This is a genomic window from Limnobacter sp. CACIAM 66H1 (assembly GCF_001601825.1).
GTDB lineage: Bacteria > Pseudomonadota > Gammaproteobacteria > Burkholderiales > Burkholderiaceae_B > Limnobacter.
This window is the reverse complement of the sequence record NZ_LUJK01000021.1, coordinates 1-49750: the sequence shown is the minus strand read 5'-3', so window position 1 is coordinate 49750 and position 49750 is coordinate 1. Positions and strand designations below refer to the sequence as shown.

The 49750-nt window shown below is 52.3% G+C and carries 38 protein-coding genes and 4 tRNA genes; 9 read left to right on the top strand and 33 right to left on the bottom strand.

Annotation, left to right across the window (positions count from 1 at the left end; translation table 11 throughout):
• Window positions 1–356: hypothetical protein (locus A0129_RS08000; protein ID WP_291714014.1), on the top strand; the 356-nt coding region annotated here is incomplete at its 5' end.
• A 1040-nt stretch (window positions 357–1396) separates the two neighbouring features.
• On the opposite strand, the gene A0129_RS07995 is transcribed toward A0129_RS08000, so the two are convergent.
• The 6 genes from A0129_RS07995 to purL form a co-directional block, all read right to left on the bottom strand.
• Window positions 1397–1486, bottom strand: a tRNA-Ser gene (locus tag A0129_RS07995).
• Window positions 1487–1554: 68 nt separating this feature from the next.
• Complete coding sequence (locus tag A0129_RS07990; protein ID WP_291714012.1) at window positions 1555–2901, bottom strand: DUF3422 family protein; 1347 nt, start codon at window positions 2899–2901, stop codon at window positions 1555–1557.
• A 20-nt stretch (window positions 2902–2921) separates the two neighbouring features.
• Entirely contained in the window at window positions 2922–3491 is a 570-nt protein-coding gene (gene pgsA, locus A0129_RS07985) for a CDP-diacylglycerol--glycerol-3-phosphate 3-phosphatidyltransferase (protein ID WP_291714009.1), read from the bottom strand.
• Window positions 3492–3578: 87 nt separating this feature from the next.
• Window positions 3579–5528 (bottom strand): excinuclease ABC subunit UvrC, encoded by a 1950-nt coding sequence (gene uvrC / locus A0129_RS07980; protein WP_291714007.1) that lies wholly within the window; start codon window positions 5526–5528, stop codon window positions 3579–3581.
• 10 nt (window positions 5529–5538) lie between these two features.
• Window positions 5539–6216: a uracil-DNA glycosylase gene (locus A0129_RS07975; protein WP_291714005.1), complete on the bottom strand. Its 678-nt coding sequence runs from the start codon at window positions 6214–6216 to the stop codon at window positions 5539–5541.
• Complete coding sequence (gene purL, locus A0129_RS07970) at window positions 6217–10260, bottom strand: phosphoribosylformylglycinamidine synthase (RefSeq protein ID WP_291714003.1); 4044 nt, start codon at window positions 10258–10260, stop codon at window positions 6217–6219.
• Between the two features lie 104 nt (window positions 10261–10364).
• Here purL and A0129_RS07965 point away from each other — a divergent pair, with 104 nt between their 5' ends.
• A complete protein-coding gene (locus A0129_RS07965) occupies window positions 10365–12035 on the top strand; it encodes an NAD(P)H-hydrate dehydratase (RefSeq protein ID WP_291714001.1) in 1671 nt (556 codons plus the stop codon).
• Here the strand turns inward: A0129_RS07965 and A0129_RS07960 are convergent.
• Window positions 11994–12674 (bottom strand): ABC transporter ATP-binding protein, encoded by a 681-nt coding sequence (locus A0129_RS07960; RefSeq protein WP_291713998.1) that lies wholly within the window; start codon window positions 12672–12674, stop codon window positions 11994–11996. The genes A0129_RS07965 and A0129_RS07960 overlap by 42 nt on opposite strands.
• On the opposite strand from A0129_RS07960, the gene A0129_RS07955 reads away from it, so the two are divergent.
• The gene (locus tag A0129_RS07955) at window positions 12673–13326 is read left to right on the top strand and encodes an arylesterase (protein ID WP_291713997.1); all 654 of its coding nucleotides are present in this window, start codon (window positions 12673–12675) and stop codon (window positions 13324–13326) included. The genes A0129_RS07960 and A0129_RS07955 overlap by 2 nt on opposite strands.
• Before the next feature lie 77 nt (window positions 13327–13403).
• Window positions 13404–13673, top strand: coding sequence for a hypothetical protein (locus tag A0129_RS07950; RefSeq protein WP_291713995.1), 270 nt, complete (start codon window positions 13404–13406; stop codon window positions 13671–13673).
• On the opposite strand, the gene A0129_RS07945 is transcribed toward A0129_RS07950, so the two are convergent.
• The 9 genes from A0129_RS07945 to A0129_RS07905 all read right to left on the bottom strand — a co-directional run bounded on the left by A0129_RS07945 (window position 13657) and on the right by A0129_RS07905 (window position 22610).
• On the bottom strand, window positions 13657–15561 hold the full coding sequence (locus tag A0129_RS07945; RefSeq protein ID WP_291713993.1) for a SurA N-terminal domain-containing protein: 1905 nt from the start codon (window positions 15559–15561) through the stop codon (window positions 13657–13659). The two genes, A0129_RS07950 and A0129_RS07945, sit on opposite strands and share 17 nt — an antisense overlap.
• 144 nt (window positions 15562–15705) lie before the next feature.
• Window positions 15706–15782: transfer RNA gene (locus A0129_RS07940), tRNA-Asp, on the bottom strand.
• Window positions 15783–15807: 25 nt separating this feature from the next.
• A tRNA-Val gene (locus A0129_RS07935) sits at window positions 15808–15883 on the bottom strand.
• A gap of 107 nt (window positions 15884–15990) precedes the next feature.
• Window positions 15991–16263, bottom strand: a complete 273-nt coding sequence (locus A0129_RS07930) for an HU family DNA-binding protein (protein ID WP_105029303.1) — start codon at window positions 16261–16263, stop codon at window positions 15991–15993.
• Between the two features lie 215 nt (window positions 16264–16478).
• Window positions 16479–18887 (bottom strand): endopeptidase La, encoded by a 2409-nt coding sequence (gene lon, locus A0129_RS07925; protein WP_291713971.1) that lies wholly within the window; start codon window positions 18885–18887, stop codon window positions 16479–16481.
• 162 nt (window positions 18888–19049) lie between these two features.
• On the bottom strand, window positions 19050–20321 hold the full coding sequence (gene clpX, locus A0129_RS07920; RefSeq protein ID WP_138518040.1) for an ATP-dependent Clp protease ATP-binding subunit ClpX: 1272 nt from the start codon (window positions 20319–20321) through the stop codon (window positions 19050–19052).
• A 64-nt stretch (window positions 20322–20385) separates the two neighbouring features.
• Window positions 20386–21033: an ATP-dependent Clp endopeptidase proteolytic subunit ClpP gene (clpP, locus tag A0129_RS07915; protein ID WP_105029305.1), complete on the bottom strand. Its 648-nt coding sequence runs from the start codon at window positions 21031–21033 to the stop codon at window positions 20386–20388.
• A 21-nt stretch (window positions 21034–21054) separates the two neighbouring features.
• Entirely contained in the window at window positions 21055–22359 is a 1305-nt protein-coding gene (tig, locus tag A0129_RS07910) for a trigger factor (RefSeq protein WP_291713969.1), read from the bottom strand.
• A gap of 166 nt (window positions 22360–22525) precedes the next feature.
• A tRNA-Leu gene (locus A0129_RS07905) sits at window positions 22526–22610 on the bottom strand.
• A gap of 87 nt (window positions 22611–22697) precedes the next feature.
• Here A0129_RS07905 and A0129_RS07900 point away from each other — a divergent pair.
• Window positions 22698–23543: a hypothetical protein gene (locus tag A0129_RS07900; RefSeq protein ID WP_291713967.1), complete on the top strand. Its 846-nt coding sequence runs from the start codon at window positions 22698–22700 to the stop codon at window positions 23541–23543.
• Between the two features lie 14 nt (window positions 23544–23557).
• Here the strand turns inward: A0129_RS07900 and A0129_RS07895 are convergent, their stop codons facing one another.
• From A0129_RS07895 to alr, 4 genes are all read right to left on the bottom strand, one after another.
• Entirely contained in the window at window positions 23558–26635 is a 3078-nt protein-coding gene (locus A0129_RS07895) for an efflux RND transporter permease subunit (protein ID WP_291713965.1), read from the bottom strand.
• Window positions 26632–27732: an efflux RND transporter periplasmic adaptor subunit gene (locus A0129_RS07890; protein ID WP_291713963.1), complete on the bottom strand. Its 1101-nt coding sequence runs from the start codon at window positions 27730–27732 to the stop codon at window positions 26632–26634. Before A0129_RS07890 ends, A0129_RS07895 begins: the two co-directional genes overlap by 4 nt.
• 63 nt (window positions 27733–27795) lie before the next feature.
• Entirely contained in the window at window positions 27796–29178 is a 1383-nt protein-coding gene (gene radA, locus A0129_RS07885) for a DNA repair protein RadA (protein ID WP_291713961.1), read from the bottom strand.
• A 21-nt stretch (window positions 29179–29199) separates the two neighbouring features.
• Window positions 29200–30297: an alanine racemase gene (gene alr / locus A0129_RS07880; RefSeq protein WP_291713959.1), complete on the bottom strand. Its 1098-nt coding sequence runs from the start codon at window positions 30295–30297 to the stop codon at window positions 29200–29202.
• A 159-nt stretch (window positions 30298–30456) separates the two neighbouring features.
• Between alr and lplT the strand changes: the two genes are divergently transcribed.
• Window positions 30457–31734 carry a lysophospholipid transporter LplT gene (lplT, locus tag A0129_RS07875; protein WP_291713957.1) on the top strand — a complete coding sequence of 426 codons (1278 nt, stop codon included), beginning with the start codon at window positions 30457–30459 and terminating at the stop codon, window positions 31732–31734.
• Between the two features lie 8 nt (window positions 31735–31742).
• Here lplT and A0129_RS07870 read toward each other — a convergent pair whose 3' ends face one another.
• Genes A0129_RS07870 through ispD form a run of 5 tightly spaced genes read right to left on the bottom strand, consistent with a single transcriptional unit; the run spans window position 31743 to window position 34812 of the window.
• Complete coding sequence (locus A0129_RS07870; RefSeq protein ID WP_291713955.1) at window positions 31743–32444, bottom strand: uracil-DNA glycosylase; 702 nt, start codon at window positions 32442–32444, stop codon at window positions 31743–31745.
• A gap of 5 nt (window positions 32445–32449) precedes the next feature.
• On the bottom strand, window positions 32450–32902 hold the full coding sequence (gene rimI, locus A0129_RS07865) for a ribosomal protein S18-alanine N-acetyltransferase (RefSeq protein WP_291713953.1): 453 nt from the start codon (window positions 32900–32902) through the stop codon (window positions 32450–32452).
• Entirely contained in the window at window positions 32889–33590 is a 702-nt protein-coding gene (tsaB, locus tag A0129_RS07860; RefSeq protein ID WP_291713951.1) for a tRNA (adenosine(37)-N6)-threonylcarbamoyltransferase complex dimerization subunit type 1 TsaB, read from the bottom strand. Before tsaB ends, rimI begins: the two co-directional genes overlap by 14 nt.
• Entirely contained in the window at window positions 33590–34084 is a 495-nt protein-coding gene (ispF, locus tag A0129_RS07855) for a 2-C-methyl-D-erythritol 2,4-cyclodiphosphate synthase (RefSeq protein ID WP_291713949.1), read from the bottom strand. Before ispF ends, tsaB begins: the two co-directional genes overlap by 1 nt.
• Window positions 34081–34812 (bottom strand): 2-C-methyl-D-erythritol 4-phosphate cytidylyltransferase, encoded by a 732-nt coding sequence (gene ispD / locus A0129_RS07850; RefSeq protein WP_291713947.1) that lies wholly within the window; start codon window positions 34810–34812, stop codon window positions 34081–34083. The genes ispF and ispD overlap by 4 nt, the downstream gene beginning before the upstream one ends.
• Before the next feature lie 125 nt (window positions 34813–34937).
• Here ispD and mfd point away from each other — a divergent pair, with 125 nt between their 5' ends.
• From mfd to serB, 3 genes are read left to right on the top strand one after another with little or no spacing between them, the layout of a single operon-like run.
• Window positions 34938–38402, top strand: coding sequence for a transcription-repair coupling factor (gene mfd / locus A0129_RS07845; RefSeq protein WP_291713946.1), 3465 nt, complete (start codon window positions 34938–34940; stop codon window positions 38400–38402).
• Between the two features lie 4 nt (window positions 38403–38406).
• A complete protein-coding gene (locus tag A0129_RS07840) occupies window positions 38407–39450 on the top strand; it encodes a hypothetical protein (RefSeq protein ID WP_291713944.1) in 1044 nt (347 codons plus the stop codon).
• On the top strand, window positions 39447–40319 hold the full coding sequence (serB, locus tag A0129_RS07835) for a phosphoserine phosphatase SerB (protein WP_291713942.1): 873 nt from the start codon (window positions 39447–39449) through the stop codon (window positions 40317–40319). Before A0129_RS07840 ends, serB begins: the two co-directional genes overlap by 4 nt.
• Window positions 40320–40376: 57 nt before the next feature.
• Here serB and bktB read toward each other — a convergent pair whose 3' ends face one another.
• The 8 genes from bktB to A0129_RS07790 all read right to left on the bottom strand — a co-directional run.
• A complete protein-coding gene (gene bktB, locus A0129_RS07830) occupies window positions 40377–41558 on the bottom strand; it encodes a beta-ketothiolase BktB (RefSeq protein ID WP_291713941.1) in 1182 nt (393 codons plus the stop codon).
• 31 nt (window positions 41559–41589) lie between these two features.
• Entirely contained in the window at window positions 41590–42951 is a 1362-nt protein-coding gene (gene rimO / locus A0129_RS07825) for a 30S ribosomal protein S12 methylthiotransferase RimO (RefSeq protein ID WP_291713939.1), read from the bottom strand.
• Between the two features lie 9 nt (window positions 42952–42960).
• Window positions 42961–43569: a polyhydroxyalkanoate synthesis repressor PhaR gene (gene phaR / locus A0129_RS07820; protein WP_291713936.1), complete on the bottom strand. Its 609-nt coding sequence runs from the start codon at window positions 43567–43569 to the stop codon at window positions 42961–42963.
• A gap of 206 nt (window positions 43570–43775) precedes the next feature.
• The gene (phbB, locus tag A0129_RS07815; protein ID WP_291713934.1) at window positions 43776–44519 is read right to left on the bottom strand and encodes an acetoacetyl-CoA reductase; all 744 of its coding nucleotides are present in this window, start codon (window positions 44517–44519) and stop codon (window positions 43776–43778) included.
• 44 nt (window positions 44520–44563) lie between these two features.
• Window positions 44564–45742, bottom strand: coding sequence for an acetyl-CoA C-acetyltransferase (locus A0129_RS07810; RefSeq protein WP_291713932.1), 1179 nt, complete (start codon window positions 45740–45742; stop codon window positions 44564–44566).
• Between the two features lie 21 nt (window positions 45743–45763).
• Window positions 45764–47602: a PHA/PHB synthase family protein gene (locus tag A0129_RS07805; protein WP_367189845.1), complete on the bottom strand. Its 1839-nt coding sequence runs from the start codon at window positions 47600–47602 to the stop codon at window positions 45764–45766.
• A 328-nt stretch (window positions 47603–47930) separates the two neighbouring features.
• Window positions 47931–48761: a polyphenol oxidase family protein gene (locus tag A0129_RS07795; RefSeq protein WP_291713930.1), complete on the bottom strand. Its 831-nt coding sequence runs from the start codon at window positions 48759–48761 to the stop codon at window positions 47931–47933.
• Window positions 48745–49750: RluA family pseudouridine synthase (locus A0129_RS07790; protein WP_291713928.1), on the bottom strand; the 1006-nt coding region annotated here is incomplete at its 5' end. The genes A0129_RS07795 and A0129_RS07790, both read right to left, overlap by 17 nt.

Genomic DNA, 49750 nt, shown 5'->3' with positions numbered 1-49750 from the left:
CTCAACAAGCAGGGGTAACAGCGAATAAGTATTGTGACGAACGCACATTCGAGATTTACGGCAATCAGATGGCCAGTGAGCAGGGATTGGGCCGGGTTTATGAAGTGCACCAGAAGGCATTGACCATTGGAATCGATGATGAACACGCATGGGACTTCGGGGAAGCCGTGGCGGTGGGTGAATTCAGTGGTGACAATCGCCGGGCCTGTTTGGAATGCAGCCGCTACCGACATAAACAAGGTTCTGACCAAGGGGTATGCACAGCAGCGGGAACAGCCCCGCTCCAACACATGGCGCGCGGTGCGTCTGTTAATTGGGACTGTCTAAATAGGTGCCCCATGCACACGGCCAGGTGAGTGTCCAACAAGGGCACGGGGGAATCGTCAACTGGCGGCGAGCTCTACGTTGTCAATCCCACGGTTTCCCACGCAGACAATAAAACCCTCTTTTTGATTCTTTCAGCAAATTCAAACGCCCCAGCAAGTACGCAAGATGGGGGCATCCCGGCAACACATGGCAATTACAACATCAAATCAAATATCCAGAGAACATCAAATTTTCCGCCGCCTTAAAAAGGAATTTTTACAGTCCCTAAAAGACAATTCATGAACACATCGTGTGCGAGACGGTGACAGGGTTTTCAACGGATATCTAAAGTAGATTGAAATAGAAATAGGTGCGCAGCCGATGCCGGGTAAAACCACCGCCATATGTGGCTTCTGAGATATCTACGAATAACTTTCCCGCCGAATAAGTGCGCAAAGAATAGTACGCACCCCCTGGGGGGGGTAAGAGAAAACAAAAGGGGCATCATTTTTTCACACCGGACGCGGAATCGTTTTTTAATGTGAACCCGAAATTTTCTCGTGCGCGCGCGCGAGGGACAAAGAGACAGCTACAAAAGGGGTTTTTTGGGCCCCTAAAGAAGCCGCAATAACACGGCAAGATTAGGGCAAGGTTGGAAAGACATAAGGTTTCTATAGGGGTACTGACTTTTCCGCTGGGTTTTCCCCACCCTATAAAAAGGGAGGCACTTTCGTTGGGTGATAGATACGCACCAGAGCAAGCCATCGGACGAGAGGTGTGCGGGATTTTCCGACCAATACGCGCGTGGCAATCGCAGAGTTTTCGGAGCAATACGCGCGCGCGAGGTTTGATGAAAAAGTAAAACCGAAAATCAGCAAACGCAAGCAAAAGTAAGCAGAACAGCGAGCGGCGAACCAAGCAGGTGGCCACTGGAATAGTGGGAAATATTGAACAAACCAGATACCTGATGTTCCGTACAGTATTGGATAGCCGCCAGGAGGAATTTCAACCCTACGCCCATGCTGATAAATGGGTAGTTACATGGGTAGAAACAAAAACGCGCCTGAGAGGCGCGCTATTGCTGTATCGGTGGCGGAAGCTGTGAGATTCGAACTCACGGAGGGCTCGCACCCTCGCCGGTTTTCAAGACCGGTGCATTCAACCGCTCTGCCAAGCTTCCGAGCCCGCAATTATAACCACAAACACCGGGCTTTGGAAACCTGTAGGGACAATATTTCCGAATATTCCTCAGCCTTTCAAGCCCATGCGCTTTTTCATGGCTTGCATACTCACATAAGCCAACACCGCAATGGTTGGAATGGCCACGGCTATCGCCAAATCTGCGGAAACCGGCAAGCCCAAGGCTTTCAATCCTTTGGCCAGGTAACCCACCAAGCTAGCGCCATAGTAGGAGATGGCAACAATCGACAAGCCTTCAACCGTTTCCTGCAGGCGCAACTGCACCTTCGCACGCTTGTCCATGCTGGTCAGCAAACGTTGGTTTTGGCTTTCACGTTCAATCTCAACTCTCGTTCGCAGCAGTTGCGTTACGCGTGAAATACGAGCGGCCAGTTCGTCCTGCCGACGAGCGGTCCAGGTGCAGGTTTTCATGGCAGGCCCCAAACGACGATCCATGAATTCGCCAAAAGTTTGCATGCCCACCATGGGAATTTCTTTCAATTCAGCGATTCGTTTTTTCACCAGATCGGTATACGCCTCTGCGGCAGTAAAACGGACCCGGTTCTCAGCACTTAACTGCTCCACGCGGGCAGCCAGGTCGGTCAACTGGCTCAATAACTTGCGGTCCAGCTCAACATCCTCGCTGGTCACTTCGGCGAGGTCTTCAGTTTTACTGGTCTCCGCCATTTCGGTGGCCAACTTTACTAAACGGTCTTCATACGAAGACAGCTTTGGCAACGTGGCACGCGCAACTGGAAAACTCAGCAGGGCCATCATTCGGTAAGTTTCCATCTCGATCGCGCGCTGAACTACCCGGCCAAGTTGCCGTGAACCCATTTTCAAATTGCAAATCAAAATCCGGCTGGCACCACGGTCTGCAATCCGAAGATCCGAAAACACCTGCCCTGCTCCATTGGCAATCATGCCGCCAATCAGGGTATTGCCATCAAAGTAACCTGCCACACTGCGCGGCTCTCGGGGGTTTTCTGTTTTTTGAACAAATAGTTCAATGGCCACCAGCATTACCCCAGGCAAAGCGGCCATCCAGCTGGGAGGCAAACGGCGAGTCACCGGGCGATCGAACACGATCGCATGGTCAGCCCGTTCAAAGAAGGTCAGGGTAATGAATTCATTGTGGCGCTCCAGCCGCAGACGCAAAGCCGACTCGCCGCCGCACAGGCTAAGGCTGACCTGGGGTGCAGCCAGCTCCTCATCAGAGACAGGTTTGCAACCGCAATAGTCCACCAAAGCTTGCAGTTGCCCAACAATCTCGGGTGTCACGTCACCTTGCACCAGCAAAGCAATATGAAACACCCGCTCCTGCGGCCACAAGGCCTCGGTGGGGCGGGAATGCACTTCATCATTGAGTGCCTGCCGCAACGGGTACGGCTGGGGCAGCAAATTGCTTTTGTTCATGGCGAAATATCAGGAAGCGATCAGCTTCGATTGCGGAGTTCTGGCCAGGCTTTCATCAGGTAATAACACATTGACCACACCGTCAAAACGGCTGCCACATAAATACCCAAAGTACCCAGCACATGAAAATCAATGCCCATCCAGGTTTCGTTCACCAACAACATGGGGATTGCCACCATTTGAGCAATGGTTTTGAATTTGCCAAGCCAGTTCACGGCAACACTGTTGCGCGCACCGATGCTGGCCATCCATTCCCGCAAGGCAGAAATGGTAATTTCACGTCCGATAATAATCAGTGCGATAAATGGACCAATACGCCCGAGGTCAACCAGTACAATCAGTGCTGCCCCTACCATCAGCTTGTCAGCCACAGGGTCAAGGAATGCTCCAAACGCCGAAGTTTGGTTCCAGCGGCGCGCCAGGTAACCATCCACGAAGTCAGTAATGGCCGCAATTACAAATACCCAAGCGCCCACCCAGTTTTGCATGGAGATGGACATGATTGTTTCGGGCAGAAAGTAAATGCCGACAACCAAGGGGATCAGTACAATCCGGACCCAGGTCAGGATCATGGGCAGGTTCATTGGCATATATGTGTTTTTCTTTTGTTAAGTAAAAAATACACTCTCTAGAGGTACAGAATATATCAGCGCCAACACCTGTTGAGGCGCACATCTTCAGTGCAAACGTCGATATATTTCTTCAGCCAACGTTTTCGAGATGCCGTCAACCGTTTGCAAATCTTCCACACTGGCTGCCTTTACACCGCGCAAGCCGCCAAAACGGGTCAGTAACTTTTGCTTGCGGCGTGCGCCAATTCCTTCTATTTCATCCAGCTCCGAGGCTTGCCGTGCTTTGGCCCGCTTTGCCCTCATGCCAGTAATCGCAAAGCGGTGGGCCTCATCCCGAATTTGAGCAATCAACATGAGTGCAGGGTGGCCAGGACCCAACTCAAGGCTTGGGCGGCCATCTGGAAACACCAAAGTTTCCAGCCCCACCTTTCGGTTTTCGCCCTTTTTGACACCGACAATCAGGCTGATATCCAGCCCTAGCTGTTCAAACACCTGCCGGGCCACTTCAATTTGTCCTTTGCCACCGTCGATCAACACCACATGGGGCATCACAATCGGGGTTTTGCCCTCACGCTGATAGCGTCGGGTTACAGCTTGACGCATGGCCGCATAATCATCGCCTGGAGTAATGCCTTCAATGTTGTAACGGCGATACTCGCGGCTTTGCATATCGTGGTTGTGAAACACCACACAAGAAGCTTGAGTGGCCTCACCTGCGGTGTGCGAAATATCAAAGCACTCCACACGCAAGGTGGCCAGTAAATCGATCTCCTCCGCTGCGGAAGAGTCCCCGGCAAGGTCAGTCCCCACAGAATTCCCACTCAACAATCGGTCCGCCTCTGAGGCTTGCAAGGCCTCTTCCAACCGGGCTTCCAGGCCCAGAGTTTCGACAAGCGCACGCGTGCGGAATTGCGCAGAGCCCTGCTCGGCAATTCGCCTTGCAATCGCGATCTCTGCGTTGTCGACGGCCATATCAAGCCACTTTCGGCGCTCACTCTGAGGCTGTCGGATCAGATTGATTTTTTTGCCAGCCTGTTGACTCAAAGCCATCAACAATTCAGGCGCATCCAAATCCTGATTGACAATCAACAAGTTGGGAATCGGCCTGTCCACATACGCTTGACTCAAGAACGCCTCAAGCACCTCAGGCCCGATATCTTCGCTGGCCTGTGCCACACTGGGAAACATCGGCTTGTCACCCAAATGCCTCCCACCCCGCACCATCGCCAGGTTCACGCAAACCGCTCCCCCCTTGATCACCACCGCAATGATGTCTGCATCATCGTCTCCACCCGTGGTGTCCACCGACTGCTTCTGCAGCACCCGGCTCAATGCACCCAACTGATTGCGATACATTGCGGCTTTCTCAAACTCAAGTAAGCCACTGGCCTCCAGCATTTTCTCTTCAAGATTGGCCAAAACCGATTTGTGGTCGCCCCGTAGGAAACGCGATGCGGCTTCCACATCCTTTGCATAATCTTCCGGGCTGATCCAGTTCACACAAGGCGCGCTGCAACGTTGGATTTGAGCCTGCAAACAGGGTCGTGATCGATGGGAAAACACGGTGTCTTCGCAAGTGCGCAACAAGAAAACACGCTGCAAAACCTGAATGCTTTCCTTCACAGCCCAAGCATTGGGAAAGGGTCCGAAAAACTGTGATTTTTTATCCACCGCACCACGGTAATAAGCCACACGCGGGTACTTGTGATTCGTCAGCCGCAAGTAGGGGTAGCTTTTGTCATCGCGAAACAAAATGTTGTAGCGTGGGCTTAAGCTTTTGATCAGGTTGTTCTCAAGCAGCAAGGCCTCTGCTTCAGTTCGGGTTGGTGTTACATCCACCCTCACAATTCGCTCCACCATATGGCTGGTGCGCGGGCTGGCATGAGTTTTCTGGAAATACGATGAAACGCGTTTTTTCAGGTTCTTGGCTTTGCCCACATACATTACTGTGCCATTCGCATCAATCATGCGATACACACCGGGTCGAGTGGTCAATTCCTTCAAAAAAGCAGCAATGTCAAAAGGTGAGTCGGGCAGGTGTTGCTCGTCGGTCATCGCCCTGCCCTCACACCTTCAGAAAACGGCTAATCGACTCCATCACAGCCTCAAACATGGGTGCGGTCAGTCGGCCGGTTTGCGTGTTGTATCGACTTACGTGATAACTGTCGAACAAGCGAAACGCACCCAAATCATGTTGAGCGGCATGCCCGAACTTGAAGGCACTTTGCCTTTGACCCAGGGCCTTCAACACCGCTTGGTGCCCAACCAAGCCCAGTGCCAACACTGCCTTGGGCGGGTGAACCTTGAACTCATGGGCGATGAACTGATTGCAGGTATTAATCTCGGCCGGTGTAGGCTTGTTCTCTGGCGGAACACACTTGACTGCATTGCTCACGCGCGCATTGACAAGTTGCAGGCCATCACCCACAGCCATCGACACAGGCCGGTTGGCAAAGCCAAACTTGTGCAAGGTGCTGTACAACAAATCCCCACAATAATCGCCCGTGAATGGTCTTCCACTGCGGTTTGCGCCGTGCAGTCCAGGGGCCAAGCCGACAATCAGAAGCTCGGCATTGTCTGGACCGAATGGAGGAACCGGGCCATTAAAATGCCCGGGAAATTTTTGGCGATTTTGCTCGTGAAAGGCATGCAAACGTGGGCATGCAGTGCATTGCACATCAAACACCTTGGCTGGCCATTGCTGATCCATGACCAGGGGTTGCCACACGGTCGTACTGCCCATTTAACCCAATGCCTTGCGCGCGTTGTAGAACAAACGCATCCAGGGTGAAAACTCGCCCGCATCTTTGGGCGCCCAACTCATTTGTACATTGCGGAATACTCGCTCAGGGTGCGGCATCATGATGGTAAAACGACCATCCGGCGTGGTGAAACCCGCCAACGCGTCAGGGCTGCCATTGGGGTTGAACGGGTACTGCTGTGTGGCCTCGCCTTGCGAATTCACATACTGCACGGCCACCAAACCTTCCGCGCTCAATTTGCCGTGGTTGCCTTGGCGAGAAAAATCGGCGCGGCCTTCACCATGCGCGACCACCACCGGTACCACCGAGCCTTCCATGCCACTCAACAAAATCGAAGGCGTCTTGTTGATTTTCACATTGACCAAACGCGCCTCGTACTGCTCGCTTTCATTGCGCATCAGCTTTGGCCAATGCGTAGCACCGGGAATCAAATCAGCCAAAGTCGCCATCATTTGGCAACCATTGCACACACCCAGGCCAAACACATCACTGCGACCGAAAAACTCTGCAAATTGATCAGCCAATACACTATTGTAGCGAATGGTCTTGGCCCAACCCTCGCCAGCACCCAACACATCGCCGTAACTGAAACCACCGCAAGCGGCCAAGCCCTGGAAATCAGCCAGCTTACGTTTGCCACTCAACAGGTCGCTCATGTGTACATCCACCGCCTCGAAACCAGCCAAGGTGAATGCGCCTGCCATTTCAAGCTGACCGTTCACGCCTTGTTCGCGCAGCACAGCGACTCGCGGCTTTGCGCCTGTCGCAATGAATGGCGCTGCGGGGTTTTCGGTAATGTCAAAACTGGGTTGCCACACCAAAGCATTGGGCAATTCAGCCGCGGCCTTGTGTTCGCTTTCCGCACAAGCCGGGTTGTCGCGGCGCTTGGCGATTTGGTAGCTGGTGTCATCCCAAATACCCTGAAGCTTGGCGCGGCTCTCGGAATAAATGCACTTGGCATCACGATAAAACTCGATCACGTCACGATCATTTGGCTTGCCAATGATGTTGCTGTGCTTGCTCAAATTGAAATCGCGCAACACTTGCATGGCCTCGCTTTTTTGAGCAGCGGGCACCTGCAACACCACACCCAATTCCTCGTTGAACAAGGCTTTCAGGGTAAGTTCGCTGCGTTGCACGCTGACCTGCTCAGGGCGAATTTTAAAATCGCCCCAATCTGCTGAATAGGGGTCGATAGTGATTAAATCCAGGTTGATCGACAAACCACAGCGGCTGGCAAAACTCATTTCGGCCAAAGCTGCCAGCAAACCGCCGTCAGAGCGGTCGTGATAAGCGTGCACCAAACCTTTTTCACGCAAGGCATTCATGGCCATCGCAAAGTTTTTGATGTCGCTTGCATCCTCCACATCGGGCACATCCTCACCCAACTGGTTGGTCACCTGCGCCAACACGCTGGCGCCCAGGCGCATTTTGCCGCGTGCCAGGTCAACCAGCACCAGTACGGTGTCTTCAACAGTGTTCAGAACCGGCGTTAGTGTGCCACGCACATCGTTGATTTTTGAGAAAGCAGAAACAATCAAACTGACAGGCGACAACACTTCCTTCTGCACATCACCCTCATTCCAGCGTGTTCGCATGGAAAGCGAATCTTTGCCCACTGGAATGCCCAAGCCCAACTGTGGGCAAAGGTCCATACCAATGGCTTTCACGGTATCAAACAACGCAGCATCCTGTCCGGGTGTACCGCAAGCGGCCATCCAGTTGGCACTCAATTTCACATCTTCCAGTTTTTCAACTGGTGCAGCCAGCAGGTTGGTAATGCTCTCTGCGATGGCCATGCGGCCTGAAGCAGGTGCATTCAACACCGCAAGCGGTGTGCGCTCACCCATGGCCATGGCCTGGCCTGCGTAGCCGGTGTAATCGTCAATTGTCACAGCCACATCGGCCACAGGCACCTGATAAGGACCAACCATTTGATCGCGGGCTGTAAAACCACCCACCGTGCGGTCACCAATCGTAATCAGGAAACGCTTGGAAGCCACAGCGGGGAATTTCAACACTTGTTCAATCGCCTGACCCAACTCCGTTTGGGTCAAATCAATTTCGGCTTTCACCGTTTCAACACGGTTGTCATTGCGCTCCATGCGGGGTGGTTTGCCCAGCAATACCTCCATGGGCATGTCGACCGGGTTGCTGCTGCTTTCCGCGTCGAGCACTTTCAACTGACGCTCGTCAGTCACAACGCCCACCACACAGAAGGGGCAACGTTCACGCTCGCACAACTGTGTGAACAGTTCGAGCGACTCGGGCGCAATACCCATCACGTAACGTTCCTGCGATTCATTGCACCAAATCTCGGCAGGACTCAATCCGCTTTCATCCAGATTCACTTTACGCAGATCAAATTCCGCTCCCTTGTTTGAAGCATCGGCCAGTTCTGGGAATGCATTGGAAATACCGCCCGCGCCCACATCATGAATGCTCAAAATCGGGTTGGCTTCGCCCAAGGTCCAGCAGCGATCGAGTACCTCCTGCGCACGGCGTTCCATTTCAGGGTTGGCACGTTGTACAGAATCAAAATCGAGAGACTCGGTGTTGGTACCCGCATTCATCGACGACGCCGCACCACCGCCCATGCCAATGCGCATGCCAGGGCCGCCCAGCTGTATTAACAAGCTGCCAGCCGGCAAATCGCATTTGTGAGTGTGCACTTCCCGAATATTGCCCAGGCCACCCGCAATCATGATGGGCTTGTGATAACCATAAACACGATCACCCACACGTTGCTCGAATGTGCGGAAGTAGCCACCCAGGTTCGGGCGACCAAATTCATTGTTAAACGCAGCGGCGCCAATTGGACCATCAATCATGATTTGTTCAGGCGTGGCGATGCGTGTAGGAATACCGACAGGCTGAGGCCGCTCTGCACGTTGCTCCAGTGGCACCAAGGCGTCTTGCCCACTTTCCCAACTTTCCTTGCCACCCTCAAAACGCAAGTGCGAAGTGGTAAAGCCACACAGACCCGCTTTGGGCTTGGCGCCACGGCCAGTGGCACCCTCGTCACGAATTTCGCCGCCTGAACCGGTGGCAGCGCCCGCATATGGCGAAATGGCGGTGGGATGGTTGTGGGTTTCCACCTTGATTACAAAATGCGTGGTTTCATCATGCGGGCGATACACGCCATCGGCATCAGCAAAAAAGCGCTCAGCCTTGCCACCAGCAATGACCGCGGCATTGTCGGAATACGCCACCACCGTGCCCTGCGGGGTGGTTTTGTGAGTGTTGCGTATCATTCCGAACAGTGTTTCGTCCTGCGCCTGCCCATCAATGGTCCAGGTCGCATTGAAAATTTTGTGACGACAGTGTTCGCTGTTCGCCTGCGCAAACATCATCAGCTCAACATCGGTGGGCGAACGGCCCATGGCAGTGTATGCATCCAGCAAATAATCAATTTCATCTTCGCTCAGCGCCAAACCCAGTTCACTGTTGGCTTTCACCAGGGAATGGCGTCCTTCGCTCAATTCCACGATTTGCAGGCTTTTACCCTGCAGGGGCAGAAACAGGCCTTTCACGTCGAAGCCATCAGGCAGCACGGTTTCCGTCATGCGGTCGTACAGCGCACCCTTCAAGGCCTGCAAAGCGGTGCCCTCCGGCAGTTTGCTGCCACCCAGCAAGCCTTTCTTGAAGGTCAACTGAAACTCGATACCGCGTTCCATGCGTACCACTGTGCCCAAGCCAGCGTTGTGGGCAATGTCAGTCGCCTTGGAAGCCCAAGGACTAACCGTACCCAGGCGGGGAACAACCACACAGCTAAGGTCAACACGGTCCAACGCCGGGGCAGCGTGGCCGTAATCGAGCAAACCTTCCATCACTTGGCGCTGCTGCCCTTCCAGTGCAGCCCGGGTGGCCACAAAGTGCACAAAATGAGCACGCACCGCCGTCACGTTTGAATCAATGGCCTGCAAGCGTTTCAACAGGCCTTCTGCGCGGAATGCAGACAGGGCAGACGCACCGTTAAAGGTAGAAACATTGAATTGATCAGCCGAAGACAGGGCAAGAGACATGACAGCAGTGGGGGTGGTTGAGGTAATCTTGAATTATAAGTGCTACAGCCCCAAAACTGAGCAACAAGGCTGGATAAACCACCCTGAATTTCCATGGAATGCGCATGCCTGAACTGATTGACCTACACCCTGAGAACCTGGGCCATGCCAACTGGCTCCAGCTGGACCAAAAATCAATGCCAGTGCTGTCGGTAAAGCAAATCCGGGCAATGGAACAGGCCGCTTTCTCGCACATCGATTCCTTCTTACTCATGCAGGCTGCCGGAGTACGCTCGGCCCTGAAAATCGTCGATCAAATAGCGCACAGCGAAACACATGCAACTCGCTGTCTGGTGCTGGCCGGTCCCGGTAACAATGGAGGTGATGCCTGCATCGTTGCAGGAGAATTGAAACGCAAGGGCTTACACGTCGATCTGTTGCAGGTCACCGAGGGAAAGCAAGGGTCAAAGGACAGAATGCAAGCGGTGCTGTGGGCCCTGGCACATGGTGTCCAACCCATCGAGATTGAGTCCGGCATGTCCTTGCCCGAGATTGGCATGGGCACGGTAATTGTCGACGGTTTGCTGGGAATTGCCTGCGACAGGGCACCACAAGGCCTGATTGAACGACTGATTCAACAGATCAACGCCCATCGCCACCTCGCGAGGGTATATGCGCTGGACTGCCCCAGCGGACTGAACTGTGATACGGGTAGTGCGCCCGGCGCAGCGGTTCAGGCACACACCACTTTCAGCTACCTTGCCTGCAAGCACGGACTGTTGAGTGATCAAGGCAAGGGTTTGTGTGGTGAACTGTGGATAGATACGCTGAATTGCGATGCCCTGCTTGAGACACGGGACGCAAATACCGTTAAATGGGGTCTGGTTGTTCAAGCAGTTTCCCGGCTTGATCAGTTACAACGCCTGCCCCGGCGCAACCATGAGCATCACAAGGGTAGCTTTGGCAGCCTTGCGGTGCTTGGCGGTCAACGGGGCATGGTTGGGGCCTGCCTGTTGAGCGCCCGAACGGCCTTGATGCTGGGCTGCGGGCGAGTGGCCCTGACCCTGTTGAATGAAGAAGACATGCACTTGCCGGATATTCAACATCAGGGTCAAACGCCCTTTCTTGACCTGATCTTTCCAGAAATCATGAACAAGGGGCTGCAAAGTAATCTTGAGTTTGCCGACACCGTTGTGATCGGTCCAGGCCTAGGGCAAAGTGACGAGGCCCTGAATATGGTTCACGCGCTGCTCGAACACGACAAAGGTTTGAACATGGTATGGGACGCCGACGCACTAAATCTTCTTGCAGCCAATTCGGCATTGCGCATGCGTTTGGAGCACTACCGGCGAAAACATCGCTCTAAAAGCCTGGTGTTGACGCCGCACCCGCTAGAGGCAGCACGCCTTCTCCAAAGCACAACTGAAATGATTCAGGCCGATCGCGTGAAAGCGGCGCAATCCCTGGCCTCTCAATTTGACTGCACAGTGGTGTTGAAAGGCACTGGCAGCTTGATCTGCAAACCAAATCAAATTGAAATCAACACCACGGGTGGCCCCGCATTGGCGACCGCGGGCAGTGGCGATGTGCTCGCTGGTGCCATAGCCGCCATGCTGGGGCAAGGTCTGGATGAATTCAAAGCCGCGTCATTCGCGGTGTATCTACACGGACTGTCGCTTGAACCGCTGGCGGGTGAGCGAGAGTTTCTGTACGTTTCACATGCCAGCGAAATTGCCGGGCGGATGAAAAGGTGGTTAAACCACCTCTTGGGCCAAAGCGCCCGCCGCTATGGTTAACTGCCTTGAACAGCGCGCCGCCAGCTTGTCATCGTGGGTCACCAATATCAAGGTGGTACCAAGCTCCTTCTGAAGGTCAAACATCAAGTCAATTATTCGCAGGCCAGTTGCGAAATCAAGGCTTCCTGTAGGTTCGTCGGCAAACACAATCGTCGGTTTTCGTACGAATGCCCGAGCCAAGGCAACGCGTTGTTGCTCGCCTCCCGAGAGTGTCTTGGGCGTGTGGTTCAACCTATCACCCAATCCCACACGCTGCAGCATTTCTTTGCAGGCGTTCTCGCGATTCTGCATGGGAGTCAATTCTGTGGCCAACATCACATTCTCAAGTGCACTCAAGTGATCCAGCAACTGAAACGACTGAAATACAAAGCCCACATGCTCGGCTCTCAAGCTGGCTCGCCGATCTTCGTTAAGTTGAGTTAAGTCTTCCCCCAAAAAGCGAACTGCGCCACTGGATGGAATGTCCAACCCAGCGAGCATGCCCAACAATGTGGATTTACCGGAACCGGAGGCACCCACGATGGCAACCGCTTCACCTTGATTTATAGTGAAAGAGATGTTCTCAAGAATGGACAAACTGCTTTGCCCGTCTTGAACCAGCTGATTTAAACCTTCGACTTCGAGGATTGCACGACTCATGTTTGCCTTTACTGCGAAAAAAATTAAAAACACCTTGGCGTTTGGCTTTATTGCTTTTGGCTTGTCGACCAGTGTATCCAGCTTTGCGGCAACTACAGGCCAGGAATGCAAAATTCTGGTGATGGGAGACAGCCTTTCGGCCGCCTATGGTCTGCCCAAAGAACAAGGTTGGGTCGCATTGATGGAGAGCCGTTTGGCTGAAAAGTTCCCGCACTGCAAGGTTGTGAATGCGTCGGTGTCAGGTGAAACAACAGCCGGGGGGAAAACACGCTTGCCAGCCCTGCTAAAACAACATTCACCCTCGCACATGATTCTGGAACTCGGCGCCAACGATGGATTACGCGGACTGTCCCTGGACACTATGAAAGACAACTTGACCAATATGCTGGTCGCAGCCCGGCGCAGTGGCGCTCAGGCTGTACTGATTGGCATGCAAATTCCATCGAATTACGGACCAGCGTATGCCCGCCGCTTTGGCGACACATTCCCAGAGGTGGCACGAAAACAGAAGGTGCCTTTGGTGCCGTTTATGCTGGAAGGTTTCGCGCTAGACCCCACTGCGTTTCAAGCAGATGGAATTCATCCAAATGCGGGAGCACAACCGAAAATTCTGGAAAATATTTGGCCAACGTTTTCAGCGACATTGAAGTAAAGATATTACGGTTAGCGTATACGAGTTCGCGTTATCTTTTAACGCGTGCGCTAAGCGACTTAAGGTGAGGTCTGGATTTGCAGCAGCGTTACTTCGTTCTGCTGATTCAAGATCAAGTCGCCCATTTTGATTCGCAGCGAGGGGCCGATCCGCCAGGATCTGATGCGAAGACGCGCTCGCGTTTCGCATGCCCTGAGCCAGATTTAAAAAGGGGAATTCGACTTGATCAAGGCAGAATGACTGACGCGCTGCAAATCAACTACAACCACGTCAATCGGGGATGCGATGCGCTGCAAATCGACCACATCAGCATCCACTATACCTGCAAGATTAAAACGTCTTCTTGATCTCGACTTCAACACGCTTTTTCATGGCATCGCGTGCAGCCAGCAGCAAGGCTTCCTGATACACCTGCCCTGCAATATTCTCGTAGTACTGAACCACCTGCGGATCTGCTTTCGCTTTGACTTCCGAAGACGGTGCACTGCTTTCCACCCATGCTACCGCATAACCATTGTTACCCAATCCAACCACCTTGGCCTTGGGTAGTTCAGACACTCCTGTGTTCAACACGGACTGGGCCACCAAACCGGGCAAGCCCTCCGCGCTCAAAGCGGACACGGTTCTTGAATCAGCAAAACCGGTCAACAAATCAGAACCGGCCTGTGGCTTTTCACTATCCAGCTTGGCAGCCAAAGCATCTGCGTCTTTCAGCGCAGCCTTTGCAGCTTCCTCCTGCTTTAAGCGAGCCTGAATCACTGGTTTCATCTCGTCCAACGGGCGCGCAGCCGCAGCCGTGTAATTCACGATGCGAGCAGAGACCATGGCCTCACCCACTTGCACAGCCTTGGTGTTGTTTTTGTTTTCAACCGAATCGGATGAAAAAATCTCTGCCATCAGCTTTGCGTCTTTCAATACTTCCGGAGCATTGGTCGCACCCTGCGTCAAACCATTGAATGTTTGTGCCTGCACACCAAGTGCCTTGATCACGTTCTCAAACGACTGTCCACCCTCGTACACCAACTCGGTGAAGCGCCCTTGTGCATCGGCGTACTGAGCAGTCATCTTTTGATTTTTGATTTCATCTGCAATTTGAGTTTTTACTTCCTCAAGTGCTTGAACCTCACCACCACGAATGTCGGTTACTTCAACAATGTGATAACCAAACTGGCTCTTCACAAGTCCGCTTAGTTCACCTTTCTTCTGAGAAAAAACGGCTTGCTCAAACTCGGGAACCATCGCGCCTTTGCCGAAGAATCCGAGATCACCTCCCTGGTTTGCAGAGCCAGGGTCGATTGAATACTGCTTGGCAAGTTCAGCAAACTTCGATGGGTTGGCTTTCAACTCGGCCAGTACTTTTTCCGCCGCTGCCTTCAGCTCATCTGCAGAGGCACCTTCCTTTTCGGCATCCAGCAAAATGTGGCGGGCACGACGTTCTTCAGGCGTAGAAAAACGGGCCTTGTTTTGTTCGTAGTAGGCAGCAATGTCAGCATCGCTTACTTCAATTTTCGATTTGATAGTATCGGGCGACAACACAACGTATTCAACATCGGCCTGTTGAGGTGCCATAAACTGTGCTTTGTTGGCTTCATAGAATGCCTTGATTTGCTCATCGGTAATACTGACGTTTGCGAAGTACGGGGCCAAATCAATGTTCTTGACGCGCACAACACGGCCAGCCAGCTGCACATCATCCAATTGGGTTTTTAATGTTTCCGGGAAAAAAGCAGCACGCAACACCGGGTCAAGCACCTGGTTTCGCGCCAAACCAAAACGCACATTTGCCTCGTGTTGAGTAGGCGTTAGACCGCGCGCAGCCAATTCACGCTTGTAGGTTTCAAGATCGAACTTGCCATCCACCTGAAACAAAGGGGTACGAGCGATGTCCTCAGCCAAGGCTTTGTCTGACGCAGTCAAATATTGCTTTTGTACCGACTGTTGGAGCAAGTATTGAAGCACCAATGTATCCAACAATTGGCGATTGATTTCTGGTGATTCAAACACCTTGGGATCAAAGTTGTCGCCAGACTGCGCACGTGCTTCTTCAATGCGCTCACGCTTGACCTGATCGAACTCTTCCTGGGTAATTGGATAGTCGCCCACAATCGCCAGCGCGTTTGCGTCAGCGCTGACAGTGTTGTACCCCTCAAGACCAAACAAGGCAAATGCGGGTGCAATAAACAGCAGCAGCACAAACTGCATGATCTTCTGATTGTTTCGGATGAATTCAAACATGTTTTGTAGGTGATTTAGTGTTGAACAACAAGCGAATACTATACCTGAAGGTACACACCGGAAAACCGTGTGGGGCGCGGCCGGGGTTGGAAATGAATGACTGTGGAAATGAAAAAAGGGAATCCGAAGATTCCCTTTTTTGTTTGGCGGAGTGGACGGGGCTCGAACCCGCGACCCCCGGCGTGACAGGCCGGTATTCTAACCAACTGAACTACCACTCCAGAGTTGGTTGCTGTTTCGCATTGTTGGTGGGTGCTGAGAGGCTCGAACTCCCGACCTAAGCCTTGTAAGGGCTCCGCTCTACCAACTGAGCTAAGCACCCGACGCTCACTGTTTTACTAGTGTTTGTCTTGCTGCGAATCAGCCAAGACCGCAATTATATACAAATTAACTCGGCCTGCAATACCTTTTGTCAAAAAAAATTTAAATTTAATTTACTGCGTCTTTCAGGGCTTTGCCAGGACGGAACTTGGGCACCTTGGCTGCCTTGATTTTGATTGTTGCGCCAGTGCGTGGGTTACGGCCGCTGCGTGCAGCACGCTTGCCAACAGCAAAGGTTCCAAAACCAACCAAAGTTACTGAACCACCTTTTTTCAAGGTAGTTTTGACAGCAGCAATCATTGCATCCAGTGCACGACCAGCGGCCGCTTTGGAGATTTCTGCTGACTCAGCAATTTGATCGATCAGTTCGGTTTTATTCATGTAAAAAGCCCCCTCATGGTGACAAATAAAAAGTGCCCAAAAACAGGCACCACGTTGCTTCCAGTTCTTAATTTAGACATGGCTGAAACCTAGCTGTCAACACATTTTGCGGGCGGATAACCCTTATTTTTAAGGCCTGGTGCGGGTTTCCGCGATGCACAAAAAAAAAACCTCCGCATTTTCGTGCGGAGGCTGATTTAAAATAACGATTGATATCAGTGCTTTACACTGGGGTTTGCACTTGCCTCGTCAGCTTTACCTGCGATCACCTCGGCTGGCTCTGAGACTGGCTCTGGAAGCGATTCCAAAGCATGTTGCAACACTTGATCAATCCATTTCACCGGAATAATCTCCAGACTGTTCTTCACATTGGCTGGAATTTCCGCCAAATCCTTCACGTTTTCTTCGGGAATCAGCACTGTTTTAATTCCTCCGCGATGCGCGGCCAGCAGCTTTTCCTTCAAGCCACCGATACCCAACACTTCACCACGAAGAGTAATTTCACCAGTCATTGCAACGTCAGAACGCACCGGCATATTCGTCAAAGTCGACACCAATGCAGTAGTCATCGCAATACCAGCTGAGGGCCCATCTTTCGGTGTGGCACCTTCGGGAACGTGCACGTGAATGTCACGCTTCTCAAACGCATCGTTGTGAATTCCCAATCGATTTGCGCGTGCGCGTACCACCGATCGGGCAGCCTCCACCGATTCTTTCATCACGTCACCGAGAGAACCTGTTCGAATCACATTTCCCTTGCCTGGCATGGACACAGTTTCGATGGTCAACAATTCACCACCCACTTCTGTCCAGGCCAAACCGGTGACTTGACCGACCTGGTTTTCTTTCTCAGCCATGCCGAAATTGAACCGACGAACGCCCAAAAACTTATCGAGGTTCTTGGGTGTAACCTGCACTTTCTTTTCGTTTTTTCCCAACACCATTTGACGCACAACCTTGCGGCAAATCTTGGACATTTCACGCTCGAGTCCGCGCACACCAGCCTCACGAGTGTAATAGCGAATCACATCGCGAATGGCTGCTTCGGAGACGCTCAACTCTTCGTCTTTCACGCCGTTGTTTTTCAACTGCTTGGGCAGCAAATACTTTTGAGTGATATTCACCTTCTCGTCTTCGGTGTATCCGCTCAGGCGAATCACTTCCATCCGGTCAAGCAGCGCATGAGGAATGTTCAAGGAGTTCGCAGTGGCGACAAACATCACATCGCTCAAGTCGTATTCCACTTCCACGTAATGATCTACAAAGGTGCTGTTCTGCTCAGGATCCAGTACTTCCAACAAGGCCGATGCAGGATCACCACGGAAGTCCTGTCCCATCTTGTCGATCTCATCCAGCAAAAACAGCGGATTGCGAACACCTACTTTCGTAATGCTGTTCAGTACCTTGCCCGGCATAGACCCGATATAGGTTTTGCGGTGACCACGAATTTCAGCTTCATCTCGCACACCACCCAAAGCCATGCGTACAAATTTGCGGTTCGTTGCCTTGGCCACTGATTGTCCAAGCGAGGTTTTACCAACACCGGGGGGGCCTACCAGACAAAGAATAGGTGCCTTCAGTTTGTCAACACGCTGCTGAACCGCGAGGTATTCCACAATGCGCTCTTTCACTTTTTCCAAACCATAATGATCCTCGTCCAATACCTTCTCGGCATTGGCCAAATCATTGTTGATTTTGGTTTTTTTCTTCCAGGGCAAACCGACCAGAACGTCAATGTAATTGCGAATCACGGTGGCTTCAGCAGACATGGGTGACATCAGCTTGAGCTTCTTCAATTCCGCTTCAGCTTTTTTAAGGGCTTCTTTGGGCATGCGCGCAGCCTTGATTCGCTTTTCAAGCTCCTCCATGTCGGCGCCGTCTTCGCCCTCACCCAACTCTTTCTGAATGGCCTTAACCTGCTCGTTCAGGTAGTACTCGCGCTGGCTCTTCTCCATTTGGCGCTTTACACGACCACGGATGCGCTTTTCCACCTGAAGAATATCGATCTCGGTTTCCAGTTGGGACAACAACGCTTCCAGGCGCTGAGCAATGCTGAAGGTTTCCAAAATCGATTGCTTTTGTTCCAGCTTCAACGGCAAGTGACTGACGATCGTATCCGCAAGGCGGCCGATGTCTTCAATGCTGGCCAATGAGGTCAGAATTTCCGGAGGAATCTTCTTGTTTAATTTCACGTAAGAATCAAACTGAGCCATCACTGCACGCTTCATGGCCTCAGTTTCCGGGCTCTGTGAAGGATCAGGCAGCAAAGGCATGGCTGTAGCGGCGAAGTGCGTTCCTTCGTCCGTCACTTTGGTCAGGCGCGCACGCTGCACGCCCTCAACCAACACCTTCACGGTGCCGTCAGGCAACTTCAGCATCTGAAGCACATTGGCCACACAGCCGATGTTGTAAATGTCTTTGTCGCTGGGTTCATCCTTGGTGGCTGATTTTTGCGCCACCAGAAGAATACTTTTGCCTGTTTCCATCGCAATTTCCAGCGCTTTGATGGATTTTGGACGTCCCACAAAAAGAGGAATTACCATGTGCGGGAACACCACTACATCTCGCAATGGGAGCAATGACAATTCGATGGGTTGTTCCGGAAGCACGTTAGTTGCTGACATATGAATCACCTATTAAATGCATAACCCTACAGTGGGGTTAAAACGCGCTTATTCAAGCTTTATTTCACGACAAATAAACAATACCACTGAAAAGAAAAAGCCCAACCGTGGAGTTGGGCTTTTTTAATCATTTTGCAATCTGTTTTGATGTTGCTTTTGGCATCAGGATTTGTCTTTGCTGCTGGCCACTTTGGGCTGGTCTTCATAGATCAACAAAGGTTGGCCCGTGCCGTTGATTGTGTTCTCATCGATCACCACTTTCTTGACATTGGTATCGCCGGGCAGATCATACATAATGCCGAGCAAAGCCTGTTCAAGAATGGTTCTCAAACCACGCGCCCCTGTCTTGCGCTGAATTGCTTTTTTGGCAATCGCGCTAAGTGCGGATGGACGAACTTCAAGTTCAGCACCGTCCATCTCAAGCAACTTTTCGAACTGCTTGACCATGGCATTTTTCGGCTTGGTCAAAATTTCAATCAGCGCTGGCTCATCCAGTTCTTCGAGAGTGGCAATTACGGGCAAGCGACCCACCAACTCGGGAATGATACCGAACTTGATCAAATCCTCTGGCTCAACTTCGGCCAGCAAGGTGCCTACATTCCCCTCTTCCTTGCTTTTCACGGTTGCGCCAAAGCCGATACCCGAACGCTCGGATCGGTTACGAATGACCTTGTCCAAACCTTCAAACGCGCCACCCACGATAAATAGTACGTTGGTGGTGTCAATTTGCACGAAATCCTGGTTGGGATGTTTGCGACCGCCCTGTGGAGGAACGGAGGCCACAGTGCCCTCAATCAACTTCAGCAAGGCTTGTTGCACACCCTCGCCCGACACATCGCGTGTAATGGACGGGTTGTCTGACTTGCGGGAAATCTTGTCGATTTCGTCAATGTAAACAATGCCGCGCTGTGCTTTTTCGACCTCGTAGTTGCAACTTTGCAGCAGCTTCTGGATGATGTTTTCCACATCTTCGCCCACGTAACCGGCCTCGGTCAGCGTAGTGGCATCAGCAATGACAAAAGGTACATTCAACAAACGAGCCAGGGTTTGGGCCAGCAACGTTTTACCCGAACCCGTCGGGCCAACCAGCAAAATGTTGCTTTTCGTGAGTTCAATGTCGTCTTTTTTACTCATGTGACGCAGGCGTTTGTAGTGGTTGTAAACCGCTACAGCCAGCACACGCTTGGCTTTGTCCTGACCAATGACGTACTGATCAAGAATGGCACGAATTTCCTGAGGGGTGGGCAGCTTGTCACCGCCACCCGTGGCAGTGGCCTCCGCTGCTTCATCACGAATGATGTCGTTGCACAACTCAATGCATTCATCACAGATGAACACAGAGGGCCCTGCGATCAATTTTTTTACCTCATGCTGGCTTTTGCCACAGAAGGAGCAATACAGCAGCTTTTCGCTTGAGCCTTTCTTTTCTGACATCTTTTATCCTCTGGAAAGCCCCCGCAGGGGCAATCAAGAAATCCAGGTTTTAATGTTACTGCAGTTACTTCTTGTCGGCCGGTGGCACACGGTGCTTCAGCACGTCGTCAATCAAGCCATACTCTTTGGCAGAGTCTGCACCCATAAAGTTATCACGATCTGTGTCGCGCGCAATCTCTTCGATGGTCTTGCCTGTGTTCTCAGCCAGTATTCCATTCAATTTTTCGCGCAAATACAAGATTTCCTTGGCATGAATTTCAATGTCGGATGCCTGACCCTGCACGCCACCCAGAGGCTGGTGAATCATGATTCGGCTGTTGGGCAGGGAAAAACGCTTGCCCTTGGTGCCCGAAGACAACAAGAACGCGCCCATGCTGGCCGCCAGGCCTGTACAAAGAGTTGAAACATCGGGTTTGATGAACTGCATGGTGTCGTAAATGGCCATGCCCGCTGACACAGAACCACCCGGGCTGTTGATATACAGCGCAATGTCTTTGTCGGGGTTTTCGCTTTCGAGGAACAACATTTGCGCCACGATGACGTTGGCCATTTGGTCGTTGATCGGCCCCACCAGGAAAATAACGCGCTCTTTAAGCAAGCGCGAATAAATGTCATAGGCCCGCTCGCCCCGACCACTTTGCTCAATCACCATGGGCACGTACATATTGCCCTGGGTTTCAAGCGCACCAGAATTGTTCATGTTGTTAGTCATAGAGCGAGGGTTCCACATCATTTATTTATTTCCCATCAGTTCGTCAAAGGACAATTTCTTTTCAACCACTTTGGATTTGCTCAAAGCGAATTCAACCACATTGTCTTCCAGAATAACCGCTTCCACATCCGCCAAACGGGCGCGATCCTGGAAATACCACTGCATCACTTCCGCAGGGTTCTCGTAGCTTTGTGCCTGCTCTTCGATGAAGGCACGCACCTGCTCGGGTTTGGCTTGCAAGCTGTTTTCTTTTACCAAGTCTGACACGATCAGGCCCAAGCGAACACGGCGCTCGGCTTGTGCAGCAAAAATGTCTTCGGGCAGCTGAATTTCTTCCACGTTTTGCATGCCACGGGCCTTCAGGTCCTGGCGTGCACGGGAGGCCAATTCGGTGGTTTCGGATTGAATAAGGGCTTTGGGCACATCGAATTCAGTCACTTTCAACAGTGCATTCATGACTGCTTCTTTGGTTTGCGCCTTGGTGCGGTTGCTGACTTCGCGGCTCAAGTTCACGCGCACGTCTTCACGCAGCTTTTCCAGGGAACCGTCAGCGATGCCCATGGCCTTGGCGAACTCTTCGTTCAGTTCAGGCAACTGGGTGCCTTCCACTTTCTTGATTGTGATTGTGAACTGGGCAGTTTTACCTGCAACGTCCTTGCCGTGGTAATCGGCCGGGAAAGCCAGGTCGAACGTTTTCTCTTCGCCTTTTTTCAAGCCTTTTGCCGCAGCTTCAAATTCAGGCAGCATTTGACCCTTGCCGATTACAAACGAGAAGTCTTCGGCTGTGCCGCCGTCGAAGGGGACATCGTCAATTTTACCGACGAAATCCAGAGTTACCTTGTCTTCTTCAGCGGAGCCACGGTCTACTTCAGCAAAACTGGCGCGCTGCTTGCGCAGAATTTCAATGGTTTTGTCCACTTCAGAGTCGGACACTTCAACCACTGTTTTCTCGATTTCCAATGTAGCGAAGTCACCAAACTTCACTTCGGGGAACACTTCAAAAATGGCGTTGAACTCAAAAGCGTCGTCAGCGGCGTCCTTGGCGGCTTCGATGCGGGGCTGACCAGCCACACGCAGATCCTGCTTTTGAACTTCTTCGCTGAAAGTACGACCGATTTCATCGTTCAACACTTCAGAATGCACTTGGGGACCATAGTTTTGTACCACCATTTTCATGGGCACTTTACCTGGGCGGAAACCGGGCATGCGAGCTGTACGAGCCACCTTTTTCAGGCGCTTTTCAACTTCAGCATTGATTTTTTCAACCGACAGCTTCAAGGAAATGGTTTTCTCGAGTGAGCTGGCAGTGGTGGTTGTTTCAGTCATTTGGAACTCTTGAACTAGTTGCCTTGGCAAGGTTGGCCAAGGGGGTGGTTAATGGGCGTAAAGGCTCTACAATTGCCGATATCTTACACAAGTATGAAGCTGCTTTGGCGGGGGCTTGGTAAAACTGGACCGCCCCAGAAGCGATATCACCGGGGCACAAGAGGGGTGGTGCGGATGAAAGGACTCGAACCTTCACGTATTGCTACGCCAGAACCTAAATCTGGTGCGTCTACCAATTTCGCCACATCCGCATGCAGGCGCGCATTATAGCCCGATTTTAACTTTGAAGCCCTTACAATGTCATTTATTGACTGCATTACCCCCAATTAGAAGGTGACATGGCTGTATCTCTAGAAAACCCGCTTGCCTACTGCCGCGAGAAAGTAAGCGGGGAAACCGCCTCCCTGCACTACGCAACCCTGTTTCAAACCGAGGAACTGAAAGCATTTTGGCTTGGTTGCTTCACCCTGAATCACGAGTTGCGGCAGGCTTGCCTGAAGCAGCTGGAGGCTGGCTTGACACAGGTCAAACTGGGCTGGTGGCAAAACGCCCTTGCCAACGCCGGGGTCAACAGCAACCCTCACCCGGTCATTACTGCGATATCAAAACCCGTGATTGCCACACTACCAGCCGAGCAGTGGGGCGAATTGATTAACCGGGTGGCCAGCGGATGCGAGCCCAAGCGTTACAACAGCATGGCAGATTGGCACAACGACGTGCTGCTGGAGACCAGACCTTGGGGCCAACTGGTTCAGGCCCGTTTTGAAAATTCAATTACAGATTGCACACAGTTGCTGGAATTCTGGACTTCAGCCATCCGTCTGTGCCAGTTGCTCAGGCTGGCGAAGTACCTGGATCAGGGGTTTCAGCCCTTGCCTTTTGAATTGCTGGCCAAACACGGGGTAACAGCAGAGCAAATCAAACGCAGGGAACACAACGAGGCCAGTACAACCCTGTTCAGCGAGGTGGGTGTGCATCTGCTTGAAAAAGCCAACGCAGCCTGGAGAAACATGCCTGCAGACCAGCGTCTTGTCTTAAGGCCATTGCGGGCGCTGTTCCGCATGCGTGCTGCCGAACTGAAAGTGCACCAAGCCGCTGGCTACCGTTTATTGACCGAGCAAAAAATCATCACCCCGTTCAAGAAATTCAGCATTGCATGGACAACACAAGTACTGAGGCGGTAATTTCCGGCCCCGGTTTACAACTTGGGTTTGCGAATTCGATAAGCTGCAGCGTACAGCGCTGGCAGGAAAAACAGGGTTAACAGAGTAGCCACAATCAACCCACCCATAATCGCCACCGCCATGGGCCCCCAAAACTGCGAACGCATTAATGGGATCATGGCCAGTACGGCAGCCGCTGCAGTCAGTAAAATTGGTCGAGAGCGCCGAATGGTCGAGCCAATGATGGCCTCATGGGGATCTACGCCAGCCGCCCTGTCTTGCTCGATTTGGTCCACCAAAATAACCGAATTTCGAATGATCATCCCGAACAAGGCAATCACGCCCAGTTGTGCGACGAAACCAAACGGGCGTGCGGTGATGATCAAGGCCAAAGCTGCACCGATAATGCCCAACGGGCCGGTGAAGTAGACCAGCAAGGTCCGGCCAAAGCTTTTCAGTTGCAACATCAGCAAGGTAAGCACAATAAACAGCATCAAAGGCACATTGGCCATGATCGACTGCTGGGCCTTGCCAGAGTCAGCGGCAAGGCCATCCAGATTCACCGAGACACCCAGCGGTAACTCTGCGCGAAGAGGGTCGAGGGCCTTGTTCATGGCCAAAGCCACAGTAGTACCCTGAATACCGGAGACCACATCGGCCTTTACAGTAATTCCAAACTCACCGCCCTCACGCCAAATAACACCAGGCTCAAAGCTCATGGTGACATTGCCCACTTGGGACAAGGGAACATAGGCACCACTTGCTGTGGGAACGTTGGCATTCATGAGTTCAGCCAGGGTGTCGCGTTCGCTTTCAGGGTTGCGAAACACAATATCGATCAGGCGATTATTTTCCCGGTACTGCCCAATGGTTGCGCCTGACAAAATGACATGCGAGGACTCCGCAATACTTTGGCTGCTAACCCCCAAAGCGCGTGCGCGGGCCTGGTCTACCTCAACCTTCATCACCTTGATGTTTTCATTCCAGTTGTCGTGCGTGCCGCGAGTGTATTCGCTGGAGGCAACCGCCTCTTTCACCTTGTCGGCCACCACTCGCACCACGCGGGGATCCGGGCCCTGCACCACAAACTGAACGGGATAAGTGACGGGCGGGCCGTTGGGCAACAAGGTAATTCGCGGGCGAATGTCGGGGAAGTTACCTTCCAGATGCGCTTTCAGTTTGCCCCGAAGTATTTCCCGGTCTTCGAATGTTTTGGGAATGACAATCAACTCGGCCAAATTGCTTTGCACAAATTTTTGATCCAGCGACAGGTAAAAACGCGGCGCGCCATCACCCACAAAACTGGCATAGCCCTGCACTTCGGGTTGCTTGGCCAACCACTGCTCAAGCTTGATCGCCTGTTTTTCAGTTTCCTCAAATGCGGTGCCCTCGGGCAACCACAAATTCACCATGATTTCCAGTCGATTGGAATCAGGGAAAAACTGCTGTTCAATGAATTTGAAAGAATAGCCGCCACCGATAAAAGCCAGCACGGTGACCGATATTGTGATCCAGCGGTGGTTAACGCACACCTCAATCCAGCGACGGAATCGCTGATAAAACGGTGTGTCGAACACCTCCGTGTGGCCTTGACCGTCTTTTGGCTTTTTAAGCAACCAATAGCCAATGTAAGGCACAAAAATAACTGCGACAAACCAAGACAACACCAAGGCAATGGCGGTCACCGCAAAAATTGAATAGGTGTATTCCCCCGCTGCCGATTGCGCCAAGGCAATGGGCAGAAAGCCCACTGCTGTAATCAAGGTGCCTGTCAGCATGGGAATCGCTGTGGAGTCGTAAGCAAAAATAGCCGCGTCAAAACGCGAATAACCCTCTTCAAGCTTGCGAACCATCATTTCAACCGCGATGATTGCGTCGTCCACCAACAAACCCAGGGCGATAATCAGCGCGCCCAGCGAAATTTTGTGCAGGTTAATGTTGAAAAACGACATCGCCAAAAAGGTAAGTGCCAGCACAAGAGGAATGGTCAGCGCAACGACCAAGCCCGGTCGGGTGTCAATTCGAAAAGGTTTGCTGTGCAGCCCCAAACTCAAAAAGCTGACTGCCAGCACAATCACAATCGCCTCAATCAGTACTTTCACAAACTCATTGACCGAGGTACTGACTGATTTGGGCTGATCTGCCACGCGCTGAAGCTCAATGCCTACGGGAAGTTCAGCCAGTATGCGGCGCTCAACTTTTTCCAGTTCTTGGCCAAGGCGGATGATATCGCCACCATTGACCATGGAAATCCCCAAGCCGATCACCTCTTTGCCATTGAAGCGCATTTTGGACACCGGCGGATCTTGATAGCCGCGATGAACATGGGCGATGTCTTTGAGCAGGAGTGTGTTCTTTCCCGCCCGAATCGGCAGGTTGGCAAGATCTTCAATAGACTCAAACTGACCCTGTACCCTTGACCACACTTTTTGATCATCCAGGCTCAAAACACCCTGAGAAGTCACGGCATTCTGGCTGTTGATTTGATTGAAAATGTCTTGCGCGGAAATACCCAATTGCGCGATTTTGTAATGCGAGACGTCGATAAACACTTTCTCTGGTTGAACGCCAAATAACTGCACCTTGGCCACATCAGGCACTTTGAGCATTTCCTGACGTACCTGTGTCACGAAGTCCTTAAGCTCCGCGTACTTGAATCCATCTGCAGAGAATGCAAGCAACACCCCAAAAGTGTCGCCAAACTCATCGTTGAAAAATGGCCCTACCACACCACGCGGCAGTGTTCCGGCCATGTCGCTGACCCGTTTTCGAGTGGTGTACCAGATGTCGGACACTTGCTTGGGCGGCGCGCTATCGTCCAGTTGAAGAAAAATGACGGTTTCACCAGGCTTGGAATACGAGCGAATTTTGTAGGCGTAAGGAATTTCCTGAATCACCTTTTCGATCGGGTCGGCCACCTGTTGACCCATTTGCATCGCTGTTGCACCTGGCCAGTAAGCACGCACCACCATGCCTCGAAACACGAAGGGCGGGTCCTCTTCCTGACCCAAAGAGAAAAATGCAGCGACTCCGGCGAAAATGAACACGGCCAAGAGATAACGAACCAATGGCTGGTTCTCAAGCGCCCAACGCGATAGGTTGATTTTTCTCATTTTGAAAGGTCGCTCGTTTCGATGAAGCGACGAACCTTTTGGCCTTCGTTCAGAACATGGGTGCCGGCAGTGACAATCAACTCGCCATTGTTTAGGCCGTCTTTGACCAGAAAGTCGCTTTCAGAGACGTCATGGGGTTGAACAATCCGTTTGTTGACCACACCCTGTTTTTCATCGAATACCCACACGAAAGCACCAGTGTGCTCAGCCACCAGGGCTGAAATTGGAAGCTTGAATGCGGTCGACTTGACGGCAGTTGAAAACTGCACTGTCGCACTCATTCCAAAACGGGATATTCTGGCTGGGTCGTTGAGATCCAGTAACACCGCAAACGTGCGTGTCACCGGATCTGCCACCGGGGAAACTTCCCGCACTTTTGCATCCAAAGACTGTTGACCAGACCAAAGCAAGACGCGCGCATCCTGACCAGGCTTGATCGCACTGACCCGGCTCTCGGGTACGGCCATGCTGACCTGGACATCATTCTCATCAGCCCACTGGACCACAGCCTGGCCGGGCGCCAACACCTGCCCTACTTCGGCATACACACTGGAAATGACACCACTGCCCGGAGCACGCAGATCGCCATATTCCCGCTGATTGGCCTGCGCACTCAACTGGGCGCGAGCCTGACTCAAGCGACTGCCCGCAGCATCGAAGGCCAGTTGTCGACGATCAAGCTCGGCCTGACTGATAAAATTTTGTTGTTTCAGGGTCTTGGCTCGGTCCAGATCAGTTTTCAACTGAGCATGCTCTGTGGCTGCGGCATCGAATTGCGCCTGAGCTGCCTGCAAGGCAAGACTCAAATCCTGAGGATCAATTTTGGCCAGTACCTGACCTTTGGAAACCTTGTCTCCAATGTCCACCAGGCGCGACGCCAATTTCCCACCCACTTGAAAGCTGAGTTTTGCCTGAAAACGAGGTTCGATTTGACCGGGAAAACTTTCTTCAAAAGTGCTGCCTCCAGCCTGAAGTTCCAACACCCGAACAGGTCTAATCACCTCAGTGGTGTCTATTTCAGGTCGGGAACAGGCTGCCAGCATAAGCGAGCCCACGGTGGCCCACACAACAGGCAGGAATAAACGGCTTTTGGACATGGATCGCTCAATAGAGTGAATTTATAGTTATCTGCGCAATTGTCGTATCAATCACAGGTCAAGTCAAAAGCAATCCAGCTTGTCTCTCAGCGCGGCAAGCGCCTTCTCCACGCGATCCACGCCAATCACTTCAATTCCGTCTATGGGCTGCTTGGGTGCGTTGCTCGCAGGCACAATCGCATGGGTAAAGCCGAGTTTGGCAGCTTCGCGCAGCCTTTCCTGCCCACGCGGCGCCGGGCGCAATTCACCAGACAAGCCGATTTCGCCAAACACCACCAACTCTTTGGGCAAACGTTTGTTTCTCAGCGACGAGACCATCGCCAGAACAATTGCAAGATCGGCAGCAGGTTCTGAAATTCGCACACCGCCCACTGCATTGATAAAAATATCCTGATCAAAAAACTGCAGACCCGCGTGGCGATGCATCACCGCCAACAACATGGCCAAGCGGTTTTGTTCAAGCCCAACCGATAACCTGCGCGGTGATGGTGAATGTGAGGAATCCACCAAGGCCTGAATTTCAACCAGCAATGGCCTGGCGCCTTCTTGCGTGCACATTACACAGGAACCGGCCACCCATTCAGCGGTCTGCGACAAAAACAGGGCTGAGGGGTTGTTAACGCCTTTCAAACCACGGTCAGTCATGGCAAACACACCCAGCTCATTCACTGCACCAAACCGGTTTTTAAATGCGCGCACCAGACGGAATGAAGATTGTGAATCCCCTTCGAAATAAAGGACCGTGTCGACAATGTGTTCAAGCACACGCGGCCCGGCCAGTGTGCCCTCTTTGGTGACATGGCCCACCAAAATGGTGGTAATCCCCATGGCCTTTGCAAGCCGTGTCAGCTGGCTTGCACATTCGCGTACCTGGCTGACCGATCCCGGCGCAGCGCTCAACTCGCTGGTGTACAGGGTTTGAATGGAGTCAATCACCAACACTTGAGGTTTGTGCGTTTCAAGCTGGGCAACAATTTGCTCCAGCTGAATTTCTGTCAGTACATTCAGGTTGGTGTGTTCCAGCCCAAGCCGTTGGGCGCGCAGGGCAATCTGCCCGGCAGATTCTTCACCGCTAACATACAAAGCCGATGTGGTTTTGGCCAGCGTCACCATGGACTGCAAGAGCAAGGTGGATTTACCAATGCCAGGATCGCCGCCGAGCAATACCACCATACCCGGGACCATGCCGCCGCCCAGCACACGATCAAATTCGGGTACACCACTGCTGAAACGCGGGTGGTCTTGCGCCTGAATTTCGGAAAGCCTGATTACACTGCTGCTTTGCGCAGCCAGCGCTGCGAAGCGACTGTGTTTTGGAGGCGCAGCGTTGCTAACAACCGACTCCACCAAAGTATTCCAACTGCTGCAATCCGTGCACTGACCCTGCCATTTGGCAAACACCGCACCGCATTCAGTGCATTGATATTGACTTTTACTTTTAACCAAAACAGCATGTCCCTTCAGCGACTAGGCTTCTAAAAATGGCACGCGAGGGGCAATCGCGCACAACAATTCATAGCCAATGGTGCCACAGCGGTCGGCCACAACATCAACAGGAATGTGTTCGCCCCACAACTCAACCACACTGCCGACCTCAGCATTCGGAATGTGACTGACATCGATGGTCATCATGTCCATCGATACTCGGCCGGCGACCGGTGCCACATGTCCTTCTACGTAAGTGGGAGTTCCATCCGGCGCATGACGGGGGTAGCCATCTGCATAACCGCAGGCCACCACAGCGATTCGGCCACTGTCACGAGCCTCCCACCGAGAACCGTAACCAACCCGGTCGCCTTTCCTCACGTTTTGGATCGAAATGATCTCGCTGCTGAAAGTCATCGCCGGCTTCAATCCATAATTGGCGGCCGCGTTGGGGCCAGGGGTAGCTCCATAGATCGCAATGCCCGGGCGGGCAATATCACCTGCGAGCATCGGAAAATTCAAACTACCCGCAGAATTGGCCAAACTGCTTTGCCAATGCGCGGGCTTTAAGCCCAGCAAGGTTTGATGCTGGTGCTGGACGAAAGGCAAGCGACTCCTGGGTTCAGCTTCGTCTGCATTGGCAAAGTGCGTCATCAAAACTGGTGTGGGCCAATCGTGTTTCAGGGTGAATTCATCGAGCCATTGAATGGCAGATTTGGCGTCAACTGGCTGAAAACCCAAGCGATTCATGCCGGTGTTCAACTTCAAGAAAATTCGAGGCTTGTGGGTCGGCATGTGACGCGCAACAACCTCCAGATCATCCAACTGGTTCTGATTGTGAACAACCCAGTCACAACCCAGTTTCTCAGCCTTCGCCAAATCGGCCTGATCAAAACAGCCTTCGAGCAACACAATTGGCTTATTCCAGCCCAAATTGCGCAATCGCGCTGCACCATCTATTTCCAAAATGGCCAAAGCGTCGGCTTGTTTCAAACCATCAATGATTCTCTCCAAGCCATGTCCATAGCCATTGGCTTTAACCACAGGCATCAACTTCACAGGGCCCAATAATTCCTTGATTCTTTTGATGTTGGCGGAGATGGCTGCAGGATTGACTGCTGCACGTATGGGTCGAGGCATGGGCGGGAAACAGGTGATTTAAGGGTTGGCTTGAACTTCGTAAAAAAGGCATTGCTTAATACGCGAAGCGTCTGGATATGATATAACGCCTCAACACCGTTGAACGAGCAGCGAAACGGCGAAATCGCACTAAATGGATTTCGCTCAATTCACAGTTGAATGAAACCCGGCTTTTACACCATCATGGCGGCGCAGTTTTTCTCGTCGCTCGCAGACAACGCACTTTTGATTGCGGCGATCGCATTGCTGTTTCAAATTCAGTCGCCTGACTGGATGACGCCGTTATTGAAACTCTTCTTTGTGGTGTCCTATGTGCTTTTGGCACCCTTTGTGGGCGGTTTTGCTGACACGTTGCCGAAAGGCAGAGTCATGCTGATCACCAACTCGATCAAAATCGTTGGGTGCCTGATGATGTTTTTTGGTGTGCACCCCCTGATCTCCTATGCGGTGGTTGGATTGGGTGCCGCAGCCTACTCACCCGCCAAGTACGGCATCCTGACTGAATTGCTACCTCACGACAGGCTTGTAGAAGCCAATGGCTGGATTGAAGGACTCACCGTGCTGTCGATTATTCTAGGCACCGTGCTTGGCGGCATATTGATTGCGCCGGGTACTAGCCAATATCTGATGCAACTGCATATTCCGGGTGTCACGGACAATATGGATACGCCAGCCGAGGCTGCCATTTTTGTGATCACTGCGGGTTATCTGATCGCAGCCATTTTCAATTTCAAAATCCCTGACACTGGGGCGCGTTACGAACCCCAGTTAAATCATCCAATCATCATGACTCGCAAGTTCTACGGCTGTGTGAAACAGTTGTGGAACGACAAGTTGGGCCAGATTTCACTGGCAGTGACTACTTTGTTTTGGGGCGCTGGAGCCACGCTTCAGTTTATCGTGCTGAAATGGGCTGAAAGTGCCTTGGGCCTGCCCTTGGACAAAGGCGCAATTCTGCAAGGGGTGTGTGCATTTGGCGTAGCCGCTGGTGCTGTCGCCGCGGCCAAGATGATTCCCCTGAAAAAATCGATGTTGGTGCTGCCTATGGGTATCCTGATGGGCATCGTGTGCATGACCATGGTGTTGGTGAACAATCAAGGCATGGCCTACCTGCTGATTACGGTGATCGGCGCGCTCAGCGGATTTTTCGTAGTACCCATGAATGCTCTGCTGCAACACCGTGGCCATGTACTGATGAGCGCAGGCCGGTCAATTGCCATTCAAAACTTCAATGAGAACATTTCAGTGTTGACCATGCTTGGCATTTACGCCATCTTGATCAGCTTCGACGTTCACGTGAACAATGTGATCTTGATGTTCGGTGGTTTTGTAATGGCCACCATGCTCCTCGTGATTCTTTGGCACCGTCGCAACCAGCGACTGTACAATGTGGAAGCCAGAATTGGAGAGGACCGCCCTGTGGGCGTACCTCTGTGACAGATGGCTTAAATCAAACCTTGCTGTTTCAGCAACAACAAATCGTCCCACGCTTTTGATTTTTCCTCAGGTCTGCGCAATAAATACGCGGGGTGGTAGGTCACTACGGCGGGAATATCAAGACCATCCAGGCTCACTAGGTGAACCACGCCCCGCAAGTCGCCCACTGGCTTTTTTGTATTCAGAAGAGTTTGAATTGCAAAGCGCCCAACCAGCAACAACACTTTGGGTCCACTTGCCTTGATTTGCTGAACCAGATAGGGCGAACATTGTTCAATTTCTGCCTGCTCAGGATTGCGGTTGCCCGGCGGGTGACACTTCACCACATTGGCAATGTAGGTGTTGGTTGTACGGCTTGCGCCAATCGCTTTCAGCATGCGGTCCAACAACTGCCCTGACTTGCCCACAAATGGCAGACCGGTCGCATCCTCCTCCACGCCTGGCCCCTCCCCCACCACCATCAAGGGGGCATGGGGTACGCCATCGGCAAACACGGTTTGCTTGCGGGTTTCGCACAAACCGCATTGTTTGCACGTAGCTACACTTTCCCGCAGCGATTCAAGCGAAGGTGCTGCTGTCGACATTTCGTCAAACGCCACGCCACTTGCCATCGCGGATGGCTTTGACTCGCTTTCCTGTTTCCGCAATTCCCACACTGGGCCGATACCCATGGCATTGAACAGATCAGCTTTGCTTCGAGTGCTTGTCATTCCGGTCAACCTGTAAATCGTTTGAACATCACCAAGGCGTCTTCGCGGCCCAGTTGAGACGGGTAGTAATTCTTGCGGGCCCCAATCAGTTTGAACCCCTCTTTCTCATACAGGTTTTTTGCAGTCACATTGCTGGGTCTGACCTCTAGCAACATGCCGGTTGCATTGGCCAGTTTGGCCTGACCAATGCCCCATTGCAACAAGTGCTTGCCGTGCCCCATGCCTTGCAAATCGGCACGAATAGAGATGTTCAGCAAGTGGTATTCATCCACCACGTGCATCATCACGATGTATCCTGCAAGTTGCTCATCCAACCACATGCAGTGCATGTGATAACCCGCCCGCAAAGAGTCCAGAAAATTCCGGTCTGTCCAGGGAAACTCGTAAATCTGGTTCTCAACCAGAATTACAGCAGGCACATCGGCCTCTGTCATGGGTCGAATACTAAATAACGCCATGCTTCAACGCCAATCGTTCAGTGGTGGTTTGGGCGACCTTGTCGCGAACATACAAAGGCTGACAGTCAAACGGCGCAACCACTCGACCTGCCGCAAACTCTTGCCAGGCCAACTGTGCCAAGCGAGTTGCACAGACTACCCCAGGCTCAATGCCTTTACCGGGGTTTGCTCGCTGAGCATACAAATGGGCATCACACACAGCAGGCCCTTGAATGTTCTGAAATTCATCCATGGCCAACAAATGGGGAGGATCCAACCACTCCGTACCCTTCGAAGTCCGCCGAATGCGAGCGGCATAGATTTCATTCAAACGCGCATCAATCAATAGTGTGAACGACTGATCACTGTACTGTTCGGGCAACATGCATTCAAAGCTGGTCAACGGCACAGCGGGTACTTGCCAGGCCACAGCCAGACCTTGGGCAATACCACATGCTGTGCGCAAGCTGGTAAAGCCACCTGGGCCAATATCTACGGCAATCGCTGCACACTGGGCGGGCTTTGCCCCAGATTGTTCAAGGTGTTGCCGAATCATGGGCAGCAATTGGGCAGACTGGCTTTTGTAATCCACAATTTCAAAACCAAACAGGCCAGCACCCAGCGAATCGGATCCATGCGGTTCAGTGGTGGCCACCACCTTGGCAACACCGGAACTGGTACTGATCGCCAAAATAAAACGGGAAGCCATCACTCACCCTTCACCATCAGCACCACAGCCTGCGCCTCAATGGCCTCCTTGCGACCAAGGTAACCCAGTTTTTCGTTGGTTTTGGCCTTGATGTTGACTGCATCCAGTGGCAAGCCACAAAGGCTGCTTAAACTTGAATGCATGGCTGCCATGTGAGGGGCAAGCTTTGGGCTTTGGCAAATCAGAGTGGAATCGATATTGATCAAGGTAAACCCCTTACGTCCGGCCTTCTCGATCACGTTTTTTAATAGGATGCCGCTATCAGCCCCTTCAAACTGTGGGTCTGTGTCTGAAAAATGAGTGCCAATATCGCCCATCGCGCAAGCGCCCAGAATTGCATCAGTAATGGCGTGCAACAGCGCATCTGCATCGGAATGACCCAGCAAACCGAGCTCGGAAGGAATGTGTACTCCGCCCAAAATCAGCCGACGCCCTTCGACCAGGCGATGTACGTCATACCCCTGCCCCACTCTCAAGCGGCCAATTTCACTCATTCAAAATTCTCCTGATGCAAACCAAGCAATCTGGCCACTGTCCGCAAATCTTCGGCTTGGGTAATTTTCATGTTTTCCACATGCCCCGGAACGATCAGGGGACCAATGCCCAGGGTTTCAATCGCACTGGCATCGTCGGTTAACTGGGCACCTTTGTACAAGCACTCGGAAATAGCCATGCTAAGCGCCTGCGCCCGAAACATTTGCGGCGTCTGCGCCGCCCACAAGTGGTCTCTGGGCACCGTGTGTTGAGCAATCACTTCGCCTTCTTGGGCCAAGCTGGTTCTCTTCAAGGTATCCGCCACAGGCACAGCCAACAACGCGCCCGCAATGTGTTCACTGCCCTCATCAATCAGGCGTTTCAACGCGGCAGCGCTCAAGCCAGGCCGCGCGGCATCGTGCACCAAAACCCAATCGGTTTCACCCACCAGTAAATTTTCAAGCAAATGGTTCAGGCCATTGAGCACGCTATTCACGCGTTCCTGTCCCCCCAAGGGCAGGCAGATAACCTGGCTGTTGCCCTGAAACAGCTTCATCGCTGCGGAATCATCACTTGCAACAACCACGAACACCTTTTCCACGCGCGGGTCAGCCAACAATGCCCCTACGCTGTGCTCCAGCACTGTTTTAGCGCCCAGTATCGTATATTGCTTGGGAATGGCGCCACCGAAGCGACGACCCGCCCCACCTGCGGGCACCAATCCAAAATACTTGGCAGTTTTTGCCATGAAAGCCTGTTCCTATGCGGGTACTTGCCGCCGTATAATACGGGCCTTGATTCATCGACCCAAAACCCGAACTTGACGCCCACTGGAAAACCAGCATGGTTGTTGTATCCAAGCGGGCGAACCTTATGCTGTCATATTTTACTTCTTCTTTTCAGCTAACCAGCGGCCACAGGCTCAGCTTGGCGCACCCACCAGGCAGCGCTGATGCGTTTTTGTTGGCGCAACTGTGTACCCAGGCAAAGACACTGGACAAACTTTGCCTGATTACCTGCGCCAACCCACACGACGCCACACGCCTACAAGAAGAAATCGCCTTGTTTGCACCCGCATTAAAAGTGCATTACCTGCCTGACTGGGAAACACTGCCCTACGACAGTTTGTCAGCCCACCAAGACTTGGTATCCGAACGACTCGCCACGCTTTACCAAACCCAGCGTGGTGATCTGGATGTGTTGATTACAGCGGCCAGCACTGCCATCCAGAAACTGGCACCCCCTTCGTTTTTGGCTGGCAGTACTTTCTACTTCAAAACGGGCGACAAACTGAATGAAAAGAAGCTGCGTGAGCAGTTGACGATTGCGGGTTATAACCATGTTTCACAGGTCATGACACCCGGTGAATACTGTATTCGCGGCGGCATTATCGACCTGTTTGCAACCGGCACTGCATTGCCGTTTCGAATTGATTTGTTTGATGATGAAATTGAATCCATCAAAACATTCGATGTAGACACCCAACGCAGCCTGTACCCCGTGCGGGAAATGCGCCTGCTACCTGGCCGCGAATACCCCATGGATGAACAAAGCCGTGCGCAATTTCGCAGCAAATGGCGGGAACGTTTCGAAGGTGACCCTTCCAAGGTGTCCATTTACCGAGATATGGGCACGGGCGTGGCCAGCGCAGGCATTGAGTATTACCTGCCCCTGTTTTTTGAGAACACCGCCAGCCTTATTGATTACCTGCCCAAAAAAGAACTGGTGTTTATTCAACATGGCGACGTCGACCAAGCCTTGCAAACATTTTGGGCTGACACACAAAGCCGTTTCGATTTTCTTTCGAAAGACATTCAACGCCCTATTCTACGACCTTCCGAAATTTACCTGAATGCCACTGAATTCTTCAGTAGTTTCGAGAATGCTGCACGCGTAAATTTGTCGGCATCCAAGAACGCCCTGGTGCCGGAATACAGCGGCGCGCTGCTGCCCGACCTGGCTGCAGATCGCAAAGCCGACGATCCAATTTTCAAGTTCCGCAACCTGGTAGAACGAACGGGTGCAGGAAGCTACAAACAAGTCATCATGGTGGCACCAAGCGATGGTCGCCGCGAAACCCTGAACCAGTATTTTCTGGAACACAAACTAAAGCCCCACCAAACAGAAACACTGCAAGGTGCACTAGAAAGTGGCGAACGTTTTGTACTGTGCACTGCAGTGCTCGACCAAGGATTTGGCGTACACCGCGGGCTGGAAGCGCAAGTGGCGTTCGTCACGGAAGCAGAATTATTCTCGCTCTCACCCCGCCGCCGCGGCGCACGCAGGCAACAGGAAAGGCAAAGCAACGTTGAATCCATGATTCGCGATTTGTCTGAACTGAAAATTGGCGATCCGGTAGTGCACCAGCAGCATGGCATAGGCCGCTACAAAGGTCTGATCAGCATGGACCTTGGTGAAGGCGCATCTGAATTCCTGCACCTTGAATATGCCAATGGTTCAAACCTGTTTGTGCCGGTCGCCCAACTGCATGTGATTGCCCGCTATAGCGGCGCTGACCCGGAAAATGCGCCAGTACATGCCCTGGGTTCAGGCCAATGGGAAAAGGCAAAAAAGAAAGCGGCAAAAATGGTGCGCGACACCGCGGCCGAATTGCTCAACCTTTATGCCCGCCGCGCGCTGCGCAAAGGCCATGAATTCAAGTTAAGCATTGGCGACTACGAAGCCTTTGTTGAAAAATTCGGTTTTGAAGAAACCGCTGACCAGGCCGCTGCGATTCGAGCCGTCATTGCCGACATGACCTCACCTCGCCCCATGGACCGCCTGGTGTGCGGCGATGTGGGCTTTGGAAAAACCGAAGTAGCCTTGCGTGCTGCTTTCGTCAGCGTAATGGATGGCAAACAGGTGGTGCTGCTGGCACCCACCACATTGCTTGCTGAACAACATTTTCAGACCTTCTCAGACCGGTTTTCGGACTGGCCTGTGAAGGTGGTTGAATTGTCGCGTTTCAAATCGCCCAAGGAAATTCGGGATGCAGTTGAATTAATCAACAGTGGGCGTGCCGACATCATTATAGGAACCCACAAGGTGCTGAGCTCCGAGGTGGAGTTTTCACGCCTTGGCTTGGTAATTATTGATGAAGAACATCGTTTTGGTGTGCGCCAAAAAGAAGCGCTGAAAAATCTGCGTGCTGAAGTAGATGTGCTTACTCTGACCGCAACACCCATTCCTCGCACCCTGGCGATGAGCATGGAAGGCATTCGAGATTTTTCGGTGATTGCCACCGCACCACAACGCCGCCTGTCCATTAAAACCTTTGTGCGCCGCGAAACCGACAGTGTCATTCGTGAAGCCGTGCTGCGTGAATTGAAACGTGGTGGGCAGGTTTACTACCTTCACAATGAAGTGGACACGATTGAAAACCGCCGAGAAGCGCTTGAGAGAATACTGCCCGAAGCACGAATCGGGATTGCCCACGGGCAAATGAACGAACGCGACCTTGAACGTGTGATGCGCGATTTTTATCAACAGCGCTTCAACGTGTTGTTGTGCACCACCATTATTGAAACCGGTATTGATGTACCCACCGCCAACACCATTGTCATTCATCGCGCGGATAAATTCGGCTTGGCACAATTGCACCAGCTGCGCGGCCGGGTTGGGCGAAGCCACCACCAGGCCTACGCCTACATGATGGTGAACAATGAAGAAGGTTTGAGCAAAAATGCCGAGCGTCGCCTCGAAGCCATTACCATGATGGAAGACCTTGGCAGCGGTTTTTACCTGGCCATGCATGACCTTGAAATTCGTGGCGCTGGTGAAGTGCTGGGCGCCAACCAGAGCGGCAATGTGCACGAAGTGGGTTTTCAAATGTACACCGATATGCTGAACCACGCCGTACGCAGTTTGCGCGCAGGTAAAGAGCCCGATTTAACCGCACCGCTGAACGCCACGGTAGAAATTAACCTCCACACCCCTGCCCTGCTACCGGAGGATTACTGCCCCGATGTACATGAGCGTCTTACGCTGTACAAGCGCCTCGCCAGCACAGAAGAAATGGACTTTATTTCAGAGGTACAAGAGGAATTGATTGACCGTTTTGGCAAATTGCCTGACGCAGCCACGGCACTGCTGGAAACGCACCGTCTACGCATTCTGGCCAAACCACTGGGCATTGCAAAAATTGACAGCTCCACCGACGCAACGGTGGTGCAGTTTGATACCCAACCGAATGTGGATGCGGGCAAAATTATCTTGATGATTCAAAAAGAAAAGGACATGAAACTGGCTGGTGCTGAACGCTTGCGGATCACACGCAGTTTCCCGAAAGTCAGCGACCGTGTACAGTTTCTCAAAGGTTTGATCAAACAACTGGCTTGAATTCATGACCCACAACGCTGGCAGACACCAAATTTGGTTGCACTTGTTGGGCGCAGCGCTTCTTGGCTGTGCGATTCTCAATGCAGCCACCGCCAAAGCAGCGGAAAGCCCGACGGCTGGCGATGCTGGGATGACCGTGTACAAAGCGCTTCTACCAAAGGCCGAAGCGGGCGATGCTGAGGTACAAACCACACTTGGGCTGATGCGCTTACGCGGCGATGTGGTAGAGCGCGACCTGAAAGTTGCACGCGTGTGGCTGGGTAAAGCAGCCCTACAAAACCATACTCCTGCTCAATATTATCTGGGGCAATTGCTGTTGCTTGATGTATTCAACGCCAGTCAAAGCGATTTGAACAAACAGTTAACCGAGGGTATGGGTTGGTTGCGTCGCGCATCGCGAGACCAACACCACCCATCGCAATTGCTGTATTCAAAAACCGTGCTTGAAAGCCAATTGGAGAGCCCATTCGGACACAGTAAAATTGAAGCCCAGCAGCATCTTGATTCCTGCGCAGAAGTACACCTGCCCTGCACACATTACGCTTTAAAGCGACTCGACCAAGGCAAAGAAGAGGTTTACTGTCCCAACAACGAATTCTGCGAACAGAAAAAACGCCTGCTATACACCCTGGCCAATGCTGGCGACGCCAACGCGCGCTACCGATTGAGCAAATTTGAAGGTGAAGACCGCATGTTTTGGATAAGGCGTGCTGCGCGCTTGAATCATCCAAAGGCAAGCCACGAGTTGGCCGAGTTGGTGTTGAAAAATGAAGTGCCCCTGCAACCCGAAGACCCTGCCGTACTGGCCCTGCTCAACGCAGCCGCGCAACAGGGTGAGCTTGAATCCATGTATCTCCTGGGCAGCCTGCTCCATGAAGGAACCCGATTTCCTGTCAACAAGCCCTTGGGGTTACAATGGTTAAACCTTGCGGCGCAACGGGGTCACAAACCCTCGATTGAACTCTTGGCACAACTTCAAGAGCCCGCCGGCAACATTCCTGCAACTGACAAGGTAGAATCCGCGCAACCCACGGAGAGCACACCATGAGCCGACTATTCTTTTCCTCGCAAACTTTAAGCACAGCACAAGTGCACACAGCCCTGGATGCACTGAGCCTTCCAACCTTGGGTGTTGAGGTGCTGAATCACCAGGCATGCATCGAAATTCCAGAAGCCTATACCCTGCCCAAAGCTGCAATCACCGACACCTTGCGACCGTTGGCACGTACACATCAATTCGATTTTGCAATTCTGGAGGCCGAGTTTCAGGCCAATGAATTCAAGCTGCTGGCCATGGACATGGACAGCACCTTGATTACCATTGAATGCATCGATGAAATTGCCGACTTTGCGGGCAAGAAAAAAGAGGTTTCAGAAATTACCGAAGCTGCCATGCGCGGCGAGATCAAAGATTTTTCTGAAAGCCTGAACCGCCGCGTGGCCTTGCTCAAGGGCGTGCCGGAAAGCTGCCTGCAATCCGTATTTGAAGAACGCCTGCGCTTATCACCGGGCGCAGAAGAACTGATAGCGTATGCCAAAGCAAACAAGTGGAAAACATTGTTGGTCAGTGGTGGCTTCACATTTTTCACAGACAAAATGAAAGAAGTATTGGGGCTGGATTACACCCGCTCCAACACACTTGAAATTGTAGATGGGCATTTGACAGGCCGTGTGCTGGGCACCATTGTGGATGCAGAAGTAAAACGCGAAACCGTGTTGGAAACCTGCACAATATTGGGCTGCGAGCCCTCACGCGCCATTGTGGTGGGCGATGGATCGAACGATTTGAAAATGATGGAAATTTCAGGTGCCAGCGTGGCTTTTCATGCCAAGCCAGTGGTGCAGGAGAAAACAGATTTTTGCATCAACCACGGCGGGTTGGACACAATATGCAAATGGTTTGAGGCGAATATTTAACGTGGAACGCGGATGGCGCGCTTGCCCAAAAAAGGCAGGCGCACCAACATCCTGTCCTTACATCCGCTCAAAAATCGCAGCAATACCCTGACCACCACCAATACACATCGTCACCAGTGCATAACGACCTTGAATACGCTGCAATTCATACAGGGCTTTCACGGTAATAATTGCGCCTGTTGCGCCAATGGGGTGACCAATTGAAATGCCAGAACCATTTGGGTTGACCTTGGCTGGGTCCATGCCCAACTCTTTGGTCACGGCGCAAGCCTGCGCTGCAAACGCCTCATTCGCTTCAACCACGTCCATGTCTTCAATCTTCAAGCCCGCTTTGGCCAAGGCTTTTTTGGTTGCTGACACTGGGCCAATACCCATGATGGTTGGCTCTACGCCGGTGTTGGCATAGGCCACCAAACGGGCCATGGGCTTCTTACCCGCCTTTTCTGCTGCGCTTCGTTCCATCAACAGCACGGCGCCTGCACCATCGTTCAAACCAGAGGCGTTGCCAGCAGTCACGGTGCCATCTTTCTGAAAAACGGCACGCAGTTTAGCCATGCCTTCCAGAGTGGCGTCACCGCGAACATGCTCGTCGGTGTCAAACATCACCGGACCTTTCTTGCTCTTGATTTCAATCGGCAAAATCTGCTCTTTGAAATAACCATTGGCAATCGCATTGGCCGCACGCTTGTGGCTTTCAACTGCCAAGGCGTCCTGGTCTTCACGGCTTACATTGAATTCCTTGGCCACGTTCTCCGCAGTCACGCCCATGTGAATTACATGGAAAGGGTCGTGCAAAGCGCCCACCATCATGTCGATGCCTTTCATGTCGCCCATGCGTGCACCCCAGCGGGCGGCGGGCAAAATGTAGGGGGCTTTGCTCATGCTTTCAGCACCGCCTCCAATGGCCACATCGGCGTCACCCAGCATAATGCTTTGAGCCGCAGTCACAATGGCTTGAAGGCCAGAACCACACAGGCGGTTCAGCGTGAGCGCTGGCGTCGATTTGTCCAGACCACCTTCAATGGCAGCAACACGCGACAAATACATGTCACGCGGCTCAGAATTCACCACATGCCCAAACACCACATGGCCAACCTGGTCAGCGCTTACACCTGCGCGCGCAACCACTTCCTTCACTACCATGGCGCCCAACTGCGTTGGGGAAAAGTCTTTCAAACTTCCACCAAAGTCGCCCACTGCGGTGCGTACACCGGCTACCACTACCACTTCACGCGTCATTTTTCTATCTCCTTGTTATTAAACGACTTAGTTAAACGATTCGGCCCCACAGGTCGTGTTCATCACAGTCATCGATCAGCACATTAATCAAGTCGCCCGGCTTGGGTTGCCGCGCCTTGTCCTCTGGCATGGGTATAAACACATTGCCATCAATTTCAGGGGCATCGGCTTTGCTGCGCGCCACAATGCCCTCTTCGTCGGTTTCATCAACTAACACTTGCATCACTTTGCCCAACTTGGCTTCGTTTCGGTTGAGTGAAATCTTTTCCTGCAAGGCCATCAAACGCGCACGGCGCTCTTCCTTCACCTCTTCGGGTACCGGGTTTTCCAAGGCATTGGCCACGGCACCGTCCACGGGTGAATAGGCAAACACACCCACACGGTCCAGTTGAGCTTCTTCAATAAAATCGAGCAAGTGCTTGAACTCGTCTTCCGTTTCACCAGGGAAGCCTGTAATGAACGTACTGCGCAAGGTAATGTCCGGGCAGGTTTCACGCCATGCGCGAATGCGCTCGATGTTGCGCTCCCCGCTGGCGGGCCGCTTCATACGCTTCAAGACATCGGGGTGTGAATGCTGGAATGGAATGTCCAGATACGGCAAAATTTTGCCTTCAGCCATCAAAGGTACCACGCGGTCCACATGGGGATATGGGTACACATAGTGCATGCGCACCCAAATACCCAGTTCACCCAACTCTTCAGCCAGTTGCTGAAACTGTGTTTTTACGGGGCGACCATTCACAAAGTCGGTCCGGTATTTCAAATCCACCCCATAAGCGGAAGTGTCCTGGCTCACCACCAGCAATTCCTTCACACCCGATTTTTTCAGGCTCTCTGCTTCACGAATTACTTCACCGATTGGGCGTGACACCAAATCGCCTCGCATACTTGGGATGATGCAGAAGGTACAACGGTGATTACAGCCCTCTGAAATTTTCAGGTAAGCGTAATGCTTTGGGGTTAGTTTCACGCCATGGTCGGGCACCAGGTCGATGAAAGGGTCATGTGGCTTGGGCAGATGTATGTGCACTGCCTGCATCACCTCTTCAGTGGCATGCGGGCCCGTAACAGCCAGCACCTTGGGGTGCAGGCTGGTGATCAGTTCCTTGCCTTCATTTCCGTTTTTAGCACCCAGGCAACCTGTCACGATTACCTTGCCATTGGCATGCATGGCTTCGCCAATTGCATCGAGGCTTTCCTGCACGGCACTGTCAATAAAACCACAGGTGTTCACAACAATAAGGTCCGCGCCTTCATAGGAGGCAGACACGTTGTACCCCTCAACTTTCAGTTGGGTCAGAATTCTTTCGGAATCCACGAGGGCCTTTGGGCAACCCAAAGAAACAAAGCCCACACTCGGTGGGCGCTTGGCAGAGAAGGTGTCGTCTTGCATGGTCAGGTGTTACTTTTTTGTAGAGTCCGGCTTTGCTTTGTTGGCACCGGGCATACCTGGCATGCCACTCATGCCCGGAAACTCGCCCGGGTTGGGAAATCCAAAGTTTGTGAACATGTTGCGGGTCTGGTTTTGAAACTGATCCTGCATTTGCACAAACATGTTTTTGCTTTGTTCGATGTAGTTGCTCATCATGCTTTGAATGACGGGCGTTTGAACACTCATGAACTGTGACCACAATTCCGGGTTGGCAAACTGGCTGCCGTCCGCAACATTCTTGCCTTGATCCTGAAAACTATTCTGGATATCCATAAAAGCTTGCAGATTCTTTTCAAGAAAGGTGCCCATGATGCCCTGCATCGCATTGCCGTAAAACCGAATGATCTGCGAAAGCATGGGTGAGGTGAAAATGGGAACTCCCGCTGTTTCTTCCTCCAGAATGATCTGGAGCAAAATACTTCGGGTCAGGTCTTCACCACTTTTCGCATCCACGACTTGAAAGCCTTCGTTTTCCAGCACCAATAGCTTCACATCGCCCAAGGTGATGTAACTGCTGGTTTGAGTGTCGTACAAGCGTCGGTTCGGATACTTTTTGATCAGTCGTGTTGCTTCAGCCATGCCTCTCATCTCTTTCTTGTAGTGTTATACGCCGCCGCACCTGCGTGGGTGGGTGGTCTGGATGCCAGTGCCCCGGTGTTGCTGGCTGTCAAACAACCCAGCACAAACAAGCACTTACAAAAAACAAAGCACTGCACGCTTTTTCAACGTGCAGTGCAACATCATACCGCCTTTTTGGCACTTGGTTGCCGAAAATGCACCAAGGATTAACCCATGTGCAAGCCGCCATTGAGTGAAAAGTCGGCACCGGTTGAGAATCCGGAGTCTTCAGAAGCCAACCAGGCGCAAATCGATGCGATTTCTTCAGGTGTGCCCAAACGCTTGACTGGAATGGTGTTCACGATTTTTTCCAGCACATCGGGGCGAATGGCACGAACCATGTCGGTACCAATGTAGCCGGGAGAAACGGTATTAACCGTTACACCTTTGGAAGCCACTTCCTGAGCAAGCGCCATGGTAAAACCACGCAAACCGGCCTTGGCTGTGGAATAGTTGGTTTGACCAAACTGTCCTTTCTGCCCGTTCACCGAAGAAATATTGATAATGCGACCAAAGCCCTGTTCAACCATGCCGCCGATCACCTGCTTGGTCACGTTAAACAGCGAATTCAAATTAGTGTCGATCACGGCAGACCAATCATCACGACTCATTTTCACAAAGGTGCCGTCGCGGGTAATACCAGCGTTGTTCACCAGAATTGACACCGTGCCGTGCTCAGCTTTGACTTTTTCAAATGCTGCCACCGTGCTGTCCCAATCGGCCACGTTGCCCTCGCTTGCATATACTTCGTAACCTGCGCTGCGCATTTCACCCAGCCATTTTTCTTTGCGGGGTGAATTGGGGCCACAACCGGCAATCACGCGGTAGCCCTGCTCGCACAGTTTCTTGCAAATGGCAGTTCCAATACCGCCCATACCACCTGTCACGTACGCTACTTTTGGTTCACTCATGATTCACATCCCTTCTCTATTTATATTGATTTAAATTCCAGGCTTTATCGCGACACAGCCAAAGCGACACCCATGCCACCGCCAATGCACAGGGAAGCCAGACCCTTTTTGGCATCACGCTTGTTCATTTCATGGATCAGGCTAACCAGCACTCGACAACCAGAGGCGCCGATGGGGTGACCCAGCGCGATCGCACCACCATTCACATTGATTTTGGCCGTATCCCAACCCATTTCCTTGTTCACCGCACAGGCTTGCGCAGCAAATGCTTCGTTGATCTCCATCAGGTCCAGGTCGGCCGCTGTCCAACCCGCTTTTTCCAAACATTTTTTGGAAGCAGGAACTGGTCCCATGCCCATGATTGTAGGATCCAGGCCAGCACTCGCATACGCTGCAATCTTCGCCAACACTGGCAGCCCAAGTTCTTTGGCTTTGGACGCGCTCATCAGCATCACAGCCGCCGCGCCATCGTTCAAACCCGATGCATTGGCTGCAGTCACGCTACCGTCCTTTTTAAAAGCGGGTTTCAAGGCTGTCATATTGTCCAAAGTGGCACCCAAGCGCGGAAATTCGTCGGTGTCAAACACCAAGGGGTCGCCTTTGCGCTGGGGAATACTCAGCGGGAAAATTTCATCTTTGAACTTGCCCGCCTTGATGGCGGCCTCAGCCTTGTTCTGGCTTTTGACGGCAAACTCATCTTGCTCGGCTCGGTTGACACCATATTTCTCAGCCACATTCTCGGCAGTAATACCCATGTGGTATTGGTTGTAAACGTCCCACAAGCCATCCACGATCATGCTGTCCACCAGCTTGGCATCGCCCATGCGGAAGCCATCGCGGCTGCCCATCATCACATGAGGTGCGGCACTCATATTTTCCTGCCCACCGGCAATGACGATTTCGGCGTCGCCACATGCAATTGCCTGAGCGCCCAGCATCACGGCCTTCAGACCAGAACCACACACCTTGTTGATCGTCAAGGCAGGCACGCCAACCGGCAAACCCGCCTTGATCACCGCCTGACGCGCCGGGTTTTGCCCGGAACCCGCGGTGAGTACCTGACCCAAAATTACTTCGGAAATCTGCTCACCCTTCACCCCGGTTTTTTCGAGCAACCCCTTGATTACATGCGCACCCAATTCCGGTGCAGAAATTTTGGCAAGTGATCCACCAAACTTGCCCAGTGCGGTCCGGCCCGCAGCCACAATTACCACTTCAGTCATGTCAACTCTCCTTACAGGTTTTTATACGGCTCGCTGTTTGACGTATCGTCCAGGCGCGGGCTCAATGGGTTTGTATTTGGCATTTCCAAGTTTGGTGGGTGCCTTGACTTCGCCACCTTTCATGGGCTCAAGCCACTTGGCCCAATCATTCCACCAACTGCCCGGCACTTCCTTGGCTTTCTTGAACCACTTTTCAGGTGTTTCAGGAATTTCGCCCTCACACACCCAGTAATTGCGCTTGTTTTTGTTGGCCGGGTTAATGACACCCGCAATATGCCCGCTGGCACCCAACACAAAACGGGATTCACCACCCACCAAATGACTAGTTTGAAATGCACTGGTCCACGGCACAATGTGGTCTTCCCGCGTTGCCAAAATGTAAACAGGCACGTCGATCAAACCCAAATCAACAGGCAGGCCACACACCATTGCCTTTCCGGGTTGGCACACCTTGTTTTCCAGGTAAGTGTTGCGCAGGTACCAAGCAAACATGGGGCCAGGCAAATTGGTGCTGTCACTGTTCCAGTACAACAAATCGAACACAGGTGGCTTTTCACCTTTCAGGTAATTGTTCACCACATAGTTCCAGATCAAATCGTTCGGGCGCAAGGATGAAAATGCACTGGACAAATCTTTTCCAGGCATTACGCCACCCTTACCGATACTTTCCTCTCGCGCTTTTACCTGCTCTTCATCAACAAACACACCCAAGGCACCTGTGTCAGTGAAATCAAGCAAAGTGGTCAAAAACGTGACACTGTTCACGCTGTCATCACCACGATTGGCCAAGGTTGACAGTGCAGTTGCCAGAAGCGTGCCACCCACACAGAAGCCAAGCACGTTTAGCTTGGGCTGTTTGGAAATTGCTTTGACCACCTCAATGGATTTGATCACGCCATCTTCGACGTAGCCATCCCAAGTGAAATGTCCTTCCGCTTCAGTCGGGTTTTTCCACGACACCAGGAAAAGCGTGTGACCTTGCCCCACCACGAAATTCACCAGGGAGTTGCTGGGCTGAAGATCGAGAATGTAGTACTTGTTGATACACGGCGGTACGAACAACATAGGTTGTTTGCCCACCTTTTCGGTGGTGGGCTTGTATTGCAAAAGCTGAAAGTAATCGCATTCAAACACCACCTCACCGGGCGTGGTGGCCACGTTGACGCCCACCTCAAACGCACTTTCATCGGTTTGGGAAATGCGGCCTTTCTGCATGTCGGCCATCAGGTTTTGAATAGCCTGCGTCAGGCTTTCACCCTTGGTTTCCAACAGTTTCTTTTGTGCTTCGGGATTGGTCACGAAAAAATTCGAAGGGCTCAGCGCATCCACAATTTGCTCAACTGCGTACTCCACCTTCCGTTTTTCCGGGCTGCTGTCTGGCACCAGCTCTACAATTCGTTTCGTGAAGCGGGCATTCAACGAATACATCGCCGCGGTAAACTCATAAATACCGTGATCATGCCAATCTGCTGAAGCAAATCGCTTGTCACCTTCAATCCAGGCGTCTAGCGGCACTGCCTGTGCGGATTTGCCCTCCGGATTGGGCAAGTTGGAAAACGCAGAGGCCATTAATGCCGACAACTCGGCAGCGTATTCAGTTTGAATTTGCCCCAGAGAATGGACTGGAATTTGGCTAAGAGCCGCCTGACAAGCCCCCATGATGGAATTCATGAACGGCTGTATTGCACCCATGGTGGCATTTTGCAATGGCGCAGTGGCCTGCAGACCTGGCAACGATCCAAACTGGCCAAAGGCACCCATGGCTTGTTGAAACTGGGCCTGCATTTGCTGCTGCATTTGTTCAGCGACGGGCAATAGCTGGCCCAAGACCTCATTGAAGTCTGTTATTTGTTTGTTCACCTTCCTCTCCTTTGTGGAAGCGATATGCTCCCTTGGCTCGTCGGCCTTTGCGATATTGTGCACCGCAACATTTTGACTTGTCAAATAATTGTATGCCTCTGACCCTTACTGTTTGCTGATCAGCCCAATTTAATGCACCATCTGCAGTGTATTCGCTTCACCCTTGAGTTCTCTAAGATGTACATCGTTATTATTGGCTGGATGTATGTGGTCACGCTGATGGCGGCCACTGAAACAAACTTCGTGGCTGGAATTGTCACATTCCTGTTTTACGGTGCGCTACCCTGTGCCGTGCTGGCCTATTTGATGGGAACGAAGTCAAGAAGACTCAAGCGGCGTGCTCAGGAAGAAGCCGAATTAGCGTTGCAAAACGCCCAGACTGAACCCCCTGCTGTTGCCCCCGCCGATGAGAAAACCAGCGCGGATCGGTGACCGTGTCCCAGCCACCACCTTCAATATTGGCATCACCCAACTCGCTCAGTGCGAGACGGGCCAATGCATAAAGGTCAGCCAGATATTTTTCCGGCTTTTCATTTGACACATCGCTGGGCTTGAAGCACTCAATGGCCTTTGGATTTTGCTGAACAAAAGCGTGAAGCACCTCTGCCCCAACCTCGAAGGACTCAGGCCCAATGGCAGGCCCCATCCAGGCCTTGATTTGAATGAGAGGAACCTCGCAGGCGTGACTCAACGCTTTTGCGCTTGCCAGTAAAACACCCGCATGCAAGCCTCGCCAGCCAGCATGGGCTGCCGCAACCCCCAAGGCTTTGCCGGAACTGCTGAAGGCCACAAAAACGACGGGCAAACAGTCTGCGGTCATGATCGCCAAGGTCAAGTCGCAATTGACACTGACTGAGGCATCCGCGACAGGTGGTGTCATGCCAGATGAGATGGCATCGCTTGCAAGCTTTGCCTCGAACACTTCACAACCGTGCACCTGGTTTAACCACAGCACAGGAGCACCCATTTCTCTCTCAACAGAACGGCGCCGAACTTGAACATGGGCGAGGCTATCCCCGACATGCGTACCCAAATTGAAACCATAAGGGCTGGCATCAGGCTGTGGATTATCAAACCCGGTTTCCGTCACCAGTACCCTGACACCCTCCCAGTCTGGGCCAAGCTGGGAGACAGGAACTTCATTATTCAATTTCTTCAAGATCATCGTCTTCGTCAAAACGCACCAGCACCGACGCTTTGTGTTGGTGAGCTTCCTCCAATACTGCCTCTTTTACATCGTCGCTGTGGAAATCGATGCCAGCCATTTCACCCAACAAGCGCAAATCCTCGGGGGCCTTTGCTACATACTCCGGCCATTCATGATTTCCGAGGCTCTCGTCCCAATCTTCAGCCGCTTCATCAGCCCCTTGCACATGAAAATAAGCAGGATCGGGGAAGCTAAGGTGTGTGGCATGCAGGGCTTGGCGTTCGAACTTCTCGCCATTGGGCAATTCAATTGAGGAGAGTCGCAAGGCAGAGTGACTGCCAGCGCCTTTGATTTTGTAAACCGGATCGGCCACCAAAGCAAAACCTGCATGCTGGGCATGCACGCGAATTTGATGGGTTCGCCCCGTTTCAAGACGACACACCATCAAGGTGACTGGCACCTCGAGAAGCTCACCAAAGGCGACCGGGGTGAAGTGGGTTACCGCGGGCTTACCGTGATCGACCACCGCCATACGCAGACGATTACGCGGGTCGCGGCCCAGGGGGTTATTTACAGTCAAAGGATTTGCAATTCGACCCCACACCAAGGCAAGGTAAACACGTTTCACGATGCGGGCTTGCAGCATTTGAACCAGTTTTACCTGGGTTTCTGCAGTCCGAGCCACGACCATCAAACCAGTGGTGTCTGCGTCAAGGCGGTGCACAATCCCGGCACGGGGCACATGGATCAAACCCGGGTCCAGGTGATACAGACCATTCATCAAAGTACCTGTCCAGTGCCCGGGTGCGGGATGAACTACCAGACCAGCCTGTTTGTTGACCACCGTGTATTCATTGGTGCGGGCCACAATGTCCAGGTTCATGTCCTCGGGAATCAAAGCCTGCATGTGGGCCAAAACCCCAGGGCTCAACTCAATCCGGTCCATGCCCTGTACTTTCTGATTGCCCTTGGCTGCGGCCACGCCGTTGACCAGTACCCGT

Excerpts from the sequence above, each read along its gene's own strand:
- A0129_RS07990 (WP_291714012.1), bottom strand. The coding sequence starts at position 2,901 with ATGAACAAAAGCAATTTGCTGCCCCAGCCGTACCCGTTGCGGCAGGCA.
- pgsA (WP_291714009.1), bottom strand. The coding sequence starts at position 3,491 with ATGCCAATGAACCTGCCCATGATCCTGACCTGGGTCCGGATTGTACTG.
- uvrC (WP_291714007.1), bottom strand. The coding sequence starts at position 5,528 with ATGACCGACGAGCAACACCTGCCCGACTCACCTTTTGACATTGCTGCT.
- A0129_RS07975 (WP_291714005.1), bottom strand. The coding sequence starts at position 6,216 with ATGGGCAGTACGACCGTGTGGCAACCCCTGGTCATGGATCAGCAATGG.
- purL (WP_291714003.1), bottom strand. The coding sequence starts at position 10,260 with ATGTCTCTTGCCCTGTCTTCGGCTGATCAATTCAATGTTTCTACCTTT.
- A0129_RS07965 (WP_291714001.1), top strand. The coding sequence starts at position 10,365 with ATGCCTGAACTGATTGACCTACACCCTGAGAACCTGGGCCATGCCAAC.
- A0129_RS07955 (WP_291713997.1), top strand. The coding sequence starts at position 12,673 with ATGTTTGCCTTTACTGCGAAAAAAATTAAAAACACCTTGGCGTTTGGC.
- A0129_RS07960 (WP_291713998.1), bottom strand. The coding sequence starts at position 12,674 with ATGAGTCGTGCAATCCTCGAAGTCGAAGGTTTAAATCAGCTGGTTCAA.
- A0129_RS07945 (WP_291713993.1), bottom strand. The coding sequence starts at position 15,561 with ATGTTTGAATTCATCCGAAACAATCAGAAGATCATGCAGTTTGTGCTG.
- A0129_RS07930 (WP_105029303.1), bottom strand. The coding sequence starts at position 16,263 with ATGAATAAAACCGAACTGATCGATCAAATTGCTGAGTCAGCAGAAATC.
- lon (WP_291713971.1), bottom strand. The coding sequence starts at position 18,887 with ATGTCAGCAACTAACGTGCTTCCGGAACAACCCATCGAATTGTCATTG.
- clpX (WP_138518040.1), bottom strand. The coding sequence starts at position 20,321 with ATGTCAGAAAAGAAAGGCTCAAGCGAAAAGCTGCTGTATTGCTCCTTC.
- clpP (WP_105029305.1), bottom strand. The coding sequence starts at position 21,033 with ATGACTAACAACATGAACAATTCTGGTGCGCTTGAAACCCAGGGCAAT.
- tig (WP_291713969.1), bottom strand. The coding sequence starts at position 22,359 with ATGACTGAAACAACCACCACTGCCAGCTCACTCGAGAAAACCATTTCC.
- A0129_RS07900 (WP_291713967.1), top strand. The coding sequence starts at position 22,698 with ATGGCTGTATCTCTAGAAAACCCGCTTGCCTACTGCCGCGAGAAAGTA.
- A0129_RS07895 (WP_291713965.1), bottom strand. The coding sequence starts at position 26,635 with ATGAGAAAAATCAACCTATCGCGTTGGGCGCTTGAGAACCAGCCATTG.
- A0129_RS07890 (WP_291713963.1), bottom strand. The coding sequence starts at position 27,732 with ATGTCCAAAAGCCGTTTATTCCTGCCTGTTGTGTGGGCCACCGTGGGC.
- alr (WP_291713959.1), bottom strand. The coding sequence starts at position 30,297 with ATGCCTCGACCCATACGTGCAGCAGTCAATCCTGCAGCCATCTCCGCC.
- lplT (WP_291713957.1), top strand. The coding sequence starts at position 30,457 with ATGAAACCCGGCTTTTACACCATCATGGCGGCGCAGTTTTTCTCGTCG.
- A0129_RS07870 (WP_291713955.1), bottom strand. The coding sequence starts at position 32,444 with ATGACAAGCACTCGAAGCAAAGCTGATCTGTTCAATGCCATGGGTATC.
- rimI (WP_291713953.1), bottom strand. The coding sequence starts at position 32,902 with ATGGCGTTATTTAGTATTCGACCCATGACAGAGGCCGATGTGCCTGCT.
- tsaB (WP_291713951.1), bottom strand. The coding sequence starts at position 33,590 with ATGGCTTCCCGTTTTATTTTGGCGATCAGTACCAGTTCCGGTGTTGCC.
- ispF (WP_291713949.1), bottom strand. The coding sequence starts at position 34,084 with ATGAGTGAAATTGGCCGCTTGAGAGTGGGGCAGGGGTATGACGTACAT.
- ispD (WP_291713947.1), bottom strand. The coding sequence starts at position 34,812 with ATGGCAAAAACTGCCAAGTATTTTGGATTGGTGCCCGCAGGTGGGGCG.
- mfd (WP_291713946.1), top strand. The coding sequence starts at position 34,938 with ATGCTGTCATATTTTACTTCTTCTTTTCAGCTAACCAGCGGCCACAGG.
- A0129_RS07840 (WP_291713944.1), top strand. The coding sequence starts at position 38,407 with ATGACCCACAACGCTGGCAGACACCAAATTTGGTTGCACTTGTTGGGC.
- serB (WP_291713942.1), top strand. The coding sequence starts at position 39,447 with ATGAGCCGACTATTCTTTTCCTCGCAAACTTTAAGCACAGCACAAGTG.
- bktB (WP_291713941.1), bottom strand. The coding sequence starts at position 41,558 with ATGACGCGTGAAGTGGTAGTGGTAGCCGGTGTACGCACCGCAGTGGGC.
- rimO (WP_291713939.1), bottom strand. The coding sequence starts at position 42,951 with ATGCAAGACGACACCTTCTCTGCCAAGCGCCCACCGAGTGTGGGCTTT.
- phaR (WP_291713936.1), bottom strand. The coding sequence starts at position 43,569 with ATGGCTGAAGCAACACGACTGATCAAAAAGTATCCGAACCGACGCTTG.
- phbB (WP_291713934.1), bottom strand. The coding sequence starts at position 44,519 with ATGAGTGAACCAAAAGTAGCGTACGTGACAGGTGGTATGGGCGGTATT.
- A0129_RS07810 (WP_291713932.1), bottom strand. The coding sequence starts at position 45,742 with ATGACTGAAGTGGTAATTGTGGCTGCGGGCCGGACCGCACTGGGCAAG.